39 protein-coding genes (1 of these 39 only partly in view) are annotated in these 57,671 nt (G+C 74.4%); 14 read left to right on the top strand and 25 right to left on the bottom strand.

Annotation, left to right across the window (positions count from 1 at the left end; all coding sequences use genetic code 11):
* Positions 1 to 379: 379 nt before the first annotated feature.
* Both ER308_RS14790 and ER308_RS14785 read right to left on the bottom strand, forming a co-directional pair.
* The gene (locus ER308_RS14790) at positions 380 to 7,288 is read right to left on the bottom strand and encodes a cell wall-binding repeat-containing protein (RefSeq protein ID WP_131155695.1); all 6,909 of its coding nucleotides are present in this window, start codon (positions 7,286 to 7,288) and stop codon (positions 380 to 382) included.
* A 325-nt stretch (positions 7,289 to 7,613) separates the two neighbouring features.
* Positions 7,614 to 8,678: a hypothetical protein gene (locus ER308_RS14785; RefSeq protein ID WP_131155694.1), complete on the bottom strand. Its 1,065-nt coding sequence runs from the start codon at positions 8,676 to 8,678 to the stop codon at positions 7,614 to 7,616.
* 21 nt (positions 8,679 to 8,699) lie between these two features.
* On the opposite strand from ER308_RS14785, the gene ER308_RS14780 reads away from it, so the two are divergent.
* Complete coding sequence (locus ER308_RS14780) at positions 8,700 to 9,917, top strand: acyltransferase family protein (RefSeq protein ID WP_131155693.1); 1,218 nt, start codon at positions 8,700 to 8,702, stop codon at positions 9,915 to 9,917.
* A gap of 32 nt (positions 9,918 to 9,949) precedes the next feature.
* Here ER308_RS14780 and ER308_RS14775 read toward each other — a convergent pair whose 3' ends face one another.
* Complete coding sequence (locus tag ER308_RS14775) at positions 9,950 to 12,091, bottom strand: glycosyltransferase (protein ID WP_165492119.1); 2,142 nt, start codon at positions 12,089 to 12,091, stop codon at positions 9,950 to 9,952.
* A gap of 184 nt (positions 12,092 to 12,275) precedes the next feature.
* Here ER308_RS14775 and ER308_RS14770 point away from each other — a divergent pair, with 184 nt between their 5' ends.
* Positions 12,276 to 13,784, top strand: coding sequence for a glycosyltransferase family 2 protein (locus ER308_RS14770; protein WP_165492118.1), 1,509 nt, complete (start codon positions 12,276 to 12,278; stop codon positions 13,782 to 13,784).
* A gap of 123 nt (positions 13,785 to 13,907) precedes the next feature.
* Here ER308_RS14770 and ER308_RS14765 read toward each other — a convergent pair whose 3' ends face one another.
* From ER308_RS14765 to ER308_RS14755, 3 genes are all read right to left on the bottom strand, one after another.
* Entirely contained in the window at positions 13,908 to 14,462 is a 555-nt protein-coding gene (locus ER308_RS14765; protein ID WP_131154681.1) for a hypothetical protein, read from the bottom strand.
* Positions 14,463 to 14,782: 320 nt separating this feature from the next.
* Positions 14,783 to 15,517 carry a hypothetical protein gene (locus tag ER308_RS21720; RefSeq protein WP_165492117.1) on the bottom strand — a complete coding sequence of 245 codons (735 nt, stop codon included), beginning with the start codon at positions 15,515 to 15,517 and terminating at the stop codon, positions 14,783 to 14,785.
* Positions 15,514 to 17,277, bottom strand: a complete 1,764-nt coding sequence (locus ER308_RS14755; RefSeq protein WP_165492116.1) for a glycosyltransferase family 2 protein — start codon at positions 17,275 to 17,277, stop codon at positions 15,514 to 15,516. Before ER308_RS14755 ends, ER308_RS21720 begins: the two co-directional genes overlap by 4 nt.
* Positions 17,278 to 17,365: 88 nt before the next feature.
* On the opposite strand from ER308_RS14755, the gene ER308_RS14750 reads away from it, so the two are divergent.
* Together ER308_RS14750 and ER308_RS14745 are read left to right on the top strand one after the other, a co-directional pair.
* Positions 17,366 to 19,429: a glycosyltransferase gene (locus ER308_RS14750; protein ID WP_131155688.1), complete on the top strand. Its 2,064-nt coding sequence runs from the start codon at positions 17,366 to 17,368 to the stop codon at positions 19,427 to 19,429.
* Positions 19,422 to 21,287: a glycosyltransferase family 2 protein gene (locus tag ER308_RS14745; protein ID WP_131155687.1), complete on the top strand. Its 1,866-nt coding sequence runs from the start codon at positions 19,422 to 19,424 to the stop codon at positions 21,285 to 21,287. Before ER308_RS14750 ends, ER308_RS14745 begins: the two co-directional genes overlap by 8 nt.
* Before the next feature lie 31 nt (positions 21,288 to 21,318).
* Here the strand turns inward: ER308_RS14745 and ER308_RS14740 are convergent, their stop codons facing one another.
* Genes ER308_RS14740 through ER308_RS14730 form a run of 3 tightly spaced genes read right to left on the bottom strand, consistent with a single transcriptional unit; the run spans position 21,319 to position 24,303 of the window.
* Positions 21,319 to 22,107: a sulfotransferase gene (locus ER308_RS14740; RefSeq protein ID WP_131155686.1), complete on the bottom strand. Its 789-nt coding sequence runs from the start codon at positions 22,105 to 22,107 to the stop codon at positions 21,319 to 21,321.
* A 4-nt stretch (positions 22,108 to 22,111) separates the two neighbouring features.
* On the bottom strand, positions 22,112 to 23,125 hold the full coding sequence (locus ER308_RS14735; protein ID WP_131155685.1) for a glycosyltransferase family protein: 1,014 nt from the start codon (positions 23,123 to 23,125) through the stop codon (positions 22,112 to 22,114).
* A gap of 56 nt (positions 23,126 to 23,181) precedes the next feature.
* Positions 23,182 to 24,303, bottom strand: coding sequence for a hypothetical protein (locus ER308_RS14730; protein WP_131155684.1), 1,122 nt, complete (start codon positions 24,301 to 24,303; stop codon positions 23,182 to 23,184).
* Positions 24,304 to 24,308: 5 nt separating this feature from the next.
* On the opposite strand from ER308_RS14730, the gene ER308_RS14725 reads away from it, so the two are divergent.
* Positions 24,309 to 26,009, top strand: coding sequence for a glycosyltransferase family 2 protein (locus tag ER308_RS14725; protein WP_131155683.1), 1,701 nt, complete (start codon positions 24,309 to 24,311; stop codon positions 26,007 to 26,009).
* Positions 26,010 to 26,043: 34 nt separating this feature from the next.
* On the opposite strand, the gene ER308_RS14720 is transcribed toward ER308_RS14725, so the two are convergent.
* The 7 genes from ER308_RS14720 to ER308_RS14690 form a co-directional block, all read right to left on the bottom strand.
* Positions 26,044 to 26,535, bottom strand: a complete 492-nt coding sequence (locus ER308_RS14720) for a hypothetical protein (protein WP_131155682.1) — start codon at positions 26,533 to 26,535, stop codon at positions 26,044 to 26,046.
* Positions 26,535 to 27,671 carry a glycosyltransferase gene (locus tag ER308_RS14715; RefSeq protein WP_131155681.1) on the bottom strand — a complete coding sequence of 379 codons (1,137 nt, stop codon included), beginning with the start codon at positions 27,669 to 27,671 and terminating at the stop codon, positions 26,535 to 26,537. Before ER308_RS14715 ends, ER308_RS14720 begins: the two co-directional genes overlap by 1 nt.
* Before the next feature lie 43 nt (positions 27,672 to 27,714).
* Positions 27,715 to 29,118 (bottom strand): septal ring lytic transglycosylase RlpA family protein, encoded by a 1,404-nt coding sequence (locus ER308_RS14710; protein WP_165492115.1) that lies wholly within the window; start codon positions 29,116 to 29,118, stop codon positions 27,715 to 27,717.
* Between the two features lie 391 nt (positions 29,119 to 29,509).
* Complete coding sequence (locus ER308_RS14705; protein ID WP_131155679.1) at positions 29,510 to 30,664, bottom strand: glycosyltransferase; 1,155 nt, start codon at positions 30,662 to 30,664, stop codon at positions 29,510 to 29,512.
* 3 nt (positions 30,665 to 30,667) lie between these two features.
* Positions 30,668 to 32,038 (bottom strand): nucleotide sugar dehydrogenase, encoded by a 1,371-nt coding sequence (locus tag ER308_RS14700; protein WP_131155678.1) that lies wholly within the window; start codon positions 32,036 to 32,038, stop codon positions 30,668 to 30,670.
* A gap of 231 nt (positions 32,039 to 32,269) precedes the next feature.
* Positions 32,270 to 33,316, bottom strand: a complete 1,047-nt coding sequence (locus ER308_RS14695; protein WP_205745638.1) for a glycosyltransferase family 2 protein — start codon at positions 33,314 to 33,316, stop codon at positions 32,270 to 32,272.
* 110 nt (positions 33,317 to 33,426) lie between these two features.
* Positions 33,427 to 34,989: an LCP family protein gene (locus ER308_RS14690; protein WP_131155677.1), complete on the bottom strand. Its 1,563-nt coding sequence runs from the start codon at positions 34,987 to 34,989 to the stop codon at positions 33,427 to 33,429.
* A 215-nt stretch (positions 34,990 to 35,204) separates the two neighbouring features.
* Between ER308_RS14690 and ER308_RS14685 the strand changes: the two genes are divergently transcribed.
* Complete coding sequence (locus ER308_RS14685; protein ID WP_131155676.1) at positions 35,205 to 36,176, top strand: TIGR03089 family protein; 972 nt, start codon at positions 35,205 to 35,207, stop codon at positions 36,174 to 36,176.
* Between the two features lie 9 nt (positions 36,177 to 36,185).
* Here the strand turns inward: ER308_RS14685 and ER308_RS14680 are convergent, their stop codons facing one another.
* Positions 36,186 to 36,560: a hypothetical protein gene (locus ER308_RS14680; protein ID WP_205745637.1), complete on the bottom strand. Its 375-nt coding sequence runs from the start codon at positions 36,558 to 36,560 to the stop codon at positions 36,186 to 36,188.
* A 156-nt stretch (positions 36,561 to 36,716) separates the two neighbouring features.
* Here ER308_RS14680 and ER308_RS14675 point away from each other — a divergent pair, with 156 nt between their 5' ends.
* The gene (locus ER308_RS14675; RefSeq protein WP_131155674.1) at positions 36,717 to 37,745 is read left to right on the top strand and encodes a DMT family transporter; all 1,029 of its coding nucleotides are present in this window, start codon (positions 36,717 to 36,719) and stop codon (positions 37,743 to 37,745) included.
* Positions 37,746 to 38,079: 334 nt separating this feature from the next.
* On the opposite strand, the gene surE is transcribed toward ER308_RS14675, so the two are convergent.
* From surE to ER308_RS14635, 8 genes are all read right to left on the bottom strand, one after another.
* A complete protein-coding gene (gene surE / locus ER308_RS14670) occupies positions 38,080 to 38,841 on the bottom strand; it encodes a 5'/3'-nucleotidase SurE (protein WP_131155673.1) in 762 nt (253 codons plus the stop codon).
* A 36-nt stretch (positions 38,842 to 38,877) separates the two neighbouring features.
* Positions 38,878 to 39,450, bottom strand: a complete 573-nt coding sequence (locus ER308_RS14665; RefSeq protein ID WP_205745636.1) for an acyl-CoA thioesterase — start codon at positions 39,448 to 39,450, stop codon at positions 38,878 to 38,880.
* A gap of 73 nt (positions 39,451 to 39,523) precedes the next feature.
* Complete coding sequence (locus ER308_RS14660; RefSeq protein ID WP_131155672.1) at positions 39,524 to 40,675, bottom strand: acyl-CoA dehydrogenase family protein; 1,152 nt, start codon at positions 40,673 to 40,675, stop codon at positions 39,524 to 39,526.
* Positions 40,676 to 40,794: 119 nt separating this feature from the next.
* Positions 40,795 to 42,369, bottom strand: coding sequence for a methyl-accepting chemotaxis protein (locus ER308_RS14655; protein WP_276319898.1), 1,575 nt, complete (start codon positions 42,367 to 42,369; stop codon positions 40,795 to 40,797).
* 215 nt (positions 42,370 to 42,584) lie between these two features.
* On the bottom strand, positions 42,585 to 43,751 hold the full coding sequence (locus ER308_RS14650; protein WP_131155670.1) for an acyl-CoA dehydrogenase family protein: 1,167 nt from the start codon (positions 43,749 to 43,751) through the stop codon (positions 42,585 to 42,587).
* 187 nt (positions 43,752 to 43,938) lie between these two features.
* A complete protein-coding gene (locus ER308_RS14645; RefSeq protein ID WP_131155669.1) occupies positions 43,939 to 45,315 on the bottom strand; it encodes a cytochrome P450 in 1,377 nt (458 codons plus the stop codon).
* Complete coding sequence (locus tag ER308_RS14640) at positions 45,312 to 47,408, bottom strand: acetyl/propionyl/methylcrotonyl-CoA carboxylase subunit alpha (protein ID WP_240731820.1); 2,097 nt, start codon at positions 47,406 to 47,408, stop codon at positions 45,312 to 45,314. The genes ER308_RS14645 and ER308_RS14640 overlap by 4 nt, the downstream gene beginning before the upstream one ends.
* The gene (locus ER308_RS14635; protein ID WP_131155668.1) at positions 47,405 to 48,295 is read right to left on the bottom strand and encodes an enoyl-CoA hydratase-related protein; all 891 of its coding nucleotides are present in this window, start codon (positions 48,293 to 48,295) and stop codon (positions 47,405 to 47,407) included. Before ER308_RS14635 ends, ER308_RS14640 begins: the two co-directional genes overlap by 4 nt.
* A gap of 109 nt (positions 48,296 to 48,404) precedes the next feature.
* On the opposite strand from ER308_RS14635, the gene ER308_RS14630 reads away from it, so the two are divergent.
* The 7 genes from ER308_RS14630 to ptsP form a co-directional block, all read left to right on the top strand.
* Positions 48,405 to 50,738 carry a putative bifunctional diguanylate cyclase/phosphodiesterase gene (locus ER308_RS14630; RefSeq protein ID WP_131155667.1) on the top strand — a complete coding sequence of 778 codons (2,334 nt, stop codon included), beginning with the start codon at positions 48,405 to 48,407 and terminating at the stop codon, positions 50,736 to 50,738.
* A 515-nt stretch (positions 50,739 to 51,253) separates the two neighbouring features.
* Positions 51,254 to 52,015 (top strand): MIP/aquaporin family protein, encoded by a 762-nt coding sequence (locus tag ER308_RS14625; protein WP_131155521.1) that lies wholly within the window; start codon positions 51,254 to 51,256, stop codon positions 52,013 to 52,015.
* Positions 52,016 to 52,088: 73 nt separating this feature from the next.
* A complete protein-coding gene (gene dhaK, locus ER308_RS14620; RefSeq protein ID WP_131155666.1) occupies positions 52,089 to 53,093 on the top strand; it encodes a dihydroxyacetone kinase subunit DhaK in 1,005 nt (334 codons plus the stop codon).
* Between the two features lie 10 nt (positions 53,094 to 53,103).
* Positions 53,104 to 53,745 (top strand): dihydroxyacetone kinase subunit DhaL, encoded by a 642-nt coding sequence (gene dhaL, locus ER308_RS14615; RefSeq protein ID WP_131155665.1) that lies wholly within the window; start codon positions 53,104 to 53,106, stop codon positions 53,743 to 53,745.
* A gap of 119 nt (positions 53,746 to 53,864) precedes the next feature.
* The gene (gene glpK, locus ER308_RS14610) at positions 53,865 to 55,376 is read left to right on the top strand and encodes a glycerol kinase GlpK (RefSeq protein ID WP_131155664.1); all 1,512 of its coding nucleotides are present in this window, start codon (positions 53,865 to 53,867) and stop codon (positions 55,374 to 55,376) included.
* Positions 55,377 to 55,567: 191 nt separating this feature from the next.
* A complete protein-coding gene (locus ER308_RS14605; protein ID WP_131155663.1) occupies positions 55,568 to 56,662 on the top strand; it encodes a DUF7973 family transport facilitator in 1,095 nt (364 codons plus the stop codon).
* Positions 56,663 to 56,806: 144 nt separating this feature from the next.
* On the top strand, positions 56,807 to 57,671 hold the 5' end (the start) of the coding sequence (gene ptsP / locus ER308_RS14600) for a phosphoenolpyruvate--protein phosphotransferase (protein ID WP_131155662.1). The gene runs 1,598 nt beyond the window's last position; 865 of the gene's 2,463 nt are visible here — the first part of the coding sequence; its start codon is at positions 56,807 to 56,809; its stop codon lies beyond the right edge, outside the window.

The following is a 57,671-nucleotide window of genomic DNA, read 5'->3' as shown; positions in this document are numbered from 1 at the left end:
TCGTCGGCATCGTCGGCCGCTTCGTCGGCCTCGCAGGCCGCGAGCAGCAGCGCGAACACCCCGAGCAATGCGATCAGCCACGCGGCCCCTCTCCGCGTGTCCCGTGTCCCGCTCCCCACGTGCGTCGCTGCAGCCATGGCGGTCTCCTCCTCGCACGGCGCCCCACCCCGGCGCGCCTCTGGCTCGCGGGACCTCCCACTGGCCCCACCCGGTGTCGGAGCAAGATATGAGACCTGGTTCACCTGTCAATGCGTGACCAGGGGCCGAAACACTGCTGCGCCCGCGGACGCAGGGGTCCGCGGGCGCAGCAACGACGGAACTCGTGGCCGCGGGCGCCACCCGTGCCCGCGGCCTGGTCACCGCCTCGGTGAGCCGTGGATCAGGGACAGTCGGCCCGGGCGAGCCCCTGCTCGACGATGCCGTCGAGGGTGGCCTCCCCGATGCCCGAGATCGCGGTGAGCTCGTCCACCGAGTTCCACGGTCGCCCGTCCATGACGGCCTCGGCGCGCACCTCACCGATGCCGGTGATCTCCTCCAGCAGCTCCGCGTCGGCCTCGTTGAGGTCGACGCAGGTCGGCTCGCCGGCGCGCGCTCGGTCGAGCAGCTCGGCGACCGAGTCCGCGATGGCCGCCTCGCCACCGAGGATCTCGAGTCGGCCGAACGCGGCATCGGAGACCACGTCGACGAGCGGGGACGGCAGGGGCGGCTCGCTCGCGGCGAGCAGCACGGGTGCGGGCTCCTGCGCCGCGGCGGGCACCGCGGCGAGGGCGTCGGCGAAGTCCTGTCCGGTGGCGACGTACGCGGCCTCCGCATCGTCGATGCGCCGGGCGAGTGCCGCGGCCGTGTCGTAGCGGTCCTCGCCAGCGATCCGCTCCACGTCGCCATCGACGAGGGAGGCCAGGTCCGCGTCGACGTCCGGACCCAGGGCCGCCTCGCCACCGAGGACGATCGCGTCCTCGACACCCAGGGCCGTCAGCACCTCGGCGGTGACCTCGGGCACGCCGTCCTCCTCGGCGAGCAGCACCGGCGCGTCGTCGGCCGCCGCGACCGCGCCGCCCGCGAGCGCGTCCGCGAAGCCCTCCCCGGTCGCGACGTAGGCGGTGTCGGCGTCGTCGAACGCCGTCATCGCCAGCGCGGCCGCCGTGGCGTACCGATCGGTCCCGTCGACCCGTTCCACGTCGGCGCCCGCGTCGCCGAGCGCATCCTCGACCTCGGGGGCGATCGCCGCTTCACCGCCGGCGAGCACGAGCCGCTCGGGCGCCAGCTCGTCGAGGGCTTCCGCGGTCGGCTCGGGCACCTCGCCCTCGCGGCGGACGAGGAGCAACGGAGCGCCCTCGACGACGGCCACGGGGCCGGAGGCCAGCGCGTCGGCGAAGGCCTCGCCCGTCGCGAGGTACACGGTGTTGGCGTCCTCGTAGGCGCTGGTCGCGATGTCGGCCGCGGTCGCGTAGCGGCCGTCGCCGGCCGTGCGGCCAAGCGCGGTGCCGGCGACCGCACCGCCGTCCTCGCCCGAGGCATCGCCGTCACCGCCGGGGCCATCCGAGCCACCGCCGTCACCGCCGGAGCCGTCCGAGCCGCCCGAGCCGCCCGAGCCGCCGCCGCCCGGACCACCGCCGCCGCCCGGGCCGCCGCTGCCCGGGCCGCCGCTGCCCGGACCACCGCCGCTGCCCGAGCCGCCGTTCGCGACCCAGGGCAGGCCGACCGACTCGAGGCCGGGGTTCGCGTCGAGGATCACGTCCTCGAATTCCGCCTCGTCGGTGACGCCGTTGACCTCGCCGAACGGGTCCTCGAACGCCGCGGCCGCGTCGCCGTCGAACGCCTCCACGGTCACGCCCTCGATCGTGAGCGCCGCGAACTCGCCGGTGGTCCACAGCCCCGCGTCGCCGGCATCGGCCACCGTGCTGTCGCGCACCGTCACGTCGGCGGCCTCGTCCAGGCCCTCGAACGCGATCGCGCGATGGCTCGTGACCTCGCGCACCGTGAGCGATCCCTCGCCGTCGGTGACGCGAAGGGCGGGGGTGGGGTGGTTGCCGTGATCGCCGCCGTCGACCGCGATGGACGTGCCCTCGACGGTGACGTCCGCGACCCCCTCGACGTCGAGGGCGACCGGCCGATGGGGCGGGGCGACGGTCCCCGGCTGACGGTCGACGCGCAGGTCGAGGCCGTTGACCCGCACCCCGTCGGCCTGCACGTGCAGCAGCGGCTCCCCGGGGTCGGGCTGGTCGAGCGCCGCGCCGTCGAGACCGATCAGCTCCAGCCCCGCGAGGTGCTCAGGGATCGTGACCCCCTCCTCGAACTCCCCCGCGAGCACAAGCGTGTCATCGGCCCGGGCGGCATCGATCGCGGCGCCCACGCTGTCGTGCGTCGCGTTCGTCGCGAGGTTGAGGACGGTGCCGGGATCGACGAAGTCGAGGGTCACGTCGTCGACGCCCTCGTTCGCGTCGACGACCGAGTCGATCACCGCCTGAGGCTGGGTCTCGCCGTTGACCTCGCCCGGCCGGTCGACGAGCTTCACGGCCGCGTCGACCTCGCCGAGCGTCCCGAACTCCTCGACGGTGTTGCCGGTCAGCTCCAGCGACGCGAACTCGCCGACCGTCCAGAACGCCTCGTCCCCGGCGGTGGTCACCGTGTTGCCGGTGACGGTGATGTCCGCGTCCGCGTCCGGGCCGGCGAACGCGATCGCCGCGTCGACGGTGGTCCCGGTCACCTCGGTGTCGCCGACGTCGCCACCGCGGATCGCGGGGATCCCCGGCACGCCGTCGTCGGTGATGTCGACCTCGACACCCTCGACGGTCGTACCGCTCGCCCCGTCGAGCGCGACGGGGTTCGCCGAGCCCGTGCTGCGGTCCTGCGCCAGCGTGAGGTTCGGGCCGACCGACACGTCGTCCACGGCGACCCGGACGAGCGGAGCCTCGCCGTCGCCGGTGATCGTCGCCGAGTTGCCGCGGATCGTGACGCCGGGGACATCGACCTCCACCGACTCGTCGAACGTCCCGAGCAGGACGATCTCGTCGCCCTCCTCGGCCGCGTCGAGCGCCTCGGCGATGGTGTCGTACACCTCGTCGCCGATCCGCGCGCCCTCCTCCTCGGCGAGCCAGGGCAGCTCCACCGAGTCGATGCCGGGGTTCTGGTCGAGGACGGCGTCCTCCACCTGCGCCGGGTCCTCGGCGGTGTCGACGCCATTGATGACCTCGACGGGCTCGGCGACGAGGACGTCGGAAGCGTCCTCGTCCTCGGTCCCCGCCTCCTCGACGGTGTTGCCGAACAGCTCCAGGGTCAGGAACTCGCCGGTGGTCCAGATACCCGCGTCGCCGGCGGTGCGCACGATCGAGTCGTCGATCAGCACATCGGCCGCCTCCCCGGCCTCGTGGAAGGCGACCGCCGCGTCGGCCTGCACACCCTCGACGAACGCGAACTCGGACACGCCCTCGGCCCGCAGCGCGGGGTTCGTGGGCGTCACGTCGTCACCGGGGATCGACAGGTCGAGGCCGAACAACACGAGCCCGTCGGCGTCGGAGGCCTCGAGGACCCCGGGATTGGTGGGCAGCTGCTGCGAGCGGTCGAGCTCGAGGTCGAACCCGTCGACCAGCACGTCGTCAGCGAGGATCTCGAGCGCGGGATCCGCCGGATCGGCGGCGGCGATCCCGGCGTTGGACGCGAGCAGCGCGAGACCGTCGGTGTCGACGACGACGTTCTCCTCGAACTCGCCCCGGGCAAGCAGCGTGTCGCCCTCGTCCGCGGCGCCGACCGCCTCCTGCACGGAGTCGAACACCTCCGCGGGATCGTCGACGTTGACCACGCCCTCGCGGGCGGGCAGGGCGATGGCCTCCCGCCCCTCGGGGGCGCCGGTCGAGGCGATCTCCTCGTCGGCGAGGTACCGCCCGTTCGTGAGCAGCAAAACGCCGAGATCCTCGGAGTCGGTGCCGAGCAACTCGGAGCCCACGATCTCGCGGGTCTCGCCCGCCTCGAGGACCGAGTCGAGCACGAGCGCCTCGTCGTCGGGTTCCAGGTCGGGCAGGAACCGCTCACCGAACGGCACGATCGGCGGTCCCTGCATGACGTCGGTCGGCAGGCCGTCGAACGCGTCGACCCCCAGCACCGTCACGTCGATCGGCTCGCCGATCCCCAGCAGATACTCGAGGGGGTCGATCCCGAGCGCCGCGAACGGGGCCACGAAGGTCGTGGTCGCCGCGTTCGTCTGGTGCTGCACGTAGAACGGGTCCGCGAGGATCGCGCCGGTGTCGGGGTCGACGACCACCGCGACCGCCTGTCCCTGCAGGCCCGCTCCCGTGATCAACCCGATGTCGACGGTGAAGATCGCACGGTCGGGGTCGCCGTCGCCGGTGGTGTCGAGCTGGACCTCCAGGTTCTCCGGCAGGGAGGCGTTGGTGGTCCGGTCCCACGTGTCGACGGCGAACTCAAGGGCGAAGTCGGTGCCGATGTCCACCGTGCGGACCCCCGCCGCGCGCAGATCCGCGAACTCCCGGGTGAACGGGTCGCCCTCGTCGTAGGTGCGCTCGTCCTCGCCGAGCAGCGCGTACCCCTCGAGCCCCGCGTCGGCCTCAGCGTCGTTCGACAGCTCGACGGTGGGATCGGCGATCCCGATCTCGTTGGGCTCGGCGTCGACGTCGCCGGCCGGCCGCGGCAGCACGTGCCACGGCACCGCGGCGGCCTCCTCGTCGGCGTCCTCATCGGTGGCCACCACGTACCCGTCGTACTCGAGGTGGGTCAACAGGTCACCGTCCCGACCGTCGACGCCGGCATCCAGGCGCCAGTCGTCCAGCTCGGCCGGGTCGATCGTCATCGACACGTTCAGCGTCGTCGCCTGACCGGGGCTCACGGTGACGGGGCTGTCGACGGTCACGTCGACGCCGGGCTGGCCGGCACCGCTGCGCTCCTCGACCGCGAAAGAGACGGTGCGGGTCGAGTCGCCGATGTTCTCGACCTCGAGCCGCTCGGTGACCGTGGTCTCCTCGGTCACGTCGGGGAAGCCGAACGACAACGCCGCCGCCGCGCCCTCCTGGTCTCGGGAGCGCACGACCAGGTCGGAGGTGGCCGCGTCGGCCAGGCGCAGCTCGCCCGCCCCGGCCCGCGACACGGGGGCAGGCTCGCCGAAGAACGTCTCGAGGTCCCGGTCCGCGGCGTGCATGAGCCGCGCCTTGACGTCGCCCGGTGACAGGTCGGGCTCCAGCTCGAGGAGCACGGCGGCGGCTCCCGACACGTGCGGCGCGGCGCCGCTCGTGCCCCCGAACGTGGTGGTCTCGTCACCGCTCGCGGCCTGGGCGGTCATCGCGGCGCCCGGCGCGCCGATCTCGGGCTTGAGCTGGTGGCTCTGCGGCGCCGGCCCGCGGGAGCTCGTCCCGACGACGGTGTCGTCCAGCGGGGCGTCCTCGGCCGGATCGATCGAGGCGGCGAGGTCGTCCGCCCCGTCCGCGAACTCGATGAGCCCCGTCTCGGTCATGTAGCCGGGGATGTCGATGGGCTCGTGGCCGCCGTCGGCCCCGTCGAACGGTGGCTCGTCCACGTCCTGGACCACGAGGCCGACCTCGGCCCCGGCGACCGAGAGGTTGGAGACCTTCTCGCTGAAGGCGCACTCGCCGCGCTCGACCGCCACGATCCGCCCGTCGAGCTCCCCCTCCTCGTAGGGCCGGTCGCCGTCGGGGTCGATCCCGCCCTCGTCGTCGACGTTGCAGGCGAGCTGCTCGCCCGGGGTGTCGCCGAGCTCCGGGCCGATCGCGAGGTCGGCTTCGACGGGGTCGTCCTGCTCCTCGCTGAACGAGAAGCGCACCGCGGAGAACTCCTCGGTGGCGCCGTCGGCGGTCACCTCGACGAGGTCGACCGCCTCGCCGGTGACCGCGGTCTGCGCGACCGACAGGATGGGGTCGCCCGACGACGGCGTGCCCGTGGAGAAGGGGTTGTCACCGGCGTTGCCGGCGCTCGAGACGACGCTCACCCCGAGCGCGCTCGCGTTCTCGAGCGCGAGGGTGCTCGCGGTCGTCTCCGGCAGCCCGTAGTCGGCGCCCAGCGAAAGGTTGATGATGTCGACGCGGTCGCGCAGCCCCGGGTCGCCCTCGGGAGAGAGCGCGTAGTCGATCGCCTCGAGCTGGGCCGTCCCCGAGCAACTCAGCCCGTAGGAGGCGCAGACCTTCAGTCCCCAGAGGTCGGCGCCCGGGGCCACGCCGGGATCCTCGCCGACGCCACCGACGATGTCGGCGACGCTCGTGCCGTGCCCCCCGATGTCGATCGGGTTCGGGTTGGGGTCGAGGAGCGCGTCGTCGAGCGGGTCGTCGGGGAGCTCCTCGGGGTCGGGGAACTCGTTCGGGTCGGCGCCCCACATCTCGCCGACGAAGTCGAAGCCCTCGGTGACCTTGTCGCTGTTGAACGGGTCGTCCTCGTCGCCGGGCAGCTGCTGGTTCTCCGGCGAGTCCCAGGTCTCCCCGTACACCGCGGTGAAGGCGTCCTCGGTGCCGTCGCCGCCGAGGCGCTCGTGGGTGTAGTCGATGCCGGAGTCGAGCACGGCGACCGAGACGCCGTCGCCGTCCGCGTCGATCCCCACCTCGTCCAGCACCTCCCCGGCGCCCACCTGAGCGACGGTCCGGTCGAGCTCGCGCTCGTAGTTCACGACGGGCTCGACGAACGCGACGTCGTCGAGCTCGAGCAGCTCCCGCGCCAGCTCGGCGTCCCCGTCGACCACCAGGGCGTTGATCGCCTGTCGCAGCTCGACGGTCCGGTCCTGGTGGACCTGCGGCCCGCGCGCCGGCGGCTGGTGCGCCGCGATCTCCGCGCGCACCGCTTGCTGCTGCTGCGCGATCCGATCCTCGGCGTCCTCGGCCTGGGGCGCCTCCTCGATGCCGGGCTCGCGCACGTCGGGTGCCGCCTCGACCAGGACCTCCGCCACCGATGGCAGGGTCAGCCCGACGACGAGCCGGTCGTCCCGGACCCGAGCCTGTGCGCCCGGCCGGTCGTCCCGCGGATCGAACGTGCCGTCGACCGCGACGGCGTCGGCGTCGACCTCGGGCAGCAGCTCGGCGAGGGCCTGCGCGTCGGGCTCGTCCGCCTCGACGGCCTCGGACAGCGCATCGGCGCGGTCCAGGGACCCGCCCGCATCGGCCCGCGCGCGCTCGAGGCGCTCCCGGGCGCCGTCGCGCAGGTCCTGGGAGCGCTCACCCAGCGAGTCAGACGGATCATCGTCGGTGGCATCCTCGTCAGGCTCGGCGCCCACACCGCCGACGGGTGTGAGCGCAACCACGAGGAGAAGTGCAAGCACGAGCGAGAGCTGTCGACGCATGAGAATCTTCCTCCACTTTCGTCCGCCTCACCGGACGTGAAGCGCCGCGGTGAACTCCCGCGGCGCGGGGGTCATGCCCACCTCATCGAGCGCACAGCCTGTGGGGGAGGTGTCAGACTGTCAAGCCATCCAACGATCTTTCGCTTCCTATCACGTATAGGACGAACAGCGATCTCGCAGCCGCATTTCAGTATCCCCTGTTACGGGACCCCCGATCAGGGGAATGCGCCACCCGGGATCGCCCACCGGGAAGACCGGAGCGCGGCAGGCGCAGCAGGACGAGAGCGATACAGGCCAGCAGAGCGATACAGGCCGGCAGCGGGGGTCAGTCGTGCGCGCGCCAGAAGTGCTGCTCGCGGGCGAAGATCGTGTCGGCCTCGTCGTCGCTGACCTCCCAATAGGTCCGCGCGTCCTCGTCGCCGAACGTGAACGCCAGCCACCCGTAGACGCGCTGGGCCACCCCGACCCGTTCCGCGTCCGGGTTGTGGACCGGGTCCTCCGGTCGCGGTTCGACCGCCCACACCTGCTCGTGCACCTCCGGGGGCACCGGCACGGTCTCCCCCCCGTCCCGGACCCGCGGGTCGGTCGCGCAGGCCCGGTTCCGCTGCGGGCCCGGCACGCCGAAGTCGACCTCCCAGAGCGCCTCGTCGACCGCGACGTGGTCGGGATGGTCGTAGTCGACGCAGTCCGGATGCCCGTCCGCGTTCGCGAAGTTCGCGCCGAGGATCTCCCGCTCGGCCTCAACCGGGAACCGTCCCTCCCCGGCGGTGCGGCGCGCCTCGTGCACCGCCCAGGCGACCTCGTCGGCGGTGAGGGTCCCGTCCCCGAGATCGAACACGAGCCGCGCGTGGTCGGCCCCGACGTACACGTCGTAGTGCACCGCCGGGTCGGATCGGAAGGGATGCTCCGGCGCGGTCTCGCCGGAGGCGACCTCGCCCTCGAGGCGGCCCTGCGCCTCCGGCTCCGGATCGAGCCCGTCCTCGAGCTCGGCGATCCCGTCGAGGAACGCGTGCCACGAGTCGACGCGCTGCTCGGCGCAGCGGGCGACGTCGGTGGGGTCGAACGGTTGCGGCTCCGGGGGGCGCTCGCCCCGCTCGGGCTGGAACGCCTCGCCGTCGCAGCGACCGGTGACCTCCCCCCGGGTCAGCAGCAGGAACACCGGGTACGTGTCGTCGCGCCCGCCGATCAGCCCCCATCCCTGATACTCGTCGTCGGGGTGCGCAATCACGACGTACTGCAGGCCCCGCTCGCCCGCGGCGGGCGCCGGCGCGTCGGGCGGCTCGCGGACGCTGCCGGCCCACCACCCGCAGCCGGCGAGCAGCACGGCGGCCACGAGCGCTCCCCCGGCGCGCAACGTGGCACGTCGCGAGGCAGCGGCCGGGGGCGGCATGTCGGCTAGGGTACCGTCGTCATGGCTAGCGCCACTCCCGCCGTCGCCGCGCCCGCCGGCCTGCGTGGCCGACTGGGCTCGCTCGACGCGTTTCGCGGCTTCACGGTCGCCTCGATGATCTTCGTGTCGAGCCTCGGCGGGGGCTCGGCGAACGCGCCGTACCAGCTGACCCACGTGCAGTGGCACGGCGCGACCTTCCGCGACCTGATCGCGCCGTTCTTCCTCTTCGCGATGGGCATGGCGATGGCGTTCGCCCTCGCCCGCTACGTCGAGGGACGCACCGAGGAGTCCCCGTGGCCCGGCGTGGTGCGGCGGGGTGCGCTGCTCGTGCTGATCGGGTTCGCGCTGAACTTCGCGCTCTACGAGCTGCCCGAGACCGACCTGTCGACGTTCCGGATCATGGGCGTGCTCCAGCGCATCGGGCTGGCCTACCTCGCGGCCGCCACGATCGTGCTGCTCGTGCGCTCGGTGGGAGCCCAGGTCGCGATCGGCCTCGTCATCCTGGTCGGCTACGGCATCGCGCTCGCGACCGTGCCCGTGCCGGGCGCGGGAGCCGGGGTCCTGACCCCCGAGGGCAACCTCGCGGGCTACGTCGATCGGCTCGTGCTCACCGAGGCGCACCTGCACCGCGGCGGGCCCTTCGATCCCGAGGGGCTGCTGTCGACCATCCCGTCGGTCGTGACCGTGATGCTCGGGTGGTGGACCGGGCGCTGGCTGCGCAGCCACGAGTCGCGGTCGACCGCACCGGACGCGGTGTCCTCGGGCTCGTCGGCGCGGCCGGGCCGGGCCGGCGTGCTCGGGCTCCTGGTCGCCGCCGGGCTGCTCGGCGTGGGGGGCGGCCTCGCGCTCGGCGAGCTCCAGCCGGTGAACAAGGCGATGTGGACACCCGCGTTCGTGCTGCTCACCGCCGGCTGGGGGTGGCTGATCCTCGCCGGCTTCTACGGGCTCGTGGAGCTGGTCGGGATGCGCCGGCTCGGGTGGACGTTCGAGGTGTTCGGCCGCAACGCGCTGTTCGCGTTCACCGTGCCGCGGGTCATCGCCCACCTCCTGGACCTGTGGGAGGTCGGCCCCGAGGGCGAGGGCGCGTTCACCTACGCCTACGAGGGCACGATCGAGGTGTGGGCGGAGCCGCTGTTCGGGGTCGCCACCGCGTCGGTGCTCTACGGTCTGCTCGTCACCGTCGTGTGGTGGGGGATCCACTACGGCATGTACCGGCGCGGCTGGTTCGTCCGCCTCTGACCGGGCGCACTCGGCACGCCCGACGAGGCGGCTCACCGCGGGGAGGCGTCCACGTCCGCGGTGTCGAGCGCGAGCCCGCGCCGCTGCCAGCCCGCCTGCCGCAGGAAGTACCCCGTCTCGACGTCCCACGTGTGCCCGGAGGGACGCCGGGTCAGGACGAACCCGAACCCGTGGGTGCGGTGGACCTCGCCGCCGGTCGCGCGGACATCGTCGATCAGCAGCCGGTCGACCGCGCGCGGTGCGTCGCGCCAGCCGCCGGCGGCCTCGAGGTCGCCTCGGTCGAGCAGGAGCGTCCCGCCCGCGATGCGGTCCGAGCGTGACTCGGCGCCTCCGGTGAAGCGGCGGATCGTGACGTCGATGTCGTCGAGGTGGACGAACTCGGCCGCCTTGCCGACGAGCTCGCCGTCCCCGTAGCTCCACGCGAGCTCGAGGTCGACGAGGTGGTCGGGGCCGTACCAGTCGTCGTCGTCCATCTTCGTGATCAGGCGTCCGCTCGCGGCGTCGGTACAGCGGTCGAGCACCGCGCCGAGCGTGGCCTCCGGCGGCGCGTGCAGCACGGTGACGGGCACGCCGGCCTCCGCTCGCAGGTGGTCGGCGGCCTGCTCGTCGAAGGTCGCGCCGTGCAGCGCGACGACCGCCTCGACGTGGGGATGCCGTTGGGCGGCGAGCTGGCGGGCCAGGTGCGCCAGCATCTCGGGACGGTTCGTCGACGTGACCACGCTGATGGTCCGGGGGGCCCGGGCGGGCAGTCCGAGCCGGGCGCGCAGCTCCCGCCAGCGTGGCCCGGGCGCGTGCCGGGTCAGCGCGGCGCGACGGACGCGCACGCTGTGCCGCTCGCGTACGAGCGGGTCCGCGAGGTCGCCGGGCTCGACCGACCGCGCGAGGCCGAGCAGGTCCCGCCCCAGCAGCGCGCCGAGCGGGCCCTCGCGCGGGTCCTCGTGGTCCAGCAGCACGAGGGGAGCGCCGGCCGCCGCCAGGGCCGCGAGCACCCGCGCACGGGCCGGCACGTCGTCGTGCAGCGCCGGGTGATCGACCACCGCCCGCGCCCCGTGGACGCGATCGACCAGGTCGCGGCGAACCGGCGCGTGGGGGGCGTGGCACGTGACGTCGACGTCGTCGCCGACGGCCGCGGCGAGCCGCGGGCCCTCCGCCGCCGTGCCGGTCGCCACCGCGAGCGGGCGCGGACCGTCCTCGGCGCGGAAGCCGGTCGGGTTGCAGACCGAGAGGTCGACCGGCGGCAGCGCCGTGACCTCCACGGGCACCTCGCCCGGTTCCTCGGCGTCGGGACCGTCGGCGGCGCGGGGCTCGGCCGCACGCGACACCTCGGCGCCGGGTCCGCCGCCCCCCGGCAGATGCACCACGGCCGCGCCCAGCGCCCGGACCTGGGAGAGCACGCTCGCCCGCCTCGCGGGGTCGTCGGCGAGCCAATCGGCGTCCACCAGCAGGACGTCGAGGCTGCGACCCGCCGCGGTGTAGGTGTCGTCGGCCCAGGCACCGGTCGCGAGCCGGGCGCGTAGATCCCCGGGCACCCAGTGGGCGCCCGACTCCCCGGCGATCGCCACCTGCAGGCCATCGGCACCGAGGCCACGCGCGAGCGCATCGTGTCGGGCCGTCGCCGCAGCCAGCACCTTCCCGACCGGCCCGACGGTCGCGAAGGCGACCTCGAGGAGGCGGTAGTCCCCGCGGCGGCGGTGGGCGACCTCCACCACCCGCGGGGGCAGCTCGCGCAGCGGCACCGGCGCCACCGGATCGGTCAGCTCCCCGATGTCCGGCGGCGCGGCGTCGCCGAGCACGATGGTGACGACCGGCGCCTCCCCGAGCGCGCGGGCCGGCAGCAGGAGCCCGGCGAGCTCTCTGGCGTCGTCGGCGACGAGCAGCGGGCGCCGGTCGCCGGGGGCGAGGGCGGCCTCCCCCTCGTCGCGGGTCACCGCCGCGAGGCGTGCGGCCCATCCCGGCTCGTCGAGCGCGATCACCAGCGCATCGGTCGCCGCGCCGGCCGGTCGTAGCGCCGCGCTCGCCGTGGCGCGGCGTGGCGCGACGACGATGTTCGGCGCCGCGCCCAACGCCGCGCGCAGGCGGCGCATCAGCTCGGCAGGGCGCGCGTGGCCGGCGACGCGCGGGGACGACCCCGGCGAGGAGGGCGACGCGGGGTTCGGCTGCGGGGCACGGCGCATCAACGGCTCCGAGGGTGGTCGGCACGGGCGTACGCCGCGGCGAGCACCGTCTCCGGGTCTCGCGTGCCCGTCCGGGTGCTCCCCCGTCCGGGTGCTGCGCGCGGCGCGTGGCAAGATACCGCCCGATCCCGTCGTCGACCCGAGCAGGGGAACCGTTGCCCGTCCGTGCCAGGCGCAGCCCGCGATGAGCGAGGCGCCGCCCGTGGTCCCCGACAACCGCTGGGACCTGCTCGACCCGCCTGATCCCGGGCCTTGGGACCCCGACGTCGACGTGTCGCTGGTGGTGCCGTGTCGCGACGGACACGACGCGCTCGCGCGGACCCTCGCGACCGTCGCCGCGCAGCGGTATCCCGCGCATCGGCTCGAGGTGATCGTCGCGGACGACGGCAGCAACCCCCCGCTCGCTCCGGCCGAGCCCGAGCCCTTCCCGCTGCGCGTGGTCGAGGTCGACCCCCCGCCGGCCGGTACGCGCCGGTTCGGCGCCGGCGCCGCCCGCAACGCGGGCGCCGCCGCGGCCGAGGGCGACGTCGTGTTGTTCTGCGACGCGGACATCCTGCTCGACCCGAGCCATGTGGCCGCGCACGCCCGCTGGCACGCGGTCTCGGGCGATGCGGTCACGATGGCACCGCTGCGGTTCGTCGAGACGGACGCGTCGCCAGCGGCACTGACCGAGGCCGCGCGCGCCGGACGCCTGGCGCAGCTGCTCGAGGCCCGCGGCGCGAGCGAGCACACGTGGATCGTGCGGCACGTCGAACGCTCGGAGGGCCTCACGCGCACCCGGCCGGACCTGTTCCGCGTGGTGGTCGCCGCGAATCTGGGAGTGGGTCGAGCGCTGCTCGACGAGGTGGGCGGGTTCACGGCCTTCGGGGTCCGCGGCATCGAGGACACCGAGATCGGCTATCGGCTGTGGAGCGCCGGGGGGCTGCTCGTGCGCGACCCCACCGCCCGTGCGTGGCATCAGGGGGCGCGCACGCTCACCGGGCCGGAGCGGGAGCGCGCCCTCGCCGAGCGCGCACCGCTGCAGGCGGCATGGCTGCCCGAAGGCGGGTTTCGCGAGGACGGGATCGGCGGCCATCCCAGGCCGCGCACCGTGGTCGAGATCGGCCCCGGTGGCCCCGCCGACGTGGCCGCCTGCGTACGCGCGGTCCTGGCCTCCACCGACGGGGACCTCGCCATCTGCGTCCCCGACCCCGCTGACGCGGACCTCGACGACGACCCCCGCGTGGAGCCCGGCTCGACCGCGGCCGAGGCCCATCCCTGGAGCCCGCTGCGCTGGGACGTGCCCGCGGGCGCGCGGCCCACGCCAGCCGCGCTGTCGTCGCTGCGATGTCGCCTCGACGAGCACGGGCTCGGGGCGCTGCACGCGCTGCTGCCGCGCACCGGCGAGCTGGCCCACCTCCGCCGCGCGCGGGCGATGCGCCGGGCCGCGCGGGGCGCTGGCACGAGGGCGTCCGGGCTCGCCCGCCCCGAGGATCTCGACCCGATCGTCGGGGAGCTGTTCGGGGAGCGCTGGGTGGCCGGGGAGGACGTCGGCGTCGTCCCCGAGGGCGTCGCACCACGGGAGGAACCGGTGCGAGTCCACCGGTCGCGACGCGAGCTGGCCGTCGCCGGCGCGCGGGCGATCGGCCGGATCCGCCGCCCTCACGACGTGCGCAAGATCGTGATCGCCGCTCGGCGTGCGCTGGGTCAGTGAACCCCCGCGCGCGCCGGGCCGGTGAGCGTGCCGAGCGCTGCCCGCTCACATGCGTCGGCCCCGGAGCCCGCTGGTGGGCTCCGGGGCCGACGGCGCCGGTGGTGCCGGTGGTTCAGTCGCTCGCTACTTCAGCCAGGGGGCCTTCTGCACGATGGCCAGCTGCTCCCACCGACGACCCAGACCCCAGGTGTGCCCGGCCGCGCCCACCGCGAAGGCCACGAACAGCAGCGCGTACAGCAGGTGATAGGTCATGAACGGGTTGCTCTCCGGCAGCAGGCTGCCCGCCCACATCATCACCACCACCACGCCGCCCAGCACCGCGTTGACGCGCAGCCCGATCCCCAGGATCAACGCCAACCCCATGCCCAACATCGCCACCATGTACATCACGTCCGCGAACGCCGTGCCCGCCAACGCCTGAAACGCCGGCGCGAACGGACCGCTGGTGCCGTGCTCCAACCAGCCCGCCGCCGGACTGCCACCAGCGACCCACGCCTCAGCCGGCGCGGTCGAGAACCGCAACCCGAACGCGCTGTCCAAGAAGCTCCACAGAAAGATCCAGCCGGTCGCGATCCGCGTCACCGCGAAGATCCGCGCGAACGCGCGCGACCGCGGCGTCTGCTCGGCCGCCGGCACGTCGGCGACAGTGATCATGGGCTCGTGAGTCGTGGCGCTCATCGTTCTTCCTCTCTCCAACCAGGGGCCTCGACGCCCCGATCAGTGGCAACGCCCCGCGTGGTGACGTCAAACAGAACTATGCGCGCCCGACCCCACCCGTCACCGTGCCGAACCGCCCCACCTCGCCGGGCCTTCGAGCAAGCCTGCCCGGGACCTCTGGCCCCCGACCGCCGGGACTCCGGCGATCCCGACGCCGGCACGGTCGCCCGGGGTCCCCCGCGCCCGAGCAGCGGATCGCCCACTTCACGGGGCGAATCCGGCAAACGGCCGTACGGGCCGAAGGTCCCGGCCACCCGGGACCTACCGAGCGCGGCGCTGGGTCAGCCGGCGCCGAGCTCCACGAGTCCGCGCTGGAGCGCGGACTCGAGCGGGGACCCGAACCGGTCATAGCACCGGCGCGCCCACGCGAGATGCACGGTGCGCAGCAGCATCGGCACCGCCTCCAGGCCGGCCTGCCGCGTCATCTCCAACCGGTGATTGCCGTACTGCCCGACGACGAGCTCCCCGTCGCGGGCGACGTGGATGACGATCTCGTCGTTCTTGCGCCCGCCCAGCTCCTGCTGGGTGCGGTAGTCGCCCGCCCGGATCGCCTCCCAGGCGGCGACGAGCCGGCGGAAGTACGCGTGCACGTCCTCGACCGTCTCGCAGTGGTAGTTCCACTCGCCGGTGCCCCGCTCGACGATGGCCACCATGTGCGGGAACTGATCGGTCTCGGTGTAGTGCGCGCCGGCCGCGAGCTGCGCGATGGTGCGAGCGATGATCGGCCGCTCGACGCGCACCAGGTCCCAGTCCCCGTCGAGCACCGCCGCACGATGGTCCTCGCCGGTCCAGTGCTTCGTGTCGATCGCCCCCGTCACGCGGTCGGGGGGGACCCGCAGCAGGCGCGGCGTGAACTGCCGGCGCAGCCCGGCGAGTTCCCGGCCGAATCCTCGCCGTGAGGCACCGAGACGCGTGAGCGGGGCGGCCAGCCCGGGTGGGGTGCCGGGCGGTAGCAGACCCGCGTCGCCGGCCTGCGCCGGGCGGGGCTCCGGGGGCGCCTGTGGACCGCTCGTCACGAGGCGCGGCCCCCACCCTTCGCACGGCGGCGCACGTCCCGCCGGACCGCGCCGACCCGGTTGGCGGCCCGGACCACCTTGCGGTTCTGGGCCCGCGTCAGCTGCTCGGCCAGCTCGTCGACCCGGCCAGCGAGTTCGTCCCGCTCGGCGCGAGCCTTCGCGAGCAGGTCCCGCACGCGCTCCTCCTCCCGCTGCGCCTGCGAGAGCGCACGCAGCTGGGCCCCGCTGGCCGCACGCGCGCCCGAAGGAGCCGCCCCAGCACCCGACGGAGACGCACCCCCGCCCGACGGAGACGCCTGCGCCCCGAACCCGTGCGCGGAACCCCCCGCCCACCGACCGCCGAACAGCTCCTCGATCACCTCGGTGAGCGCCTCCTCGTCGCCCGGGTCGCCCCCACGGTCGGCCACGACCCGCTCGGCGCGGCACCACGCGCGCCGCCGCCATCCGATCGCGACGACCTCCGGGGCGTCCTCGCCGGTGTCGACCGGCACCGCGACCCGCACGATGCCGACCTGCCCGCGTTCCAGCGGCTCGCTGAGCTCCGCGACCGCGTCGGGGCCGACCGGCACGGGGGACGGCAGGCGCCAGCGCACCGGCGCCGGCGGCCCGTCGCCGTCGAGCGCGACGCGGTCGTCGGGCTCGAGGGCCTCCCGAACGAGGCGGCCCTCCTCGTCGTCCGCGAGATCGACGACGACCGCGACATCGCGCAGCCGACCGGCGAGGATCCCGTCGACACAGTCCACGACCTCCTCGAACGGATGCCCGCGCCCGTCGACCTCGACGACGACGCGGGGCACGAGGAACCGGCGCGCGGCATCCCGGGGGCGCGCCGACCCCGCGGGGACGTGGTGCCAGAGCAACGGCAGCCGGCGTCGCTTCGTGTCCGCCGCCTCGCCGGACATCAGGTGGCTGCCCGCGTCGACGTGCCAGGCGCCCGCGCTGCGGTCGGGTACCAAGAGCGCCCCGTCCGCGTACGCGCGCCACCCCAGCTCGGTGTCCTCGATCCCGCGCCGCCCGAACGCGGTGAACCCGCCCAGCGCGTGGAAGTAGTCGGCTCGCAGCGAGAGGTTGCAGCTGATCACCGCCGCATGCAGATCGCCGCGCGCGACAGTGAGCTCGTCGGTGCGCTCGACGAACTCGACCCACCAGGGCTCCCCCTCGGTGGGTACGTCCGCGGCGAGCTCGGTGATCCGGCCCTGCGCCAACGCGTCGGCGCTGAGCGCGTCGCCGGCCTGCTCCCGCAGCGGCGCGAACCACCGCGGGCCGATCACGACGGCGTCGCGCGCGGCCCGGTGCCAGCGCACGTGCGCGGCGACGAGGTCGGGCTCGGCCACCATGTCCGCGTCGAGGAACAACAGCACCTCGCCGCGGGCGTGACGGGCTCCGAGGTTGCGGGCTCGCCCGGCCCCGAACCCTTCGCGTTCCTGTCGCAGCAGGCGGACGGGCAGCTCCTCACGGGGCACCTCGAGGGGCGGGTCGCTGCCGTCGTCGACGAGCAGGACCTCGAGCAGCTCGGCCGGGTAGCGCTGGGCCTCGAGCGCCGCGAGCGTCAGCGCGAGCGCACCACCGTCGCCGCGGGCGGGGATGACGACCGAGACGGTGGTGGCGTCCTGCCCCTCTCCCGGGCCGGCGCCCTCGCCCTCGCCCTGGTCGGGTGTCGGGACCGGCAGTGCCCGCCAGTCGTTATCCTTGACCGCCGCTGCCGGCGGCCGCCCGCGCACGGGGCTCTCGGCCCCCGCTGCCGCCGTGGACCCGGACACTGCGCCGGATCCACGCCCGGCGTGGGGTCCCGTCGGACGCGGATCGTCGGTCATGGGGCAACACCCTCGCGGGATCGAGGCCAGCTGAATGCAAGCGCCGCAAGCCTACGACGCGCCACCGACCGCCTGCGCCCTCGGCGAACTGTTGCCCCGCGGGCCCTGGCGTGTCGTCGCGACGTCCGCGGCCTCCGCGCAGCGGCTGTGCGCGGCGATCGAGGAGGTCGAGGCGGCCATCGGCCTCGACGACCCGGGATGGCGGGCCCGGTTGCGGGCCGTCCCCGCCACCACCGGCGTGCTCGTGTTCGCCGGGGGAGGCCGTACTGCCGCCACGCTGGACGTGCTGCGGCTCCTGCGCGCGCACCGCGCCCCGGTGGTGCTGCTCCCCCCGCCCGAGCCGTTCGGCGGGACGCCTGACGAGCCCTCCTCTGGCCCGTTCGGCCGGGCGCCCGACGAGCCCTCCCCCGGCCCGGCGTCCGGGTCGGAGGCCTCACTGGCCCGGATGGCGGGCGCCCCCGGGCCCGCCGGGGCCGATCAGGGCCACGCGGTGCGGATCGACCTGGGTGGGCGGGTGGTCGCGGGGTTCGTGCGGGCGCCGCAGCCGCAGCCGTACGCGTGGGCGGTCGACGCGGTGTCGCGGGCCGCGCGCCTGGCCCCGCAGGCGCCGCGTCTCGCGGCGGTGGGACCGGCGGCACGGGCGGCCGCGCGCGGCTGGTCGCGCGTGGTCGACCGGGACGCCGATCCCCGGTGGGCGCCCGACTGGGGCGATCGGGGGTGGCGCCGACCGGACGCCGTGCTGCTCGACGACGGCCACCCCGACCCGGCCCTGAGGGCCGGGACCGAGCACGCCGCCCACTCCGCGGCGATCCCCCTCCTGCGGATCGACGAGCGGGACGAGCCCGTGACGTTCGACCCCGACCGTGACCGGGTAGCGTACCGACCCGCCTCCCGTCCCGGCCGCGTCACCGTCTGGGCAGGGCAGCCCCTGCCCGGGGGGGCCGAGGACTGGGAGGCGCTGTCGGTGCTGGCCGCCGGCGCGTCCGACCGCGCGATCGCGGCGACCGTCGTGCAGGCCGCCGCGCGCGGGTGGATCGCCGCGGTCGACGGGGACGCGCGGTGGCGGGCGCACGTCGGCGAGCGCACCCTCGCCGCGTTGGATGCCGCCAACCGTGCCGATCTCGCGGACGCCGACGTCCGCGAGCGAGCCAGCGTGCGGTTGGGCCGCGTCGTGCACGACGAGCACCACCCGGCGGCCGCGCTGCGTGCGCGGCTCGCGACCGCGGGCTTCGAGCCCGAGCACCCACCGGCGGTCAGCGTGCTGCTCGCCACCGCGCGCCCGGAGTTCCTGGACCACGCCGTCCGCCAGGTGGCGACCCAGCGGTACCGGCCCTTGCAGGTCGTGCTCGTCGCCCACGGGCCGGCCGCGGCGCGGGCCGCCACCGAGATGGACACGTCGCCACTCGGTGACGACATCGACCTCGTCGTCGTCGAGGCCGCCGCCACCGAGCCGCTCGGCGCGACGCTCAACCTCGGGGCACGAGCCGCGGACGGGCCGGTCCTGTCGAAGATGGACGACGACGACTGGTACGGCCCCGACCACCTCGCCGACTGCGTCGGGGCGCTGCGGACGAGCGGGGCGCCGCTGGCGGGCAAGTCCGCGGAGTTCGTCTACCTGGCGGCCCGCGACGTGACCGTGCGCCGCGCGCCGGGCAGCGACCGTTTCAGCGACGCGGTCAGCGGTGCCACGCTGACGCTGCACCGGGCGGATCTGCATGCGCTCGGTGGCTTCGCCCCGCACGGGCGGGCGGTCGACCGACGCCTCGTCGAGGCCGTCGAGCGGACCGGCGAGCGGCCCTACCGGACCCACGCGCTGCAGTTCGTCGTCAACCGCCACGGCGGGCATGCGACCTGGACCGCGGGCACCGACTACTTCCTCTCGCGTGCACGGGCCCAGTGGCGCGGGCTCGCGCGGGTGGCCGCCGACCTCGACCCTGACCGCGATCCCGACCTCGGCCCCCAGCGGGACCCCGAGCGCTCCCCCCAGCGGGATCCCGCCCTCGCCCCGGGGGTCGATGGTCGACCGGGAGCCGACCGCGACGCCGACCCGGGACCCGGTCCAGCCCGGGCCGCGACGGGGAGTCCGCACGATGGCTGAGGACCGACGCCCCGCATCGGCGACGGTGGACGGGGACCTCGTCGTCGCGGCCGGTGACGACCTCCCGCGCCTGCGCACGTGGCTGGGCGAGGCCGCACTGACGGTCACCGTCCCTCCGATCGACCTCGCCGCCGCGGACGCGCGGGGCAAGCTGCGCGCGGTGGCCGACGGCGACCGGCTCGCGGTCCTGCTGACCGCCGCACACGCCCGGTGGCGCCAGCTGCTCGCCCCGGCGTTGCACCGTGCCGGCGACGCGCGCGTGTGCGTGCTGCGGGGGCTGCGCGGCGCGGGACGGGTCGACGAGCTCGTCGAGGTCGCCGCCGAGGCGGGGCTGGAACCCGCCGACGCGCGCGGCGTCACGGTCGACGGCCTGCCCGGCGTCGACCTCACGCTGCGCCGCGCGAGCGACCCCATGGCGTGGGCCGGCGCGCTGCTGGCCATCGCCGGACACACCACGGGGCAGACCTCCCCCGAGCGGGCCGGTCCGAGGGTGGCCATCCACGGCAGCGCGGGTGCGTGGGTGGACGGTCTGGCGCACGCGGTGGGGGTCGACGCGGCCTGGATCGACGACCCGGCCGCGCTGCGCCGCGCCTCCCCCGACGTCGTGCTGCTCGGTCCGGATGCGCCCGCTGCGCCATCGGCTCTCGAGGCGGTGGACACCGCCGTCGCCGCCGGCGCCCTCGTGTTGTCGGTGGGCGCGCCGTCGCCCGGCTGGGCCGACCGCGTCACCGCGCTCGTCCCGCCGGGCCCGGCGCCGGTCCCCTTCAACGCGATCGCCCCCGCCGGACGCGACGCACCGATCCACGACGTCACCGACGATCTCGCGGCCGACGCCCCCACCGCGGCCGCGACCCTGGTGCGCCTCGGAGCGGCCGGGACGCCGGTCGTCGCCCCCGACCTGCCGGACGCGGTCGCCGGCCTGCTGGCGCCGCCCGTCGCGGAGCTGCTCCGCCACCCGCCGGCGCCGCTGCTCGAGGCGGAGCCCGCGGACGCCGGCGACCCGCGCGGGGCGCACGCACGGCGCGAGGTCATCCGCCAGCGCCACGGCGTTCGCCTGCGTCGCGCCGTCCTCCGCGCCCACGAGGTCGGCGGCTGGTGGGACGCCCGCGCGGCCGACCTGGGGCTGCGCCGCGCCGAGTCCACCGCGGTCTCGGCGGTCTGCGCGACGCGCCGCCCCGAGTTCTGGCCGCACGTGCGCGCCCAGCTCACCGCGCAGACCCACCGGCCGCTCGAGTGCGTCCTCGTGCTCCACGGTCCGGCGTGGGAGGGAACCGAGCCCGACACCGGGGGGCTCGACGTCCCGATCACGACCGTTCGGGTCGACCCCGAGCTCCCGCTGGGCGCTGCCCTGAACCGGGGCGTCGCCGCCGCGAGCGGCGCGATCGTCACCAAGATCGACGACGACGACTGGTACGGACCCGACCACGTCGCCGACCTCGTCGCCGCGCTCGAGACGGGCGGCGCGACGCTGGCCGGCAAGGGCGCCGAGTTCTACTACCTCGCGGGCTCGGACCTCACGGTCCAGCGGGTGAACGACCGCTACGAGGCGCCGAGCCGCCTCATCGCCGGCAACACGCTCACGATCCGTCGCGCGGACCTCGACGCGGTCGGCGGCTTCCATGCCGTGGACCGCACCGAGGACCGCCGACTCGTCGCGGACGTGCAGCGCTGGGGCGGGGTCGTCTACCGGACGCACGGGTTCGGCCACGTCGTGCAGCGCCACGACCGAGGCCACACCTGGCACGTCGCGGACGCCGAGCTCGCCGAAGGTGCCCGCTGGATCGGCGACGGGCTCGCGCTCGCGACCGCCGACTGCGCCGCCGACGACAGGCCCGACGCGCCCGACGCCGGGGGGTGACGCGTCGCTACCGGCCGAGGGGACGCTCCGATTACACGAGGCGCCAGGCGTCAACCTCGTCGCCGAGCAGCTCCCGAACGCGGCGCACGTCGGGGAGCAGGCGACGCCGCACGCGACGCGCGACGCGTCGCGGCAGCTCCCCCGACGTGTCGATCGGACGAGCGCGTCGGAACCGCCCGGGCTCGGTGAACAGGTCCGGTGACGGCTTCTCGTCCGAGCGGTGCCGCTCGCCCTCGACGGCCGGGGCGCGCGCGGGGTCGACCCCGACGAACCGGCAGAGTTCGCCGACCACCGCGTCGGGTTCGGCGCGCAGCCGCTCAGCGGTCGCCAGGTGGATCTGGCTCCGCGGGAACCGCTCCAGGTAGGGCTCGAGCTGCCACGCGTACAGGCTCGTGAGGACCATGTTGTCCGACGCCGCGAGCGCGTCGGCGATCGGCTCCCGGATGCGCCCGGCGGCGACGCCGTGCCGATAGTGCGAGCGGATCCGGTCGACGGGGTCGCGCATGAGCATGACGAGGCGCACGTGCGGCAGCGCTCGGGCGAGTCGCTCGGCGCTCGCCCCCTGTCGGTGGCGCTTGGTGTAGTTCACGCTGCCCTCGCCGCGGGCGATCGCATCCTCCCCGCCCGCGAACCACCGCGCGCCGTAGTCGGCGAGCGCCTGCTCGCTCGGCTCGTTCAGGTTGAAGAAGTTGGGCTCCTTGGGCTGCGTGACAAACACGTCCGGATGGGCCCCGAGGTAGTGGTGCAGGCTCTGGGTCCCGCTCTTCATCGCGCCGATGATCACGAACGTCGGCAGCTGCCGGGGATCGGGGGCGGCCACGCGGTCAGCCCTCCGAGGTCCGGGCCGGGTGAGCGGGCGCGGCGCCGAGGACGAGCTCCTGCCACACGCGCGCGAGCCGCGGCCGGTCGTAACGTTCGGCCACGAACGCGCGCGCCTCCCGCGCCTGCGAGGCCCGCGTGTCCTCGTCGGCGGCGCGCCACACCGCGGCGGCGGCCGCCTCCGTGTCGTGGTGGACCCAACGGGCGGGGAAGACCTGCTGGGCACCGGGCCGCTCCCAGATCACCGGGACGGCGGCGGAGGCCATGCCCTCGGCGGCGGCGAGGTGGAAGCTCTCGACGTCGGAGGGCGAGAGGATCCAGCCCACGTCGCGCAGCCAGTCGGCGACGGGGCCGAACCCGTCGAAGCGGACCGCGCGCGCGAGGCGGTCGCTCGACGCGATGCGGTCGAGTTGCGCCTCGAACCAGCGGCGTTGTGGGGTGTCGTGCCAGACCCAGTCGACGGCCGCCGGATGCTGCCCCTTGCACCGCAGCCGCCAGCCGGGGTCGACCTCGAGCAGCGCCTCCAGCAGGTCGAGGGCGCGGTCGAGGCGCTTGAGCTGGCGCTCCCAGCCGAGGAGTCCGAGGGTGCGTCCGGCCGCGGCGGTCTTGCCGGTCGTGAATGCCTCCACGTCCACCGGGTTGGGCACCCACAGGCACCTCTCGTCGGGCCAGCCGAAGCGCTCGACGGCGGCGTCGCGGAAGTGCGGGCCCGCGAACGCGATCAGGTCGACCCGATCGGCGTCGAGCCGCGCCGGAGCGTCGCGGTCGAACTCGAAGCGGTGGAAGCGCACGACCAGTCGCTGGCGGTCGCGGCGCTCGCGGGCGGCGACGACGGCGTTGTCGAGACACCACTCGGCGAACAGGACGTCGGCCCAGCGCGCGAGCGACCGACTGCGGGCGGGGTCGTGCTCGGCCAGCCCGAACCAGCGGTCGTAGCGGAGCACGCCGCCGGCGTCGCGCAGCGCGGCGTCCACGGGCTCGAAGAACTTGAAGTCGAACGCGCTCGCCGCGACCCGCACCGGTCGGGACGCCTCCCAGCTCGGGCTCGCACGGCGCGCGGATCCCGAGCGCCCGGTCACGCCCGGCCCCCGCGGGCGAGGCGGGCGAGATCGACCGGCAGGCGCAGCAGCGCCCGGGGGCTGCGTCGCGCCGCGGCCAGCAACTCGCCGAGGCGCCACCAGCGGCGCTGTCGCACGCGCTCGAGCTTGTCCTCCGCTGCCCGGCGGCGGGAGCGCTCACGCTCGAGGTCGCGCATGGCGCGCTCGCGGGCGGCCTCGGCCTCGCGCACCGCCCGGTCGGCGGGCGCCGGGGCCGCGGCCTGCTCCGCGCGCTCGGCCCGCCGTTCGGCGCGGTCGGCGCGGCGGCGCTCGTCCCGGGCCCGCTGCTCGGCGTCGGCCACCCGCTGTTGCGCGGCGGCGACCGTCCAGTCGCGGTCCTCGGCGTCGAGGACGGCCTGTTCGGCGGCCACCCGCAACTCACACGTCTCGGCCTGGGCCTCGGCGAGCGCGTCGGCCAGCAGCGGTGCGAGCGTGGCGTCCACCGCCGCGTCCACCGCCGCGTCCACCGCCGCGTCCGCCGATGAGGGGGGCTTGACGCCCGGGCGCGCGAGGACGCGCAACCGCGCGTGGGCGACGGCGTGCTCGTCGATGGCCCACTCGCCGGCCAGGGCGATCAGGTCGTGCGGCGCCACGCCGGCCGCCGCGACCCGGCCGTCGGGGCCGAGCAGCGTGGCGGTCGCGGCCCGACCGTCGGCGTCGAGCGACGGATCGAGCGCCGTGACGACGTCGGCGGCCGGGGGCCCGGAGGCCGCGAGCTCGGTGAGCGTGCCCTCACGGATCTCGATGCGGTCGCCGACGTCCCCGGGCTCGGCATCGCAGGCTGCCTCGGCCGCGCGGCGGGCGCCGGCGTCCGGCACCAGCACCAGCACGTCGGCGCCGCGGCGCGCCGCGGTGACGCCGACCGCACCGCCGCTGCCCAGATCGACGACGCGGCCGCCGGTCGGCAGCTGCGCGGCGAGCCAGTCGACCGCGGCGGCGGCCGAGGCCCGCTCGGCCGGTGCGCCGACCTCCCCCGCCAGGAGGGCGGGCACGTCGGCGCGCGGATCCGGCTGACGGGCGAGTGCGGCGTCGACCGCGGCACGCCAGTCCGGCGGCGTCCCGTCGGCGTCACCGGCACCGGAGGCAGCGGGTAGCATCACGGGCGATGAGCATACCTGCCGCCGCGCCGGTACCGGCGACCGTCGCCGGCCCCGCGTCGGACCAGCCCCGGGTCGCCCACAATCGCTGGGACCAGCTGTCCGTGCCGCCGCTGGGCTCGTGGACCCCGACCATGACCGTGAGCCTCGTCGTGCCGGCCTACGGCGACCATGACGAGCTGCCGCTGACGCTCGCCTCGCTCGCGGCGCAGCGCTACCCGCCCGAGCTGCTCGAGATCGTGGTCGTCGACGACGGCAGCGACCCGCCGCTCGACGTGCCGGCGTTCGCCGGGGACGTACCGGTCCGTGCGGTCCGTCAGGTCAACGAGGGCTTCGGGGCGGGCAAGGCCCGGTCCACCGGAGGGTTCACGGCCACCGGCGAGATCCTGTTGTTCGTCGACGCGGACGTGGTCCTCGACCCGCACCACGTCGAGGCCCACGCGCGCTGGCACCACACGATCGACCACGCGGTCACGATGGGATTCCGCACCTTCGTCGACTTCGCGGACATCGGCGCGGACGACGTCACACGGGCGGCCGCCGACGGCGGGGTCGCCGCGCTCGTCGAGGGCCGCGAGCAGCAGGACCACGACTGGATCGAGAAGCTGCTCGGCGAGACGGACCAACTGCGGGAGCCTCGGGGGGACCTCTGGCGCGTCGCGGTGGGGTCGTCGATCGCGGTCCCGTCGTGGTTGTTCCGGGAGGTCGGCGGCTTCCCGGTGTTCGGCATCCGCGGCTGCGAGGACACGATCTTCGGCTACCGCCTCTTCACTCGCGGGGCCGTGCTGGTACCCGACCGCGAGGCGCACAGCTGGCACCAGGGCCCCCGCCACCTCGACGACCAGGCGTCCCGCGACGCGGCGATCACCCGGCGCCTGCCGGTCATCGCGAACCACGCACCCGCGCGCAACTACCGCCGCTCGGTTCCCGGCCGGGCGTTCGCCGTGCCCTACCTCGCGGCGGAGGTGCCGGTCAGCGAGGCCACCACGACCGAGGAGGAGGCCCTGCGCTGCATCGAGTCGCTGCTCGCCAACGACACCGCCGACGTCGCGATCGGGGTGACCGCGCCGGCCGGTGATCCGGTGCGCGAGCGGCTCGACCTGTGGATGGCCGGCCAGGACCGGGTCACCGTGACCGATGCCGCCACCTGGTCGGCCACGCACCCGTACACGCCGATCCGCCTCACGGTGCCGCCGGCGGTCCGCACGGCCCCGGACGCCCTGGTGCGCGTCCGCGAGCGACTCGCCCACCACCGGGTGGGCGCCCTGCACGTCGTCGTCCCGGGGATGGCTCCCGACGCCCACGGGACGGTGGAGGCCGTGAGCACCCGCGCGGTCCAGCGCGCCGCGCGGCTCACCGACCGCCCGGGCGAGGTGGCCGCGCTGGTCGGCGAGCTGTTCGAGGAACGGTGGGTGCCCGGCGAGGACCTCGGCATCGGCAGCGTGGGCAAACCGCCCCCAGCGGGCGGGTCGGGGACCGCCCGCGACGCGCGCATCCAGCGGCTCGAGGCGCAGCTGGGCGCGGCCGAGGACACGCTCGCCCGGTTGCGGCGGCGCCGCGTGCTCCGGATCGCGGACGCCTTCGGGCAGGTCGCGCGGGCCCGCCGACCCGGCGCGGCGATGGCGGCGCTGCGCGGGCTCGCGCGCACGCTCGCCGGACGCGATCAGGCCACGACGGCTCGACGCGACCCGCCCGACCCGGCCGGCTGACCCACACCGCGCGGTCAGGTCGCAGGGCACCCGCTCAGCCTGGCGACACCGGCACGTCGACCGTGCGGGCCACGTCCCAGACGTCGGCCAGGTCGTCGAGCCGGGCGGTGCGGAAGCGCGCGTACGCGGTCGCGTCGCCCCCGGTCGCGGCACGCCACTCGGCCTCCGGGGGGACGAGCTCGAGGACGAGGCCACGGTCACGTGCCAGATCGACGCCGTCGTGGTCGCTCACGAGCACGACGGGCTCACCGCCGTCCCGTCGCGAGGCCGCCTCCGCGCAGGCCGCGGCGAGCTGCGGACGGCCACCCCCGAACGCGCGGACCAGGGTGGTGCCCAGCCTCGGGTCGCCACCAGGGCGCACGATCGGGCGCCCGGCGAGTGCTCCCGGCCCGCGCCCGGCCAGCGCCCGGGCGCGCTGGCGTCCGGCGAGCAACGCGCGCTTGGTTGCCACCTGCGAACCCGGTGGCAGCCGGGCGAGCAGCCGCCGATAGACCCGCCGCACGAGACCCGGAGCCGGGGCCGCCACTAGGCCCCCTCCCCGCGGCGTGCGGCGGCCTGCCGGGAGAGCACCGCCGCCGCCTCCCCCGCGCCGTTGCGCACCGGCCGCCGCTGCAGGCGCGCACGGACCCGCGCGGCCTCACCGGGCGCGAGCAACGCGGCGAGGATCCGGCGCAAGGTCTCCGGCGAGCCGTCCTCCCAGCACCGGGCGACGCCGAGACGGTCGGCGAACCGCGCCCGTGCGAGCTGGTCGTCGAGCTGGGTCGAGCGGTTCGGCGCGAACACCGCGGGCACGCCCGCCGCGAGCACCTCGTGGTACGTGTTGTAGCCGGCCGCGGTGAGCACGACGTCGAAGGCCGCGAGGTCGGCGGCGAGCGGATAGCGGCGCAGCCGGGCGACGTCGCCGGGCAGGTCGTCCCGCGGCGCGACGAGGGTGGAGTCCGCGAACGCGATCCGGACCCCGGGCGTCGCGCGCAACGCCGCGAACGCGGCGCCCAGCGTGCTCGAGAGGTCGTTGATGGCCCCCGCGCCGAGCTGGACGAGCGCCCAGGTCGGGTCGGGATCGAGGCCCAGCGCGGCACGGGCCTCGGTCCGGTCGCGCTGCTCGCCCGGATCGCACAGCAGGATGGGGTCGACCCGCACCGCCCCGTCGTCGGCCCTCGTGGTCGCGCCCCGGTCGGCGGGGGCCGCGTGCTCGCCCGGCTCGATGACCGCGTCGAAGAGTCCCGCTCGCGCGACCGACTCGCGCCCGAGCCCCGGCTGCCACATCGCGCGCCGGACCCACACGAACGCACGACGGCGGTGACGGGAGGTCGCGCGCAGCAGGCCGACATAGGGATGCGTGCCGTCGAAGGCCACGACCGCGGGGTCGTAGGTCGCGAGCAGCTCCTCCAACCGCCGCTCGTACAACAGGTTCCAGTCGGGCTGGTCGAGCGGGGCCGCGCCGGGCGACGGCAGGTGCTCGACCGCGAACCCCTGTGCCCGGACGACGGGCACGGCCTGCGAGGTCGTGAACACGATGGGGGTGAGGCCGTGCGGCAGGCGGGACCCGACCGCCATCGCGCGGGTCAGGTGGCCGAGGCCGATCCCGTTGGTCGTGCACAGCAAGGCGCGCCCGGCCGGTGGGCCGGGCGCGCGGGTCGATCCGTCTCGTCGTCGCGCCATGGGTGGCGGCAGCGTAGCGCCGCCGCCGACGCGCCCGTGGTGGCTACGGGGCGCCGTCGAGTACCTCGATGCGCACCTGGCCGGTCCCGGCGCTGCGCAGGCCGATCGTGTCCGCGGCGGCGCGCGAGAGGTCGATCACGCGGTTGCCGGCGTACGGGCCGCGGTCGTTGATGCGCACCTCGACCGATCGGTCGGTGGCGAGGTAGGTGACGCGCACCCACGTGCCGAAGGCGACCGTGCCCGGCGGCATCGCGGCCGTGAGCGCGTTGGGGTCGTAGGGCTCGCCGCTGGCGGTCGGGCGCCCGGCGAACCGGTCGCCGTACCAGCTGGCCTCGCCCTCGACGACGTCGACGACCTCGGGGCCCTCCGGCTCGGCCTCCTCCTCGGCCTCGGCGGGCTCCTCCTCGACGAGCTCGTCGGGGGGCTCGGGCAGGTCGTCGCCGGACGCGGCGGCGGAGGCACTGTCGACCACCCACGAGTGCAGGCCGCCTCCGACCACCGTCGCGCCGGTCACGCGGTCGCGGCGCAGCGCCTCCTCGGCGTGTGAGGAGAGCTGATCCCGCCCGCTGAACAGGACCGTGCCGCCGATGCGGGCCGCGAGACCCCCGGCCAGGAAGACGTCGGGCTGGGCCCGACCGTCGACCAGCACCGCGGTGAACTCGGCGTCCTCGGCGGCTCCGTCGAGGACGCGGTCGGCGACGCGAGCGGCCGTCGCGGCGCGGGTCTCGCCGGAGTGTCGCTCCACGTCGAAGCCGGCGCGCTCGAGCTCGTCCGAGACGCCGTCGGCGAGCACGTGCTGTCCGCCGATGAGCTGGACCCGCTCGACATCGAGCTCGTCGAGCGCGTCCAGGGTGACCTGCGGCACCGAGTCGTGCCGGCTCAGGAGGGTCGGGGTGGCTCCGGCGCCGGCGAACGTCGCGGCGGCGCCGGCGTCCGGCCATCCGGGCCGGTCGTCGGCGGAGAACCCGAGGGCGAGCGTGGCCGTGTCGATCTCGTCGTGCAGCTCGGTCGCGGCGGCCGCCGCGGTCCCCACGCGGGTGTCACCGTCGATCCGCTCGACCTCGAGGTCGGCGTCAGCGAGCGCGTCCGTCACGGTCTCGTCGATCGCGGCCGGGCCGCCGAACACCCAGACCCGCTCGGTCCCGAGCCGGTCGAGCTCGTCGGCGACCCGGGGGTCGAGCCCCGCGCCGTCGGTGTACAGCAGCGGCGCGTCGAGCTCGCCGGCCACCGAGCCCGCAGCCAGCGCGTCGGGATAACCGTCCTCGTGCACGAGCAGGGCTTCTCGCGCGTCGTCGCCAGCGGCCTTGCTGGTCTCGATCGCGGTCTCGATCCGATCGTTGCCGGCGGCCAAGCGCACGACCTCGTCCTCGTCGTCGGCCAGGACGGGTGTCGCGGCGACCGGGACCATCAACGCCCCGGCGGCGATCACCGCCGCACGGGTGGTCACACGTCGGAGCAGTTGCGTTCGGGAGAGTGTCATGGGGCTCGCTTTGTGGGGTGGGGTGTGGGGGTCGGGTGTCGGGTCGGGTGTGGTTGTGGGGGGTGCCGCGTCCCGACGGGGCAGGGAGCCTTCATGGCCGCGCACGCGACGCGTTCGGCCGGCGCGGTGCGTTGATCGTGAACTGGGAACTCGTCCCGCCGAGGGCACCCGGATCGTGCCAAGCGACCCGGTCGCCGCAATCGCCCCGCTTGTCCCTCCGGACACCTCCCCTTGGGCCACGGCGACCCTCCCCCGGGTCGGGGAACGCCCTCCGCAATGTGCGACCGGTGCCCGCCTGGCACCGACCGGGGTCGGACGTCGCACGACCGGGCCCGGGGAGGCGACGGTGCGGCCCGACTCAGCGACCGTGCGTGGTGCGCGCGTCCGCGTAGATGCGGCGCAGGTGGGTCGACGGCCACGCGAAGCGGGCCCGCACCGCATCACGGCCCGTCAGCGCGCGGGCCCGGACGCCCGGATCGGCGCGCACGGCTCGGAGTGCCTCGGCCCAGGACTGCACGTCGTGTGGGGCGGGCGGGCCGGGACCGGGCGCCGCGACGAGCCGAACACCCGGCAGGTCGCCGACCACCTCGCGCGTGCCGGGCAGGTCGCTCGCGACGACGGGGACCCCGGCGCCGAGGTACTCGAGGGTCTTGGTGGGCAGGGACCGCCGGTAGTTCGGGATGTCCGCCAGGGGCGACAGCCCCGCCTCGGCGGTGGCGACCCGTGCCATCGCGTGCGGGTGAGGCACGAACCCGGGCAGGTCGAGCTCGACGTCGTGCGCATCGGCGTCGGCCCGCAGCACCGTCGCGAGATCGGAGGCGCAGCGGCCGATGAGCCGCAGCCTGCGGGGTGGCTCGAGGCGGCCGACCGCCGCGACCGCGAGCCGCGCCCCCCGCACCTCCGTGACGTCCCCGACGTACACGAACCAGCCGTCGCTGGGCGCGGCCTGGGGAAGCGACGCCGGATCGGGGTAGTTGGGCAGGACCGGGTGCGCGCGCCGGAAGCGGTCGGCGTAGTTCGGCTCCGCGAGCGTGACGACGCACCCACGCTCGGCGGCCCGCAGCAGCCCGGCGGCCAGCCACGCGAGCGGGCGCCGCAACGGGCGCGGCAGCCACGCCTTCGTGGCGATCTGGGCCGGCACGTCCTCGTGCACGTCGACGATCACCGGCCGGCGGCGCAGGTAGCGGGTCGCGAGCGCGAGCGGGATGAGCTCGGGATCGTGCACGCTCACGAGCGCGACGTCGCGGCGCCACGCCTCCCGCACGGCGGCGAGCCAGCGCCGCGGCCGACCGCCCGGCAACGCGCGCCACTCGTGGTCGTCGACGGTCGCGGGAGCCGGGGGCCGGGTGGCGTAGCGCACCGGCCCGTCGGCGGCCACGACCGCGACCGTGCGGTAGCGCAGACGCGGGTCGTCGGCCTGGTGCACGGTCGACAACACGAGCACGACGGCGTCGGGCCGGGACGCCGCACCGGCCCGCGACCCCGCCTCGTGGGAGGCCCCGCTGCCGGCCACGCGCTACAGCGCGGTGACGTTGGGGGCGTCGATGCCGCGCTTGCGGTACGCGCCGCGGGTGTCGAACACGGCGGGCACCGCGTCGGCGAGCTCGGCGAGGTCGATCGCGTCGTGGTCGGTGAGGACGACCGCGAGAGCGTGATCGGCGATCTCGTCGCGGCTGTGCCCGACCGTGCGGTAGCCCTGCGCGGCGATGCGCTCGGGCTCGATCAGCGGGTCGAGCACGCCGATGTCGCCCCCGCGTGCGGCGAGCTCGGAGAGCACGTCCCAGGCGGGGGACTCGCGGTCGTCGGCGACGTTCGGCTTGTAGGCGACCCCGACCCCGAGGATCCGAGTCCCCCACACGGGCCGGCCGTGGCGGTTCAGGAGCTCGGCGACCCGGTCCGCGTTGTACGCCGGCATCCGGGTGTTGACCTGCTCGGCGAGGTCGATGAAGCGCGTCGCGAACTTCGCCTCGCGGGCGCGCCAGGCGAGGAACTGCGGGTCGAGCGGGATGCAGTGCCCTCCCACCCCGGGCCCGGGGTAGAACGCCTGGAAGCCGAACGGCTTCGTGTCGGCGGCGTCGATGACCTCCCAGACGTCGATGTCGAGCTCGTGCGACAGCTGCGCGAGCTCGTTGACCAGGCCGATGTTCACCGCGCGGTAGGTGTTCTCGAGCAGCTTGGTCATCTCGGCGGCGCGCGCGTTCGACACGAGGTGCACCGCGGGCACCAGGCGCCGGTAGGCCGCCTCCGCCACCGCACCCGACGCGGGCGTCACGCCACCGACGACCTTCGGGATCTCACCGGTCGATCGCTGGTTGCCGGGATCGACCCGCTCGGGGCTGAACGCGACGAAGACGTCCCGGTCGAGCTCGAGCCCCTTCGCGGTGGCCGCCGGCAGGATGATCTCGTCGGTCGTCCCCGGATACGTCGTCGACTCGAGCGTGATCAGTTGACCGGGCCGCGCGACCTCGCGGACGGTATCCGCGGCCGCCTCGATGTAGCTCATGTCCGGCTGCCGGTTGCGGCCCAGCGGGCTCGGCACGGCGATGAAGATCGTGTCGGCGTCCACGAGCCGGCTCGGGTCGCTGGTGACCTCGAGCCCGCTGTCCAGCGCCTCGACGAGCTCGCCGTGGGTGACGTCGCCGATGTGGCTCGTGCCGCCCTTCAGCCGCTCCACGACGGCGTCGGAGACGTCGAAGCCGACGCATGCCAGGCCCTTCTGCGCCGCGGTGACCGCGAGTGGCAGGCCCACGTAGCCGAGGCCGATCACACCGGCGGTCCACGGACGCTCGCGGAAGTGCGCGGCGCGGTCGGTGACCTCCGACGACCAGCCGGCCGAAGCCGGATCCGACGCGGTGGCGGACGATCCGCTGGGGGATGTGTGATCCATGACGGCGTCTGCATCCTCGGGGTGGGCGTCCTCGGGCAAGGCCGCACGACGCCTCGGCCGGATCCGATCGCCGGGCCCCGGGCGAGGCCGTGCCGCGCGCAGTGTAGGTGCGCGCGGTGCGACCCGGCACCTGCCCCTGGCCGCCCCGGCGGGCCGGGCGTGCCGTGGCCCGCCTCCCGGGTGAGGAGGCGTGGCCCTGGCCGCCCCGCGGGCCGGGCGTGCCGGCCGGCCTCAGGTTCCGAGGTCCCGGGGGCTGGTGAGGAAGCCGACGGCCCAGCAGCCGTGCATCGTCGCGAACACCAGGGGCAGGCGCAGGCGCGCGCCGGGCTCGAGGCCGCGGCCGGCGGCGGCGCTCGCGCCGAGCACCGCGAGCAGATAGCCCAGCGGTGCGACCCAGCCGGCCAGCGCGAGCGCCCGGACACGCTCCGGAGCGCGTCCGAGCGTGCCCCCGGCCGGCCGGGTCCGCCCCGCCGGCCCCGTCAGCCCGCTCCGTCCCGCCAGCGCGGTCAGTCCGAGCGCGGCGCCTGCCACCGTGCCCACGAGTGCTGCGGGCGGGGCGAGCTGTCGCAGCGCGAGGGAGTCCGGGTGGCGCCGCACGACCGCCCGGCGCCAGCGTCCGTACTCGAAGTACTGGCGGGCGAGGCCGCGCAGGCTGTCCCGCGGGCGGTACGCGACGCGCAGGTCCGGGTGGAACCACACCTGCCCGCCGCTCTGGCGGATCCGATGGTTAAGCTCCGCGTCCTGGGTGCGCACCAGCCGCTCGTCGAAGTGGCCGACGCGCTCCAGCGCCGCGCGCCGGAACACCCCGAGATAGACGGTGTCGACCGGCCCCGGGCGCCCACCGGTGTGGAAGCGCGCGTCACCCGTCCCGAACCGCGACGTCATCGCGGCGGCGACTGCTCGGGTGAACGGGGTATCGCCCTCGGCGGCCATGATGCCCCCGACGTTGTCCGCGCCGGTCTCGGCGAGGAGCTCCACTGCCCGACGGACGTAGCCGGGCGGCAGCACCGCGTGGCCGTCGACGCGCACGACGACGTCGCCGCTGGTCGCCGCGATCGCGGCGTTCAGGCCGGCGGGAGTGACGCCCCGCGGGTTGGCGGTCACCGCGACGCGCCGGTCCCTCGCAGCCACCTCCCGCGCGAGCTCCTCGGTCCCGTCGTGCGAGGGCGCCACCGCCACGCACACCTCCAGGAGGCCGGCGTAGTCCTGGGCGAGCACGGCGTCGAGCGCGCGGCCGAGATGCGCCTGCTCGTCGCGGACGGCCATCACGACCGACACCGACGGCCGAGCAGAGTCCGGGTCGGACTGCCCCGGGCGCCCCGGGTCGGACTGCGCCGGGCGCACCGGGTCGGAGTCCGCCGGGCGCACCGGGTCGGAGTCCGCCGGGCTCACCGGCGACAGTCGTCCGGAACGGATTGCGCCCCGACGTAGAACTCGTCGGGTTCGGGGGCGGACTCACCCTGACCACGACCCTCCTCGAGCGGATCACCCTCGCCGCCTTCGCCGCCGTCGGCCTCCCCGTTCCCGCCGTCGGCCTCCCCGTTCCCGCCGTCGGCCGGGCCGCCGCCGTCGTCGCCCCCGCCGAACTCCTCTGGGGTGCTGACGAGCGCGGGGTCGGCGATCTCGCCGAGCACGATCTCGATCCCGTCGCCCTGCGGCGTGCGCGTGGACAGCTCCGCGCTGGGCAGGTGTGCCCCCAGGAAGGCGGCCTCGTCGGCGAGCTCCGGCGAGTAGCGCACCTCCGTCTCGTGTGCGCCGAACACCTGCGCGTTGCCGACCGAGGCGACCGTGAACCCTCGCTCGCCGAGCTCGTCGCTGATCGCGGCGGCGAGGCCGGGCTCCCCCGCCGCGTTCAGCACGGTGACCGGCGGCACGTCGCTCGCCGCGATCCGTGGCTCCTCGGAGTCCTCGGGCTCGCGGGGGTCCTCGAGTGCGCCGGTCCGGAAGTCGTAGAACAGGTCCGCGGCCTCGTCCTCGCGGAGGATCTCGTACGCGATGTCGTCGATCATCTCGAAGTCCGCCGGGACCGTGCGCGCCTGCACGCTGTCTCCCCCGAGATCACGGAGGCTGAACGCGATGCGGCGCATCCGGTCGAGCGACAGGCTCTCGTCGGCCTCGACCGCACCGGCGCCGGTCTCGACGAGCTCGAACAGGCGTGGCACGTTCGCGAGGGTGCCGATCGACGCCGTCTCGCGGACCAACTCCTTGATGAGGCGCTGCTGGCGAGCGATCCGGCCGTAGTCGGAATCGCTCGCCCGATGGCGGGCGAACCCCAGTGCCTCGACGCCGTCGAGCCGCTGGCAGCCGGCATCGAGGTCGAGGTTCGCGCGCCAGTCGTCGATGGGATGCTCGAGGTACACGTCGACGCCGCCGACCACGTCGACGACCTCGATGAACCCGGCGAAGTCGATCGCGACGAAGTGTTGGATCGAGATGCCGGACACGTCGCGGATCGTCTCGACCAGACACGAGGGCCCGCCGCGACCGGTGTTCTCGCCGACCTGGTAGGCCGCGTTGATCTTGTCGGTCGAGCCGTCGCACAGCTCGACGCGCAGGTCGCGTGGGAACGACAGCAGCGACACCTCGTCGGTCTCGGGATCCAGCCGCGCCACCATCATCGTGTCGGTGCGCATCCCGCCGTCGTCGTCGCCGGTGCCGAGCTCGGCCCGCTCCTCGGGGGTGAGGCCGTCGCGCGCGTCGCTGCCGACCACGAGCACGTTGATCGCCCCCGGGATCTCCTCGTAGTCGGCGACGCCGTCGCCGTCGAGATCGCCCGGGTCGGTGAGCGTGTCGACCTCGACCCGGTCGACGCTCGCCTCCGCGCGCAGGTACAGCATCACGCCGGTCATCGCGACCGCCCCGAGCGCGAAGAGGAGCACGCCGACCAACGACCACCCGATGCGCCGCCGCCAACGCGGCCGCCCAGTCGCGGTGCTCTGATTGCTCGCCATGCCCGACTCGCCTCCATGACCCCGTGCCGCCCCGGCTGCGCGGCCGGCCACCGCCGCGCAGGCACGTCGAACCCGCGCACTCCGGGGGATACGTGAAACCTACCATGCCGGGGGTTCCGACCGACCTGACCGACACGCCGGACATGCGGGTTTCGGCCGTTCTGCGAGGGTGTCGGCAGCGGTCCGCAGAGGCTGAAGCAACAGGGGAGACCACCATGTCCGCGCCCGCGCCACGTACCGTCGGGGACGCCCTCGCCGCGCGCCTGGCCAGGGACGCCGACCGACCACTGCTCACCTACCGGGACCTCGACACCGGCGAGCGCACCGAGCTCGGGGCCGCGACGTTCGAGAACTGGGCGGCCAAGTGCGCCGACCGGCTCCTCGACGACATCGAGCCCGGCGAGCTCGTCGAGGTCGCCGCCGACGGGAGCTGGCTCGGGTTCGTCGCGGTCGTCGGCGGCGGCCTCCTGCAGGCCGTCGTGCGGGTGCGGGCGGGAGCTCCCTCCGCCGACACCGCCACGTGCCGGATCGTGCACGAGCGATTCGGGCCGGGCGCGGACGACCTCGTCGTCGGCGCCGGACTCGGGGGGCGCCCGACCGATCCCGCCGCGAGCGCGTTCGCGACCGAGGTGCTCGAGGGCGCCGACGTCGTCGACCTGCCCGACGCGGAACCGCAGGCGCCCTGGCTCGACCTGGGGGCCGCGACCCGCACGCAGGAGGAGGCGCTCGGGGCGGGGGCGGCACTCGCCACGGTCGGCGCCGGAAGCGACCGCCGCCTGGCCCTCGGGATGTCGATCGATGACCCGCGGGGTTGTGCCGTCGCGGCCGCCGCCCTGGCATCGGGGGCGAGCATCCTCGCCACGCGCGGGGGCCCCCGCGACGCGGCGGACGAGCAGGACGCGGACGAGCAGGCCGTGCAGGACGAACGGAACGTACGGGACGCACAGGGCGAGCGGGGCGCGTGGGAGGCGTGGTCCGGCGCGGTCGGCGAGGAGCGGGCCCACGTCGCCCTGCTCACGGCCGACGGGCTGTCCACGGTCGCGGGGCTCGACTCACCGCCGACGCTGGAGGCCGTGCTCGTGCCCGCCGTGATCCCGGAGTCCGAGCTGCCGGCAGCCACGACCGCCGCGGAGCGCCTCGGCGCCGACCTGCGCACCGCCGCTGATGGAGTGCCCCGCCTCCCGTGACAGCGGTGCTCAGGCGACGGGCGCGCCCGGCTCGACGCCCTGGTCCACGCCGAGCAGGCGGACCGTGCCGTCCGGCTCGAGGCCGCCGAGCACGAGGAACTCGCTGGTGAACCCCGCGATGCGCTTGTCGCCGAGGTTGATGGCCCCGACGACGAGCCGCCCCTCGAGCTCGTCGTGCGCATAGTTGGTGATCTGTGCGCTCGTCTGCAGGGTCCCCACCGCGGGGCCGAAGTCGACCACGAGCTTGCAGGCGGGCACGCGCGCCTGCGGGAAGTCCTCGACCCCCACCACGCGCCCGACGCGCAGGTCGAGACCGAAGAAGGCGTCGGCGCCCACGGGCTCCTTGCGGGGTAGGGCCGCGGGGTCGTGCGGTTGGCTGGTCACGGGGCACTCCTTCGCCAGCGCGTCCTCGGGGCGGCATCCTTGCCCGGACATCGTCGGACACCACGACAGTGTCGTGGAGGGGAGCATCGTGATGCACGTCGGTTCGAGGCCAGCGAGCCGCGCTCGCCCTGCCCGAGCGTCGGCAGGCGAGGGGCCATGAGCGAGCCCTCGCGTGGTCCGAGACACACCGACGGACGTGAAGCGTCGTCCGCGCGCGACACACCGCCCGGACCGAGACCGCTCGGCGGCACGTTCGTTCTCGCGGGCGCCATCCTTTGGGGCACGGCGGGCGCGGCGGTGGCACTGGGGCCGTCCGAGGCCACGACCTGGCAGGTTGCGCTCGCCCGGCTGGGCCTCGGAGCGGGCCTGTTGCTGCTCCTCGCGGCGGCGACCGGCAGGCTCGGCGGGCCACCTCGGCCGCTCCGCGCCGCCGTGGCCGCCGCGGCCGCGCTGGCTGTCTTCCAGGCGGGCTACTTCACCGCGATCGACCGCGCCGGCGTGGCTCTCGGCACGGTCGTGGCGATCGGCTCGAGCCCCATCCTGGCCGGCGTGGTCGAGCGCGTCGCGCTCGGCGTCAGACCCGAACGGCGCTGGTGGCCGGCCACCGCGCTGGCCGTGCTCGGCCTCGCCCTGCTGCTCGGCGCCGACCTGCGCGCCGAGACCGGAGACGCCCTCGGGATCGTGGCGGGGCTCATCGCCGGGCTCGGCTTCGCCGGGTTCGCGGTGGCCAGCCGGCGCCTCTCGCGTGGGGCCGGCGACCCGGCGGCGCGGATGGGGTGGCTGCTCGCCGGCGCCGCCATCGTGTTCGCCCCCGCGGCGGTCGGGATCACCGTCGCCGCCGGCGACTCGCTCGAATGGGCTGCCTCCCCGCCCGGCCTCGCGATGCTCGGCTGGCTCGCGGTGGGCGCGACCGCGGTCGCGTACTGGCTGTTCGGACGCGGGATCGCGAGGGTCCCGGCCGCGACCGCAGCGACGCTGGTCCTGGCGGAGCCGCTCACCGCGACGGCGCTGGGCGTGGGGGTGCTCGCGGAGCGCCCGGTGCCCGTCCAGATCGTCGGGGCCCTGCTCGTGCTCGCCGCACTCGTCACGCTCAGTGTGCGCCGTCCCACCGCCCGGGGTGCCGAGGCGGACGATCCGGGGCAGCCGTCAGAGCCGCGGTACAGAAACCCGCGCGGACGCGGGTAACCGTACCGCGGGTCTGAGCGCCCCGACGGCGCCGCCTCACCGCTGTGCAGAAAACCCGCGTGGACGCGGGTAACCGCACCACGACGGTGGGCGCGCGGGTAACCGCACCACGAACGACACGGGTGCCGGCGAAGAAGCGCGGCGGGCGAAGAAGCGCGGCGGGCGAAGAAGCGCGGCGGGCGAAGAAGCGCGGCGGGCGAGACAACACCGCGGGCGAGGCAACGCGGCGGGCGAGGCAACGCGGCGGGCGAGACAACGCGGCACCGCGGGCGAGGCAACCCGGTGCCACGGTCCCCCACCGCCGCGGCACGGAGGACCCCATCGGCGCCCGCGCTCAGGCCTCCTCGGCGATGCTGTCGACCGGCCGGAGCCGCGACAACGCGATCCGCCCCCGCTGGACGGTGTGGGCGTCGGTGCCCGGGTCCCCGTGCACCTGCAACCCGGGGTCCTGGCTGATCCGCACGACCGCGCCTCCGCCGGGCGTGCGATCCACCACTTCGGACCGGGAGGCCGACAGCCGCTCGTTCGCAGCCATGGCCACCCAGTCCGGCCCGCTCCAGGCGTGGGCGGGCGGCGCCGGGAAGTTGAGGTTCCAGAGCTCCGGCAGCGGTGTTGCCACGAGCTGCTCGATCACCCAGGCGGTGTGCTGCGCGACCCGCGCGAGGTCGTCCCCCCGATGACGCTCGGGTGCGCACGAGACCGCGACGGCGGGCAGCCCCATCCCCCACGCCGTGATCGCGGCCCACGCCGTGCCCGACCGCCAGATGTCGCGCCCGATGTTCCACCCGTAGTTCGGTCCGCTCACCACGATGTCGGGCCGCTCTTCGACCAGGCCGGTGAGCGCCACGGCGGCGCAGACGCTCGGTGAGCACTCGGCCGCGGCCCAAGCCTCGTCGGCGACGATCCCCGGCAGCGGCTCGAGGGGGATGTCGATCGGCCTGCCGAGGGGCAGGGGCGCCAGCGAGCCCGACACGCCGCTGCGGTTGCCGTCTGGCACGACCACCGTCACACGGTGTCCGGCCTCGGTGAGGCCGCGGGAGAACTCGCTGAGCCAGGGAGCATCAGCGCCATCATCGTTGGTCAGGAGCACGCGCATGGAGGCGAGGATAGCCGCGGGCGCCGCAACTCCCGGCTACTCCACCCCCGCGGAGCCCGTGCCACTGCCGTCGCCGGGATCCGGCGTGCCGGGCTCGGGCTGGTAGGAGCCGAGACGCTCGATGCGTTCCTTGCGCATCTGGCGGCGGATGCGCGCCCCCTGCTGGCGGCGGCGCTGCTGCTCGGTGGTCACCTCCAGAGGGCGGACGGGCGCGGGGCGACCGTGTTCGTCGAGACAGACCATGACGAGGTAGGCGGTCGTCGTGTGTCGGCGGTTGCCACCGTCCCAGCGTTCGGCCTCGACCTTCACCCCGACCTCGAGGCTCGTGCGGCCCACGTCGTTGACGGCGGCCTGGACGATCAACAGGTCCCCGACGTGCACGGGCTCGAGGAACGAGAGCTCGTCGATCGACGCGGTGACGCACACGCGCCCGGCGTGGCGAGCCGCTGCCGTCCCAGCAGCGGTGTCGACCTCCCGCATGATCTCGCCGCCGTGCACGTTGCCGAGCACGTTCGCGTCGAGCTGGGTCATGGTCCGCACGAACGTGATCTCGGAGTCGTGGACGGGCTTCGGCGCGAGCTCGTGGGCCTGCTCGGGCTGTTGGGTCAAGGAGTCACCACGCTGTTGGGTCAGGGAGTCACCACTTGGTGAGCGCCGGGGGCCGGGCAGCCATCGGCTCCGGTCATCGACGCTTGAGCATGTCACGCGCGATGACCAGCCGCTGTATCTGCTGGGTGCCCTCGTAGATCTGGGTGATCTTCGCGTCCCGCATCATGCGTTCGACGGGGTAGTCCTTCGTGTAGCCGTACCCGCCGAACAGCTGCACCGCGTCGGTGGTGACCCGCATCGCCGTGTCGCCGGCCTTGAGCTTGGCCATCGAGGAGAACCGTGTGAGGTCGTCGTCGGCGCGATCGGCCTTGCCCGCTGCCTGGTAGACGAGGCCGCGGGCAGCGTCGGTCTCGGTCTGCATGTCGGCGAGCATGAACTGCACGCCCTGGAACTCGCCCACCGGCTTGCCGAACTGCTCGCGCTCGGTCACGTAGGCCGCCGCGGCGTCGATCGCGCCCTGCGCGATGCCCACCGCCTGCGCGCCGACCACCAGCCGTGTGTGGTCGAACGCGGCCATCGCCTCGTAGAAGGCCCGGCCCTCCTCGCCGATCAGCCGGTCGGCAGACAGCGGTGTGTCGTCGAAGTGGATCTGGCACGTGGGGCTCCCCCGGATGCCGAGCTTGTCCTCGGCCTTCCCGACGGTGAAGCCCGGATCGTCCGCGTGCACGAAGAACGCGGAGACGCCCTTGGCGCCCGCGTCCGGGTCGGTCTTGGCGAACACGACGTAGCGCTCGCTGGCGCCGGCCATCGAGGTCCACACCTTGGTGCCGTTCAACACGTAGCCGTCGCCGTCGCGCGTCGCCGTCGTCACCATCGAGGCCGGGTCGCTGCCGGCCTCGGCCTCGCTGATCCCGTAGCTGATCAGCTGCTCGCCCGACGCGATCGACGGCAACCACGCCCGCTTCTGCTCCTCGCTGGCCGCCTGCAGGATCGGCACGGTCCCGAGCTTCTGCACCAGGGGGATCACCGACGAGGAGGCACACACCCGAGCGATCTCCTCGACCATGAGCGCGAACGTCAGCGCGTCCGCCCCCGACCCGCCGTACTCCTCGGGGACGTGCAGCCCGAGCAGGCCGTTCTCCCCCAGTACACGGGCGACGTCCCAGGGGAACTCGCCGTTCGCGTCGATCTCGGCCGCCCGTGGCTCGATGTGGTCGACCGCCATCTTGCGCACCACCTCGCGAAACTGGCGGTGCTCGTCGGTGAGGGTGAACAGGTCGCTCATCGGCCACTCCCGAGGCGTTCGAGCTCGTTGCGTGGGCCCGAGGCTAGCGCCCTCACTGGCCGGCGGCGCGTCGACGGGAGGCGGGGGAACGACGTCGCCGCGCCCCACCACACCAGCGGTCAGGCCGAAGAGGTCGTGCTGACCCATTCCGACGAGGGCTCAGCGTGGGTTCCCCGTTCGGTCGGGGCATTGCCAGCCGAACCGCTCCGTGCCGTCCCCTCCGGCATCCGGACCTCGTGGAGACGCTGGCTGGCGTCCTCCGCGTCCTGTCCGTCAACCAGGATGCGCAGCCGTCCGGAGGTTGCACGAAGGCCTCGGGCGGCGTCGGCGACCCGCGAGGCCTCGGAGCGGACATCGCCGGTGGCCTCGGCCAGCCGGGAGACACTCTCCGCGATCTCGGTGCTCCCGGTCGCCGCCTCGTTGACGTTGCGAGCGATCTCGTTCGTGGTCGCGCTCTGCTCTTCGACCGATGAGGCAATTGTGTCCTGGGTCTCCGCGATCCGCTCGATCACCTCGACGATGCCCCCCATGGTGGAGACAGCCCCCTCGGTGTCGGCCTGGATCGTCGAGATCCGGCCCGCGATGTCGCGCGTCGCCTCGGACGTCTGCTCAGCCAGCGACTTCACCTCGCCGGCCACGACCGCGAATCCCTTCCCGGCCTCGCCCGCCCGGGCCGCCTCGATCGTCGCATTGAGTGCCAGGAGGTTCGTCTGCTCGGCGATCGAGTTGATCAGGTCGATGACCTTGCCCACCTCCGAACTGGACGTCCCGAGCTGCCCCACGGCGTCGTTCGTCTGCTGAACGCGCTGCGTCGCCTCAGCGGCGACTTCGCGGGCTCGAGCCGCGTTGGCAGCGACCTCCTCGACGCTCGAGCTCAGCTCCTCGGCCGCGGTCGCGACCGTGTGCACGTTCTGCGAGACCTGCTCGCTCGCCGCCGACGCGGCCTGCGCCTGCCCCTCCGTCGTGCGGGACTTCTCTCCGAGCCGCCCGGCAACCCCTTCGACGTCGGTCGCGTGCCCGACGATCTCGCGTGAACCGGTGCGCACCGCACCGCTCACCTGACGCACAACCAGGACCGAACCGCCCATGCCGAGGGCGAGCGTCACGAGCAGGGCAAGCAGGACACGTGTCGTGGAGGTCTGGACCGCGTCGCGGTGCTCCGCACCCGCCGCTTCCAGCATCGGCTCGTAGAAGTCGTCCTGCGGCAGGTCGATCAGGGCCCGCATCTCCGCGAACGCCGTCTGCTGCGCCTCCAAGTCCCCATCGCTCGGCTCGTCCGTCGCGAGCACGGCCTCGCTCGACTCGATCCACTCCTGGCGCTGATCGGCGTAGGCGGCCCACATCTCCTGTTCCTCGTCGCTGCCGATCGCGAGTTCCCGGTAGTCGGCGAACTTGTCCTCCGTCTGCTGCACGTTGTCCCAGAAGCCCTCCTCACGTTCCAGCAGGTCCTGGCGCACCGCAGGGTCGTCGGCGTCCAGCGCACGCTCGAGGTGCAGCTGGGCCTGGTACGCGTCCCGGTCGACGTTCACGAGCGTCAGCGAGGCCGGGGCCGCCTGATCGACGACCTCCTCGACCTCGCCCGCTTGTGAATACAACGCGAACACGACGTAACCCACGATGATGGTCGTCAACAACAGCAGACCGCCCGCGAGAAGCGACATCTTCGCTCGGACGGTTAGCCCCGTGCGGTGCATTCCTGTCATTTCCCGCCCTCTCGCGAACCCCAGCCGACACGGATGACCCTGACCATGGGGACAGTCGTTCAGAAGGGGTCGGCCCGGTCTCCGGGCCCTAAAGGACCCCGGTAGGTCCCGGATCCGTGCCGGAGCGGCCCCGCGATCGGGTCAACACCCATCCCGAGCCCGGCGCGGCATGCCCGACCGCTCCCGGGCAGGTCCGAGCGGCCGCATCAACGCGGCAGGCCCAGGTCCCGGGCGATGAGCATCCGCTGCACCTCGCTCGTGCCCTCCCCGATCTCGAGGATCTTCGCGTCCTGGTAGAAGCGGCCCACCGCGTACTCGGTGGTGAACCCGTACCCGCCGAAGACCTGGCAGGCCTCCCGGGCGGCGGCGACGGCCTGCTCGGTCGCGTGGAGCTTCGCGATCGCCGCCTCGCGCGTGAACCGCTGCCCGGTCGCGAGCAGCCAGCAGGCGTAGCGGTACTGGTTGCGGGCCAGCTGCGCGGCGGCCTCCATGTCCGCGATCTTGAACGCCACCGCCTGGTGCGCGCCGATCGGCTTGCCGAACGCCTCCCGCTCCTGGGCGTACCGCACGCACTCGTCGACGCATCCCTGGATGAGCCCGACGGCCAGCGCCGCGATCGCGATCCGCCCCTCGGAGAGGATGGACAGGAAGTTCGCGAGGCCGCGACCCTGCTCGCCCAGCTGGTGGTCTGCGGGCACCCCGCAGTCGGAGAAGGCGAGGTCCCGCGTATCGGACGCGTGCCACCCCACCTTGCGGTACCCCTGACCGACGACGTAGCCGGGGGTCCCGGTGGGCACGACGAAGTTGGTGATCTCCCGAGGGTCGTCGGCCGTGACCGCCGCCACGGTCACGAACGCGCTGACGTCGGTACCGACGTTGGTGATGAACTGCTTCGACCCGTCGATCACCCACGCGTCGCCGTCCCAGCGCGCGCGCGTACGCAGCGCGCCGGCATCAGAGCCCCCGCCCGGCTCGGTGAGGCCGAACCCGGCGAGCTGCTCCCCGCGGGCCAGCGGCGGCAACCACCGCTCCCGCTGCTCGTCGCTCCCGAACCGGTAGATCGGCATCGCGCCGAGGCCCACGGCGGCCTCGAGGGTGATGCCGAGCGACTGGTCGACCCGGCCGATCTCCTCGAGCGCCAAGCAGAGGTCGAGGTACGTGCCACCCGAGCCCCCGACCTCCTCGGGAAAGGGGAGGCCGAACAGGCCCATCTGCCCCATCTCCCCCACGAGGTCGAGGGGCAGCTCGGCGCGCGCATTGAACGCCTCCGCCCGCGGCGCTACCCGCTCGCGGGCGAACTGGCGCACCACTCGTTGCAGTTCGGCCTGCTCGTCGGTGAGCGCGAACGAGGGCCCAGGGGCCGCGGAGTCCACGTGCGTGCCCTTTCGCTACCGTCGCCGGCGAGCAGTCTACGAACCCGAACCCGCCGGGCCGAGCCCTGCCCGGGCGGAGTCGTGTGCACCACTGCACCTCACCCCGCCCAGACCGGGCGAGGTGACGCGCACTCGGGCGGGGCCGTGTGCACCATCGAGCTGATCCCCGCCCGGGCGGGGTCGCGGTTCAGGAGGACGGCTGCACCGGCAGGGCCTCCAGGCCCCGCAGGGCGACACTCGGGCGGTACACCAGCTCCACGTCGGGGAGCCGGGCCTCGCCCAACCGGCGCGCGATCGCGGTGAAGGTGACCTCCCCCTCGAGCCGCGCGAGCGGTGCACCCAGGCAGTAGTGGATGCCCGCACCGAACCCCAGGTGGCCGGGATCGCCCCGGCCGTGCGAGCCGCGCCAGGGAGCGAACGCCTCCGGGTCGGGGAACCGGCGGGGATCCCGGTTGCCGGCCGCGAGCAGGAGCAACAGCGTCCGTCCCGCCTCGATCCCCACCCCGTGGAGGTCGAGGTCACTGGCCGCGACCCGGTCGCGCAGCTGCACCGGGGGATCGTGACGCAGTGTCTCCTCCACGACCGCGAGGCTGCGCTGCTCCGGGTCGGCGGCGTGCCACGCCCGCGCCTCGGGGTGACGCAGGAGCGCGAGGGTCCCGTTCGCGATCAGGTTCACGGTCGTCTCGTGCCCGGCGGCGAGCAACAGCACGCAGGTTCCCAGGAGCTCGTCCTCGGTGAGCGCGTCGCCGCCGTCGCGGGCCTGCACGAGCGCGCTCAGGAGGTCGTCGCGGGGGTGCGCCCGACGCTCGGCGATCCGCTCGCGCAGGTACTCGTGGAACTCGTCGATCGCGTCCCAGGACGCGCGCCGGTCCTCGGGCGAGAGGAGGAACGGCGGGTCGATCGACCGGGCGAGGTGACGCGACCAGCCCCGCAACTGATGCTCATCCTCGGCAGGAACACCGAGGAGCTCGCTGATGACCGTCACCGGCAGCGGGTACGCCAGCTCGTCGACGAGCTCGATGGCGCCCGACGGCACCGCGGCCGCAGCCGCGTCCGGCGACCCCTCAGCCGCGGCCGCAGGCGCGTCCGGCGACCCCTCAGCGGCATCCGGCGATCGGTCAGCAGCGCCCACCGGCTCCCCGGCCCGCGCCCGGGCGAGCGCACGGTCGAGCAAGCCGTCCACGAGCTCGACGATCCGCGGGCGCAGGGACGCGACCGCCCGTGGCGTGAACGCCTTGCTGACCAGTCGCCGCAACCGCGTGTGGTCCGGTGGGTCCCGCAGGAGGAACGGCTGCGTGTCGTCGGCGAGCCACATGCCCACGTCCGCGCCCTGCTCGGCGAGCCAGTCGCGGAACACCGCCGAGGTGCGGTAGTCCGAGGAGACCTCGCCGCCACGCAGCAGCCGGTCGATGTCGGCATAACCCGACACGACCACGATGCCCATCGGCCCGACGACCGGCCCCGCCTCGCGCAGCCGCGCGTAGACCGAGTACGGGTCCGCCCGCACGGCGGGGTCGAGCAGGCTGAGCAGCAGCGCCTGCGGGTCGTCGACGTCGGCAGTCACCCGGCCTCCTCGCGCGGTTCCACCACGGCGAGGACCTGTCCCATCGCGACGTGGTCGCCGTTCCTCACCCGCAGCTCGGCCACGACGCCGTCCACGGGAGCAGGCACGGCGTGCTCCATCTTCATGGCCTCCACGACGACGACCGGGTCACCGCGACCCACCACGGCCCCGGCCTCGGCGCGGACGGCGGTCACCGTGCCGGGCATGGGCGCGAGCAACGGTCCCACGGCCTCGCCGCCCTCGTCGCCGCGAGCGGCCGCGAGCTCCCCCACCCACGACACGCGCCATGCAGCCCCGTCGAGCTCGATCCACACCTCGTCGTCGTCGGCGTGGAACCCGTAGCGCCGCGCCCGGCCGTCGACCTCGGCGAGCAGCTCCCGCGCCCCGACGCCCGCGAACTCGCACGCCTCGACGAGACGGGCGCGGTGGGCGGGGGCCTCGTCGAGGACGACCGACGCGTCCCGCGTGGAGCCCCGGACGGCCACGTCGACCACGCGGTCCCCGCTGTGCGCCCGCCAGCGGATCGGCGCAGGGACCCCGACCCGCCACCCGTCGGCGCCGAACGGGTCGCCGCCGGCCGCCCGCTCGAGGGTGGCCAGCCGTCCCAGTGACGCGGCGACGAGAGCGCCGGAGTCCAGCGGCTGCGCGGCGAGTTCGGGCGCGGCGGCCAGCAACCCCGTGTCGAGATCGCCGGCCCGCACCCGGGGGTGCGCCAGCAGCCGTCGCAGATAGCCCACGCTCGTCTCGACGCCCAGGATGCGGGTGCCGGCGAGGGCCCGGTCGAGGCGGTCGAGGGCCTGCTCGCGTGTCGCGCCGTGGGCGATGACCTTCCCGAGCAGCGAGTCGTACGCGGTCGACACGACGTCGCCGGCCCGCACGCCCGCGTCGACGCGCACCCCGTCCGGCCCCGCCTCGTGCGGCGCCCGCCCCGACACGACCTCGTGCGGCGCCCGCCCCGACACGATCTCGTGCGGCGCCCGCCCCGACGCGGCCTCGGGCCACACGAGCCCGGTGATCCGCCCGCCGGTGGGCAGGAACCCGTGGGCGGGGTCCTCGGCGGTGACCCGCGCCTCGACCGCATGGCCGCGCGGCTCGGGCCGGTCGAGGGCGGGATCGATCCGTGCGCCCTCCACGATCCACAGCTGCCAGGCGACCAGGTCGACGCCGGTCACGAGCTCGGTGACAGGGTGCTCGACCTGCAGGCGGGTGTTCATCTCGAGGAAGTACCAGGCCCCGTCCACGCCCGAGCGAACGAACTCGACCGTTCCCGCCCCCTCGTAGCCACAAGCACGCGCGACGGCCACCGCCGCATCGGCCATCGCCGCGCGGGTGGCATCGAGGCCGGGCGCGGGCGCTTCCTCGACGATCTTCTGGTGGCGCCGCTGCAGGCTGCACTCCCGGTCGCCGACCGCCGCCACGCCACCGTCCCGGTCGGCGAGGACCTGCACCTCGATGTGGCGCGGCCGCTCGATGAGGCGTTCCAGCAGCAGCGCGTCGGACCCGAACGCCGCGGACGCCTCCCGCCGCGCGGCCGCGACCGCGTCGTCGAACACGCCCGTCTCGAGGGCGTCGGGGTCGTCGACCACCCGCATCCCGCGCCCGCCTCCCCCGGCGGCGGCCTTCACGAGCAGGGGGAAGCCCACCTCCCCGGCGGCCTTTCGCAGGCCGGCGTCGTCGAGCCCCGGCTCGTGGACCCCGGGCACCACGGGGACACCGGCCCGTTCCGCGGCACGCTTGGCGGCGATCTTGTCCCCCATCGCGGCGATCGCCTCGGGCGGGGGCCCGATCCATCCCACGCCAGCGGCGGACACCGCCCCCGCGAAGGCCGCGTCCTCGGCGAGGAAGCCGTATCCGGGGTGGATCGCGTCGGCACCGGCGGCACGCGCGACCGCCACGATGCGCTCGGCATCCAGGTACGCCCGGGCGTCACCGAGCCAGTGCGCCTCGTCGGCGGTCGCGACGTGCGCGGCTTGTGCGTCCTCGTCGCTGTAGACGGCGATCCCGCGCAGGCCCAGCCGCCTCACGGTCGCGAGGATCCGGCAGGCGATCTCGCCGCGATTGGCGACCAGCACGGCGCGTATGCCCTCGCTCACCGTCCCGGCTCCTCCTCGGGCACCCACGAAGGCGCCCGGCGCTCCAGGAACGCGGCGATGCCCTCCTGGCCCTCCTCGCTCGTGCGCAGCCGCGCGATCAGCGCCGCGGTGCGCTCGCGAACCTCCTCGCGCGGACCCTGCACGCGCTCGGGCAAGCGCTTGACCTCGGCCACGGCCCGCGGACCCGCCCGCAGGCACTGCCCGACCACGGCCGCGACCCGCTCGTCGAGCCCGTCCGCGCCCTCGTCGTCGGGGACGACCTCGTGGACCAGCCCCACCTCCCGCGCACGAGCCGCATCGAAGCGCCCGCCGGTCACGAAGGCGGCTCGCGCGAAGGCGGGACCGGTCTTCGCGACCACGAACGGGGCGATCACGGCCGGCGCGAGACCCAGCCGCACCTCGCTGAACGCGAACACTGCGGAGGAGGCCGCGACCGCGACGTCGCAGCAGGCCACCAGGCCCACGCCCCCACCGATCGCGGGCCCGTTGATCCGTCCCACCACCGGAACGGGCACGGTGTCGAGCGTGTGGAGCATCGACTCGAGCGCGCGGGCGTCGGCGAGGTTCTCGCCGGGGTCGGCGTCGCGCATCGCGCGCATCGTCTCCAGGTCCGCACCGGCGCTGAAGGCGGTGCCGGCCCCGGTCAACACCGCCACCCGCACCCCGTCATCGGGCGTGAGACGCGCGGCCGAGTCGGCGAGCGCCGCGACCAGCGACCCGTCGAAGGCGTTGCGGACCTCGGGGCGAGACAGCGTCAGCGTCGCCACCCCGCGCCGGTCGAGCTCCACCGCGAGCGGACCACTGGCGCCTGGGTCGTCGCCCGCGGACTGACCGGGGCCCGAGGCCGGGCCGTGGTGCGGTGGCGGGTTGCCGGATGACGTGCTCATGCGCGCGCATCCTGCCATCGCTCCTCGAGCACCGCCCGATCGCCGAACAAATCACGCTGGGTCGTAACTAGTCCTAAGGAATCACTCCCCGTAGGCCGAGAGAAAAGGCATGCCTGTCGATGTCGGCGCCACGCTGCAGCGGCTGCGGGCAGTGCTCACCCGGCCACTACCCGAGGGCGGCCGCCTGCCCGACGACGTCTGGAGCCGCCGGCACCGAGGGCTGACCCTACTACTCGCGGTGCAGGCCGCGGCACTGGTGGTCACCGCGGAGCTCGCCGGATCGGCGATCACGTGGCAGCACCTCGCTAGCGAGGGCACCACCGGGGCGGCGATCGTCTTCTGGATCGTGGTCGCCTCGGCCACGACCATCGCCCTGATCGAGCGGCTGCGTCGCGCCGTGCGCACGGGAGCGGTCGCGATCGGCCTCATCGCCTGCTCCGCGTATCTCGTGCACATCACCGGTGGCTTGAGCGAGGTGCACCTGCACGTGTTCGTGATGCTCGCGGTGGTCTCGCTGTACCAGGACTGGCTGCCCTTTCTCGCCGCCAGCGGTGCGATCGCGTTGCACCACCTCGTCCTCGGCACGGTCGTCCCGCAGCGGCTGTTCGCCGACCCCGCCTCGGCCGACGCGCCCGGACGCACCGTCGTCCTGTACCTGCTGTTCCTCGGCGCCGCGAACGTCGCCTCGATCCTCGCCTGGCGGCTCGGCGAGCGCGACCGCGCCCGCGCCGACCTCGTGCTCGACGCGACCGCCGACGGCGTCCACGGCGTCGACCCGCAGGGCCGCATCACGTTCGCGAACGCGGCGCTCGCCAAGCTCGTCGGCGAGCGCCCGGAACGGCTCGTCGGCCGCGACCACCACGAGGCGCTCGGCCACGTCGCGCCGGAGGGGCAACCCTGCCCCGTCTGCACGACGGTGCGCGCGGGGCGCGGCGTCCCCACGGGCGGCCTCGCCCTGCGCCGTCGCGACGGCCGGGACGTGCCCGTCGAGTGCGGCGCCACGGTGCTCTGGGACAAAGGCGTCGTCACCGGCATCGTCGCGACGTTCCGCGACCTGACCGAACGGGAGCGCCTGCAGCGGCAGGCCCTGCACGACGAGCTCACCGGCCTCGCGAACCGCACGCTGCTGCGTGCGCACCTCGCCCAGGCGCTCGCCCGCATCGACCGGGACCGGCACACCGCCGCGCTGCTGTTCTGTGACCTCGACCAGTTCAAGGACGTCAACGACACGCTCGGCCACGCCACGGGCGACGAGCTGCTGCGGCAGGCGGCCGACCGTCTGCGCGCCGCCGTGCGCGCGCACGACACGGTGTCGCGCATGGGCGGCGACGAGTTCGTCGTCCTCTGCACCGACCTCGAGTCGCGCGCCGACGTCATGGTGATCGCTGAGCGCCTCCAGCAGGCGCTCAGCGAGCCGTACGAGGTCGAGGGCCTGATCGCGAACGTGTCGGTGAGCGTGGGCCTCACGGTCTTCGACGACCCTCGCGCCAACGCCGACGCCCTCCTCGAGGAGGCCGACACGGCGATGTACCGGGCCAAGGAGCTCGGCCGTGACCGCGTCGAGATCTTCGACGAGAGCCTCCGCGCGCAGACCGAGCGCCGCCAACAGCTGGAGACCGAGTTCGCGGACGCCATCGCCGAGTCGGCGGTCGAGGTGCGATACCAGCCCCGCGTGGAGCTGACCGGCGGCCGCCTCGATGCGGTCGCGGCCATCCCGGTGTGGCCGCACCCCGAGCGCGGCGAACTGCCCGCCGAAGAGCTGCTCGGTCTCGCGGAGGAGACCGCGCTGGTGGACACCCTGGGCCGCTACGTGCTGGCGACCGCGTGCCGGCAGGTCGCCTCCTGGCGCGAACACCACGGGCAGCGCGCCGACCTCGCGCTGGCCGTACGGATCACCCGGCCACAGCTGCGCGACGGGGGGCTCGCCGACGCGGTCGCCCAGGTGCTCGCCGAGTCCGGGCTGCCCCCCGACCGCCTCTGCCTCGAGATCAGCGAGCACGCGTTGCTCGACGACACGCCCGCGACCGTCGATGGTCTGCGCGCCCTCAAGCGGCTCGGCGTCATGCTCGCCGTCGACGACTTCGGGGCCGGCTGGTCCTCCCTCGCCTACCTCACGCGCGTGCCGATCGACGTGCTCAAGGTCGACCGCAGCTTCATCGCGACCCTCGACCAGCCCGGCGACAGCCACGCGATCGTCGCCGCGACCCTGGGGCTGTCACGGTCGCTCGGCCTCGAGGTCGTCGCCGACGGCGTGGACCGGCCCGGTCAGGCGGCCGCGCTGCGCGAGCTCGGCTGCCAGCTCGTCCAGGGCGACCATTTCGCCACCGCCGCGGATTCCCGAACGGTCGAGGAGCGCATCGCCGCAGCCGTGGCGCGCCCTCCCCGCGACCCGAGCCACCGGGCCCCCACCGCGAGCGAGCCTCCCGGGAGTCCAACGCCCTGAAGGCGTCGCGCCCGCGAGCCCGCCTCCATCCACGCGCCTCACGGACCCACAGGAATGTGACACACCAGGACATCAAGGTATTGACACCATATTTGTGTCTGGGCTAATGTCACCCCACCACGAGTCACCCCGGAACACTCGAACAGTCGGACCACACTTGCTGTGTCAGGCGGGGTCTAGCGCCACGAGACGCGTCCGTCCGGTCCCCCGCCCTCCCCGGCTCAAGGACCGGTCGGCACTGTGCGGACGGGCCCTTCGCCCCGCAACCAGGTTTACCACGGGGGGTAATCTTCCCAGCGACGCTCGCGAGGCGCTCGCAGACACCGCCCCGCCCCGTGCCGTTCCGACGACGATCCAACCACCCGGGCATCCCGGGGGCACCCCGTTTCACCGCCTCCGCCGCGCCCGATTGACGCTGGTTTCCCGGAGCTCCGTGATCCACGGTGCACCGGCCGTAGTAGGCCGCGAGCGGTCGTCCGATGACAGCTCGCTCGAGTCGAGGAGGCGGGTCGTTCATGGAGGTATACGTCGCAGAGATCATCGGCACGGCGATCCTCATCCTGTTGGGTGACGGCGTCGTGGCCAACGTCGTGCTCCGCAAGAACAAAGGCGAAGGCGGCGGCTGGATCGTCATCACCGCCGGCTGGGGATTCGCCGTGGCCATGGCCGTGTACTCGGTGGGCTGGATCTCCGGCGCCCACATCAACCCCGCGGTCACCGTCGGCCAAGCCGTGGCCGGCGTGTTCCCCTGGGTCGACGTCGCCCCCTACCTCATCGCCCAACTCATCGGCGCCATGATCGGCGCGCTGCTGGTGTGGCTGGCCTACCAGAAACACTTCGACGCCACCGAGGACCCCGGCCTCAAGCTCGCCGTGTTCTGCACCGGCCCCGAGATCCGCAACTACGCCTGGAACACCGTCACCGAGGTCATCGGCACGTTCATGCTGGTGTTCGGCATCCTCATGATCGTGGTCTCCGGCGGCGAGTTCCTCACCGGCCAAGCCGGCGACCAACTCGCCCAACAATGGACCCTGGGCACCTGGCCGCTGATCGTGGGCTTCCTGGTGTTCTCCATCGGCCTGTCCCTGGGCGGGCCCACCGGCTACGCCATCAACCCCGCCCGCGACCTCGGCCCCCGCATCATGCACGCCCTGCTGCCCATCCCCGGCAAAGGCACCAGCGACTGGGCCTACAGCTGGGTGCCCGTGGTCGGCCCCCTGCTCGGCGCGGTCATCGCCGGCCTGGCCTTCCTGGCCGTCGAACCCCTCTTCATCTAGACCCAGCGTCCGCGGTCAGGCATCGTGGCCTGACCGCGGACGAGTTCGTGCCAGCACAAGGAAAGGCCTCGCGGTGAAGAAGCTGATCAACGATCCCCAGGACGTGGTGACCGAGGCACTGGAGGGCATCCAGCTCGCCCACGGCGATCGGCTCACGGTCCACTACGACCCCAACTGGCTGGTCCGCAACGATGCCCCGATCCCCGGGAAGGTGGGAATCGTCTCGGGCGGGGGCAGCGGCCACGAGCCCTTGCACGGCGGCTTCGTCGGCCCGGGCATGCTCGATGCGGCCGTCCCCGGACCGGTGTTCACCTCCCCCACCCCCGACCAGGTGCAGCCCGCCACAAAAGCGGTGGACAGCGGCAAGGGCGTGTTGCAGCTGATCAAGAACTACACCGGCGACGTCGCGAACTTCGAGATGGCCGGTGAGCTCGCCGAGGCCGAAGGGACCACCCAGGTCAAGGGCGTGGTCATCGACGACGACGTCGCGGTCCAGGACTCCTCGTTCACCGCGGGCCGCCGCGGCGTCGGCGGCACCGTGCTGATCGAGAAGCTCGTCGGCGCCGCCGCCGACGAGGGACGCGGCCTCGACCAGCTGGCGACCCTCGCCAGCGCGCTGAACGGGGACGTCCGCTCGATGGGGATGGCGCTGACCTCCTGCACCGTGCCGCACGCCGGCGAGCCGACGTTCTCGCTGGCCGAGGACGAGATGGAGATCGGCATCGGCATCCACGGCGAGCCCGGCCGGGAGCGGATGAAGCTCGAGTCAGCCGACGCGGTCGTGGAGCGGCTGCTGAACCCGATCCTCGAGGACCTGCCGTTCGGCTCGGGCGACGACGTCCTGCTGTTCGTGAACGGCATGGGCGGGACCCCGCTGATCGAGCTCTACATCGTCTACCGGCGGGCCGCCCAGCTGCTCGCCGATCGGGGCATCACGGTCGTGCGCAACCTCGTCGGTGACTACATCACCTCGCTGGAGATGGCCGGCTGCTCGCTCACGCTGCTCAAGCTCGACGACGACCGCGTGCGTCTGTGGGACGCGCCCGTCAACACCCCGGGACTGCGCTGGGGCGTCTAGGAGGACCGAATTGGCAGGACCGACGGAGGCCGCGCTCGCGTTCGTGCGCCACTACGCCGAGGTGGTGCACGAGCACAAGAGCGAGCTGACCAAGCTGGACAGCGCGATCGGCGACGCGGACCACGGCGAGAACCTCGACCGTGGGTTCCAGGCAGCACTGACCCAGCTCCCCGACGACGATGCCGGTGCGGACGCGGTCCTCAAGGCCGTGGCGATGGCGCTCGTCAGCAAGGTCGGGGGGGCTGCCGGTCCCTTGTACGGGACCGCGTTCCTGCGGGCGTCCGCGGCGTTGGGCGAGCACGAGCAGCTCGACGGCCCCGCGGTGCTCGCCGCGCTCGTCGCCGGCGAGCAAGGGGTGATCCAGCGGGGCAAGGCCGAGGTCGGCGACAAGACGATCCTCGATGCGTGGCGCCCGGGGATCGAGGCGCTGGAGGCCGCCCTGGACGAGGGCGCCTCGTGTCCGGACGCGCTCGACCGGGCCGCGGAGGCGGCCGAAGCAGGCATGGCCGACACCATCCCGCTGGTCGCCCGCAAGGGGCGCGCCAGCTATCTCGGGGAGCGCAGCGCCGGGCACCAGGATCCCGGGGCGACCTCCACGGCGCTGCTGTTCCGTGCGCTCGCCGACACCGCGCGGGCGCACGCGGACGACTGACCCGGCTCGCCGAGATCGAACAGCACGTTGAGGGGCGCCCCCGGCAGCGGGCGCCCCCTCGACGGAACGGTGCGTGGCTGCCGCCAGCCGAACGACGACCTGATGACGAGGAGGCGGAAGTGGCCGGTTACGTAGGCGCCATCGACCAGGGGACGACGAGCACGCGGTTCATGATCTTCAACCATTCGGGCGAGGAGGTCGCCAAGGCTCAACTCGAGCACGAGCAGATCCTGCCCAAGGCGGGCTGGGTCGAGCACGACCCGATCGAGATCTGGGAGCGCAGCCGCACGGTGATCGAGCAGGCACTGCAGCGCGGGGGATTGAAGGGCAGTGACCTCGAAGCCATCGGGATCACCAACCAGCGCGAGACCACGGTCGTATGGGACCCGAACACCGGACAGCCCCACCACAACGCGATCGTGTGGCAGGACACCCGCACCGACCGGATCGCCAGCGCCCTGGAGCGCGAGGGCAAGGGCGACGTGATCCGGCAGAAGGCCGGCTTGCCGCCCGCGACGTACTTCGCCGCCGGCAAGGTCCAGTGGCTGCTCGAGAACGTCGACGGGCTGCGCGAGAAGGCCGAGAACGGCCAGGCGATCTTCGGCACCATCGACACCTGGGTGCTGTGGAACCTCTCCGGGGGCGTCAACGGCGGCGTGCACATGACCGACGTCACCAACGCCAGCCGCACGATGCTGATGAACCTCGAGACCCTCGACTGGGACGACGAGCTGCTGGGCTTCTTTGGCATCCCCCGGCGGATGCTGCCCGAGATCAAGTCCAGCTCGAAGGTCTACGCGCACACCGTGGCCGGTGGCCCGGTCGGCGCCGAGGTCCCCATCGCCGGGATGCTCGGCGACCAGCAGGGCGCGGTCGTCGGACAGGTCGCGTTCACTCCCGGGGAGGGCAAGAACACCTACGGCACCGGCAACTTCTTCCTGCTCAACACCGGCAACGAGATCGTGCGGTCCAAGTCGGGCCTGCTCACGACCCTGGGGTACAAGTTCGGTGACGAGCCGGCCGTGTACTGCCTCGAAGGGGCGATCGCGGTCACTGGCTCGGCGGTGCAGTGGCTGCGCGACCAGCTCGGCCTCATCACCGACGCTGCCGAGACCGAGGCCCTGTCCAAGCAGGTCGACGACGCTGGCGGCATGTACTTCGTGCCGGCCTTCAGCGGGCTGTTCGCGCCGTACTGGCGCTCCGATGCCCGCGGCGCGATGGTCGGCCTCGCCCGCTACCACACCAAGGCGCACATCGTCCGGGCGACGCTCGAGTCGATCTGCTGGCAGTCCAAGGAGGTCGCCGACGCGATGTATAAGGACTCGGGCGTGGAGCTCGAGTTCCTCAAGGTCGACGGCGGCGCGGTGGTCAACGACCACCTCATGCAGATGCAGGCCGACATCCTCGGCGTGCCGGTCGCGCGTCCGCAGGTCGCCGAGACGACCGCGCTCGGCTCGGCCTACGCGGCAGGCCTGGCCGTCGGGTTCTGGAGCAACAAGGACGAGATGCGCCAGAACTGGCTCGAGGACAAGCGGTGGGAGCCGCAGTGGGACGACGCCAAGCGTCAGGAGGGCTACGCCGGCTGGAAGAAGGCCGTCGAGCGCACCTTCGACTGGGTCGATGTCAGCTAGCACCACCCGCTGACCGCACGACGGAGGCCGCCCCGCGGGGCGGCCTTCGGCGTGTCCGGGCCGGTCGAGCCCCCCTGCGGGACGGCCACTGTGGCACGCCCCCTCTGGTGCAGTCTCCACGGGGCTGGCATCGTCCGGCCATCGGTGGGTACAGGGGCGTGGCCATTGCCCGGCGCTCAAAGGGGGATCCGATGGACCCGATCGTCGACCTCGTGGCCCTCGTCATCGCAGCGTTCGCCGGGGGTGTGCTCGGCGCGGCGCTCGGCGCGCTGCCCGCCTTCTCCTTCATGGGGTTGGCGATCATGGCGGGTGAGGCGGTCCGGATCGCCGCCATCAACCTCGGCGACGTGGAGCTGCCCGGCTACACGTTCGAGATCGCGTTCGGCGCCTTCTTCGGCCCGCACATCACCTTCGCCGCCGGCGCGGCGGCCACCGCCTACGCCGCGAAGCGCGGCTACATGGGTGCGGGGTTCGGCGGGAACTGGGCGCTGCACAAGGGCAAGAACATCCTGATCGCCTTCGGCGGCAAGCACCTCGACGTCCTGCTGCTCGGCGGGGCCTTCGGGATCCTCGGGTTCGCCGTCTTCTACGTCTCCGACCTGCTGGCGCTGCCGTGGGACCCGATCGCGTTCGGCGTCGTCGTGTCCGCGCTGGCGCACCGCCTCGTGCTGCGGTACCCCGTCGTCGGCGAGGTCCGCGCCCGGCACCTGCTCGACGTCTCCCCCTTCGAACGGGGCGACACCCGTGAAACGGACGGGGAGGGCGGCAAGCCGGCCGATCGGCTGGACGTCGAGCCCTGGCTCCCGTGGTTCTACAAATGGGGTAACGTCGCGGTCATCAGCCTGGCGTTCGGCGCGCTCGCCGGTCTGACCTTCTACTGGACCGGGAGCATGTTCCTCGCGTTCGGCTTCAGCGCGGGCACGTTGATCTTCCTGACCCTCGGGTTCACCGAGGACTTCCGCATCCCACAGGTCCCGGTCCCGGTCACCCACCACGTCACCCTGCCCGCCTCCACCGCGGTCGCGGCCTACGGAGGGTTCAACGACGCGCCGCAGATCAGCGCGGTCCAGGGCGAGGTGCTCCTGCTCGAGGCCGTGCTGATCGGCGCGCTGTTCGGCCTCATCGGCGGGCTTCTCGGGGAACTGGTCCAGCGCGTGCTCTTCATGCACGGCGACACGCACTGGGATCCCCCCGCGACGAGCATCGTGCTCACGACGTTGCTCATCGCCGTCCTGCACCTGATCGGGCTCTTCCCGTCGGCGGGGTTCGTGCCCGTGCCGACCTGACCGCGAGCCGTCGGAGCTCACGGCAGCCGCCCCGCGGCCACCTCCTCCACGGGCGTGTCGAGCGCCTGAGGAGGGCACGAGCAGCGCTCGAGTCGTCGCGTGCCGCCCGGCACGCGATACTTGGCCCTCCCAAGGAGGTGGCCGATGAACGTCGGAATCGTGGTGGCCAGCCACAGCGACCTGCTCGCGCGTGGCGTGGTGGAGCTCGCCGGGCAGATGGCCGGAGGCGTCGCGGTCGTGCCCGCCGGCGGGGACGACGAGGGTGGCATCGGTACCTCGTTCCAGCGGATCATGACCGCGATCGAGGAAGCCGACAGCGGCGACGGCGCGGTGATCCTCACCGACCTCGGCAGCGCCACGATGACGGCGGAGCAGGCGATCGAGTTCCTCGACCCGGATCAGCCGGCACGCGTGCGGCTGGTCGACGCACCGCTCGCCGAGGGTTCCCTGGCGGCCGCCACGACCGCCGCCGGCGGTGCCGATCTCGACACGGTGGAGGTCGCCGCGCGCCAGGCGAGCGGGACCGACGATCCGGACGCAGCGGCCGTGGACCCGGCGACCGGCACGTCGGTGGCGGAGACCGCGCCCGACGGCCACCCCGACGCCGCCGCCGAGGTCACCGTCACGAACGCGCACGGCCTGCACGCCCGCCCGGCCAGCCATCTGGCCCAGGCCGCCCAGCGCAGCTCGGCGCGGTTGCGCATCCGCCGCCTCGACTCCGGCGACCACGCGGAGGCCACGAGCATGCTCCGGCTCGTCGCGCTCGGCACAGCGCGCGGCACGCCGCTGGCGATCGAGGGGTGGGGCGAGGGCGCCGAGGAGGCCGTCGACTCGCTGCGCGCACTGATCGCCGACGGGTTCGGGGAGACCGACGGGGCCGAGGAGACCGACGGGGCCCGCCCCACCTTCGCCCAGCGTCCGGGCGAGGGCGTGCCCACCGCCGCCGAGGGCCCAGCGGTCGGCGACGGAGCCCGCGCCGCCGCCGATCCGGGACGCCCCACCGAAGGTA

It is taken from the genome of Egibacter rhizosphaerae (genome assembly GCF_004322855.1).
Lineage (GTDB): Bacteria > Actinomycetota > Nitriliruptoria > Euzebyales > Egibacteraceae > Egibacter > Egibacter rhizosphaerae.
Note: the sequence above shows the minus strand (reverse complement) of the source record. Positions and strands in the feature narration are given on the sequence as shown.

Bases quoted from the DNA above. Each gene is read 5' to 3' on its own strand.
- ER308_RS14625 (WP_131155521.1), top strand. From the start codon at position 51,254: ATGGAGGTATACGTCGCAGAGATCATCGGCACGGCGATCCTCATCCTG.
- ER308_RS14660 (WP_131155672.1), bottom strand. From the start codon at position 40,675: ATGAGCGACCTGTTCACCCTCACCGACGAGCACCGCCAGTTTCGCGAG.
- ER308_RS14785 (WP_131155694.1), bottom strand. From the start codon at position 8,678: ATGCCGCCCCCGGCCGCTGCCTCGCGACGTGCCACGTTGCGCGCCGGG.
- ER308_RS14775 (WP_165492119.1), bottom strand. From the start codon at position 12,091: ATGCGCCGTGCCCCGCAGCCGAACCCCGCGTCGCCCTCCTCGCCGGGG.
- ER308_RS14770 (WP_165492118.1), top strand. From the start codon at position 12,276: ATGAGCGAGGCGCCGCCCGTGGTCCCCGACAACCGCTGGGACCTGCTC.
- ER308_RS14690 (WP_131155677.1), bottom strand. From the start codon at position 34,989: ATGGCGAGCAATCAGAGCACCGCGACTGGGCGGCCGCGTTGGCGGCGG.
- ER308_RS14790 (WP_131155695.1), bottom strand. From the start codon at position 7,288: ATGCGTCGACAGCTCTCGCTCGTGCTTGCACTTCTCCTCGTGGTTGCG.
- ER308_RS14765 (WP_131154681.1), bottom strand. From the start codon at position 14,462: ATGAGCGCCACGACTCACGAGCCCATGATCACTGTCGCCGACGTGCCG.
- ER308_RS14655 (WP_276319898.1), bottom strand. From the start codon at position 42,369: ATGCACCGCACGGGGCTAACCGTCCGAGCGAAGATGTCGCTTCTCGCG.
- ER308_RS14715 (WP_131155681.1), bottom strand. From the start codon at position 27,671: ATGGCGCGACGACGAGACGGATCGACCCGCGCGCCCGGCCCACCGGCC.
- ER308_RS14675 (WP_131155674.1), top strand. From the start codon at position 36,717: ATGAGCGAGCCCTCGCGTGGTCCGAGACACACCGACGGACGTGAAGCG.
- surE (WP_131155673.1), bottom strand. From the start codon at position 38,841: ATGCGCGTGCTCCTGACCAACGATGATGGCGCTGATGCTCCCTGGCTC.
- ER308_RS14605 (WP_131155663.1), top strand. From the start codon at position 55,568: ATGGACCCGATCGTCGACCTCGTGGCCCTCGTCATCGCAGCGTTCGCC.
- ER308_RS14745 (WP_131155687.1), top strand. From the start codon at position 19,422: ATGGCTGAGGACCGACGCCCCGCATCGGCGACGGTGGACGGGGACCTC.
- ER308_RS14685 (WP_131155676.1), top strand. From the start codon at position 35,205: ATGTCCGCGCCCGCGCCACGTACCGTCGGGGACGCCCTCGCCGCGCGC.
- ER308_RS14725 (WP_131155683.1), top strand. From the start codon at position 24,309: ATGAGCATACCTGCCGCCGCGCCGGTACCGGCGACCGTCGCCGGCCCC.
- ER308_RS14700 (WP_131155678.1), bottom strand. From the start codon at position 32,038: ATGGATCACACATCCCCCAGCGGATCGTCCGCCACCGCGTCGGATCCG.
- ER308_RS14635 (WP_131155668.1), bottom strand. From the start codon at position 48,295: ATGAGCACGTCATCCGGCAACCCGCCACCGCACCACGGCCCGGCCTCG.
- ER308_RS14780 (WP_131155693.1), top strand. From the start codon at position 8,700: ATGGCTAGCGCCACTCCCGCCGTCGCCGCGCCCGCCGGCCTGCGTGGC.
- ER308_RS14630 (WP_131155667.1), top strand. From the start codon at position 48,405: ATGCCTGTCGATGTCGGCGCCACGCTGCAGCGGCTGCGGGCAGTGCTC.
- ER308_RS14750 (WP_131155688.1), top strand. From the start codon at position 17,366: ATGCAAGCGCCGCAAGCCTACGACGCGCCACCGACCGCCTGCGCCCTC.